47 protein-coding genes and 3 pseudogenes are annotated in these 45,771 nt (G+C 54.7%); 25 read left to right on the forward strand and 25 right to left on the reverse strand.

Annotated elements, in window-relative coordinates; translation table 11 throughout:
* The 3 genes from ACT4MF_RS16370 to ACT4MF_RS16380 form a co-directional block, all read right to left on the reverse strand.
* Nucleotides 1-381: hypothetical protein (locus ACT4MF_RS16370; RefSeq protein ID WP_444683401.1), on the reverse strand; the 381-nt coding region annotated here is incomplete at its 3' end.
* Between the two features lie 137 nt (nt 382-518).
* Nucleotides 519-794, reverse strand: a complete 276-nt coding sequence (locus tag ACT4MF_RS16375) for a DUF7521 family protein (protein WP_004594584.1) — start codon at nt 792-794, stop codon at nt 519-521.
* Between the two features lie 3 nt (nt 795-797).
* The gene (locus tag ACT4MF_RS16380) at nt 798-1,148 is read right to left on the reverse strand and encodes an ArsR/SmtB family transcription factor (RefSeq protein WP_092817278.1); all 351 of its coding nucleotides are present in this window, start codon (nt 1,146-1,148) and stop codon (nt 798-800) included.
* Nucleotides 1,149-1,262: 114 nt separating this feature from the next.
* Here ACT4MF_RS16380 and ACT4MF_RS16385 point away from each other — a divergent pair, with 114 nt between their 5' ends.
* Together ACT4MF_RS16385 and ACT4MF_RS16390 are read left to right on the forward strand one after the other, a co-directional pair.
* Nucleotides 1,263-1,823, forward strand: coding sequence for a DoxX family protein (locus tag ACT4MF_RS16385; protein ID WP_092817279.1), 561 nt, complete (start codon nt 1,263-1,265; stop codon nt 1,821-1,823).
* A 30-nt stretch (nt 1,824-1,853) separates the two neighbouring features.
* On the forward strand, nt 1,854-2,252 hold the full coding sequence (locus ACT4MF_RS16390) for an SHOCT domain-containing protein (RefSeq protein WP_049986209.1): 399 nt from the start codon (nt 1,854-1,856) through the stop codon (nt 2,250-2,252).
* An 11-nt stretch (nt 2,253-2,263) separates the two neighbouring features.
* On the opposite strand, the gene ACT4MF_RS16395 is transcribed toward ACT4MF_RS16390, so the two are convergent.
* Nucleotides 2,264-2,713, reverse strand: coding sequence for a universal stress protein (locus tag ACT4MF_RS16395; protein ID WP_092817280.1), 450 nt, complete (start codon nt 2,711-2,713; stop codon nt 2,264-2,266).
* A 184-nt stretch (nt 2,714-2,897) separates the two neighbouring features.
* Here ACT4MF_RS16395 and ACT4MF_RS16400 point away from each other — a divergent pair, with 184 nt between their 5' ends.
* A complete protein-coding gene (locus tag ACT4MF_RS16400) occupies nt 2,898-3,398 on the forward strand; it encodes a CBS domain-containing protein (RefSeq protein WP_004594590.1) in 501 nt (166 codons plus the stop codon).
* Nucleotides 3,399-3,466: 68 nt separating this feature from the next.
* Here the strand turns inward: ACT4MF_RS16400 and acnA are convergent, their stop codons facing one another.
* Both acnA and ACT4MF_RS16410 read right to left on the reverse strand, forming a co-directional pair.
* Nucleotides 3,467-6,250 carry an aconitate hydratase AcnA gene (gene acnA, locus ACT4MF_RS16405; protein WP_050050398.1) on the reverse strand — a complete coding sequence of 928 codons (2,784 nt, stop codon included), beginning with the start codon at nt 6,248-6,250 and terminating at the stop codon, nt 3,467-3,469.
* A gap of 71 nt (nt 6,251-6,321) precedes the next feature.
* A complete protein-coding gene (locus ACT4MF_RS16410) occupies nt 6,322-6,519 on the reverse strand; it encodes a heavy-metal-associated domain-containing protein (protein WP_049938510.1) in 198 nt (65 codons plus the stop codon).
* Nucleotides 6,520-6,653: 134 nt separating this feature from the next.
* Between ACT4MF_RS16410 and ACT4MF_RS16415 the strand changes: the two genes are divergently transcribed.
* The 7 genes from ACT4MF_RS16415 to ACT4MF_RS16445 all read left to right on the forward strand — a co-directional run bounded on the left by ACT4MF_RS16415 (nt 6,654) and on the right by ACT4MF_RS16445 (nt 13,541).
* On the forward strand, nt 6,654-7,244 hold the full coding sequence (locus ACT4MF_RS16415; RefSeq protein ID WP_049986206.1) for an AsnC family transcriptional regulator: 591 nt from the start codon (nt 6,654-6,656) through the stop codon (nt 7,242-7,244).
* A gap of 94 nt (nt 7,245-7,338) precedes the next feature.
* Nucleotides 7,339-9,945, forward strand: coding sequence for a heavy metal translocating P-type ATPase (locus ACT4MF_RS16420; RefSeq protein ID WP_004594598.1), 2,607 nt, complete (start codon nt 7,339-7,341; stop codon nt 9,943-9,945).
* A 17-nt stretch (nt 9,946-9,962) separates the two neighbouring features.
* Nucleotides 9,963-10,187, forward strand: a complete 225-nt coding sequence (locus ACT4MF_RS16425) for a DUF7123 family protein (protein WP_004594599.1) — start codon at nt 9,963-9,965, stop codon at nt 10,185-10,187.
* Entirely contained in the window at nt 10,184-11,185 is a 1,002-nt protein-coding gene (locus tag ACT4MF_RS16430) for a DUF63 family protein (protein ID WP_050050397.1), read from the forward strand. The genes ACT4MF_RS16425 and ACT4MF_RS16430 overlap by 4 nt, the downstream gene beginning before the upstream one ends.
* 67 nt (nt 11,186-11,252) lie before the next feature.
* Nucleotides 11,253-12,389, forward strand: a complete 1,137-nt coding sequence (locus ACT4MF_RS16435; RefSeq protein ID WP_231741202.1) for an NAD(P)/FAD-dependent oxidoreductase — start codon at nt 11,253-11,255, stop codon at nt 12,387-12,389.
* Between the two features lie 324 nt (nt 12,390-12,713).
* Nucleotides 12,714-13,247, forward strand: a complete 534-nt coding sequence (locus tag ACT4MF_RS16440; RefSeq protein ID WP_049986202.1) for a DoxX family protein — start codon at nt 12,714-12,716, stop codon at nt 13,245-13,247.
* Between the two features lie 6 nt (nt 13,248-13,253).
* Entirely contained in the window at nt 13,254-13,541 is a 288-nt protein-coding gene (locus ACT4MF_RS16445) for a hypothetical protein (RefSeq protein WP_004594603.1), read from the forward strand.
* Nucleotides 13,542-13,785: 244 nt separating this feature from the next.
* On the opposite strand, the gene ACT4MF_RS16450 is transcribed toward ACT4MF_RS16445, so the two are convergent.
* The 8 genes from ACT4MF_RS16450 to ACT4MF_RS16485 form a co-directional block, all read right to left on the reverse strand.
* Complete coding sequence (locus tag ACT4MF_RS16450; protein ID WP_227262414.1) at nt 13,786-14,634, reverse strand: plastocyanin/azurin family copper-binding protein; 849 nt, start codon at nt 14,632-14,634, stop codon at nt 13,786-13,788.
* Between the two features lie 134 nt (nt 14,635-14,768).
* Nucleotides 14,769-15,122, reverse strand: coding sequence for an SHOCT domain-containing protein (locus ACT4MF_RS16455; RefSeq protein WP_049983674.1), 354 nt, complete (start codon nt 15,120-15,122; stop codon nt 14,769-14,771).
* A gap of 6 nt (nt 15,123-15,128) precedes the next feature.
* Nucleotides 15,129-15,545 (reverse strand): DUF302 domain-containing protein, encoded by a 417-nt coding sequence (locus tag ACT4MF_RS16460; RefSeq protein ID WP_004048654.1) that lies wholly within the window; start codon nt 15,543-15,545, stop codon nt 15,129-15,131.
* A 99-nt stretch (nt 15,546-15,644) separates the two neighbouring features.
* Entirely contained in the window at nt 15,645-15,992 is a 348-nt protein-coding gene (locus ACT4MF_RS16465; RefSeq protein WP_049986201.1) for an SHOCT domain-containing protein, read from the reverse strand.
* A gap of 63 nt (nt 15,993-16,055) precedes the next feature.
* On the reverse strand, nt 16,056-16,373 hold the full coding sequence (locus ACT4MF_RS16470; protein ID WP_004048656.1) for a hypothetical protein: 318 nt from the start codon (nt 16,371-16,373) through the stop codon (nt 16,056-16,058).
* Nucleotides 16,374-16,645: 272 nt separating this feature from the next.
* Nucleotides 16,646-17,350, reverse strand: a complete 705-nt coding sequence (locus ACT4MF_RS16475; protein WP_123624180.1) for a DUF7546 family protein — start codon at nt 17,348-17,350, stop codon at nt 16,646-16,648.
* A gap of 33 nt (nt 17,351-17,383) precedes the next feature.
* A complete protein-coding gene (locus tag ACT4MF_RS16480; protein WP_004048657.1) occupies nt 17,384-17,965 on the reverse strand; it encodes a helix-turn-helix transcriptional regulator in 582 nt (193 codons plus the stop codon).
* 125 nt (nt 17,966-18,090) lie between these two features.
* Nucleotides 18,091-19,479, reverse strand: coding sequence for a permease (locus ACT4MF_RS16485; protein WP_049986199.1), 1,389 nt, complete (start codon nt 19,477-19,479; stop codon nt 18,091-18,093).
* Nucleotides 19,480-19,807: 328 nt separating this feature from the next.
* Here ACT4MF_RS16485 and ACT4MF_RS16490 point away from each other — a divergent pair, with 328 nt between their 5' ends.
* Nucleotides 19,808-21,274: an amidohydrolase family protein gene (locus tag ACT4MF_RS16490; protein ID WP_444683400.1), complete on the forward strand. Its 1,467-nt coding sequence runs from the start codon at nt 19,808-19,810 to the stop codon at nt 21,272-21,274.
* A 29-nt stretch (nt 21,275-21,303) separates the two neighbouring features.
* On the opposite strand, the gene ACT4MF_RS16495 is transcribed toward ACT4MF_RS16490, so the two are convergent.
* Nucleotides 21,304-21,828: an ArsR/SmtB family transcription factor gene (locus ACT4MF_RS16495; RefSeq protein WP_004048660.1), complete on the reverse strand. Its 525-nt coding sequence runs from the start codon at nt 21,826-21,828 to the stop codon at nt 21,304-21,306.
* 201 nt (nt 21,829-22,029) lie between these two features.
* Between ACT4MF_RS16495 and ACT4MF_RS16500 the strand changes: the two genes are divergently transcribed.
* Genes ACT4MF_RS16500 through ACT4MF_RS16510 form a run of 3 tightly spaced genes read left to right on the forward strand, consistent with a single transcriptional unit; the run spans nt 22,030 to nt 24,851 of the window.
* Nucleotides 22,030-22,245 carry a heavy-metal-associated domain-containing protein gene (locus ACT4MF_RS16500; protein ID WP_004048661.1) on the forward strand — a complete coding sequence of 72 codons (216 nt, stop codon included), beginning with the start codon at nt 22,030-22,032 and terminating at the stop codon, nt 22,243-22,245.
* Nucleotides 22,246-22,249: 4 nt separating this feature from the next.
* Entirely contained in the window at nt 22,250-24,169 is a 1,920-nt protein-coding gene (locus ACT4MF_RS16505) for a heavy metal translocating P-type ATPase (RefSeq protein ID WP_444683399.1), read from the forward strand.
* Between the two features lie 28 nt (nt 24,170-24,197).
* Nucleotides 24,198-24,851 (forward strand): hypothetical protein, encoded by a 654-nt coding sequence (locus ACT4MF_RS16510; RefSeq protein ID WP_006186940.1) that lies wholly within the window; start codon nt 24,198-24,200, stop codon nt 24,849-24,851.
* Between the two features lie 35 nt (nt 24,852-24,886).
* On the opposite strand, the pseudogene ACT4MF_RS16515 reads toward ACT4MF_RS16510, so the two are convergent.
* The 3 genes and pseudogenes from ACT4MF_RS16515 to ACT4MF_RS16525 form a co-directional block, all read right to left on the reverse strand.
* Nucleotides 24,887-25,164: pseudogene (locus ACT4MF_RS16515) on the reverse strand (site-specific integrase); the annotation flags it as partial.
* A 353-nt stretch (nt 25,165-25,517) separates the two neighbouring features.
* A complete protein-coding gene (locus tag ACT4MF_RS16520; RefSeq protein WP_444683398.1) occupies nt 25,518-27,101 on the reverse strand; it encodes a transposase in 1,584 nt (527 codons plus the stop codon).
* Nucleotides 26,999-27,415 carry a hypothetical protein gene (locus ACT4MF_RS16525; protein WP_444683402.1) on the reverse strand — a complete coding sequence of 139 codons (417 nt, stop codon included), beginning with the start codon at nt 27,413-27,415 and terminating at the stop codon, nt 26,999-27,001. Before ACT4MF_RS16525 ends, ACT4MF_RS16520 begins: the two co-directional genes overlap by 103 nt.
* A gap of 261 nt (nt 27,416-27,676) precedes the next feature.
* On the opposite strand from ACT4MF_RS16525, the gene ACT4MF_RS16530 reads away from it, so the two are divergent.
* Nucleotides 27,677-28,477, forward strand: a complete 801-nt coding sequence (locus ACT4MF_RS16530; RefSeq protein WP_444683397.1) for a helix-turn-helix transcriptional regulator — start codon at nt 27,677-27,679, stop codon at nt 28,475-28,477.
* A 961-nt stretch (nt 28,478-29,438) separates the two neighbouring features.
* Here the strand turns inward: ACT4MF_RS16530 and ACT4MF_RS16535 are convergent.
* The 3 genes from ACT4MF_RS16535 to ACT4MF_RS16545 form a co-directional block, all read right to left on the reverse strand.
* A complete protein-coding gene (locus tag ACT4MF_RS16535) occupies nt 29,439-29,996 on the reverse strand; it encodes a hypothetical protein (protein WP_512053315.1) in 558 nt (185 codons plus the stop codon).
* Between the two features lie 75 nt (nt 29,997-30,071).
* The gene (locus ACT4MF_RS16540) at nt 30,072-31,037 is read right to left on the reverse strand and encodes a hypothetical protein (protein WP_444683395.1); all 966 of its coding nucleotides are present in this window, start codon (nt 31,035-31,037) and stop codon (nt 30,072-30,074) included.
* 818 nt (nt 31,038-31,855) lie between these two features.
* The gene (locus tag ACT4MF_RS16545; protein ID WP_128905042.1) at nt 31,856-33,670 is read right to left on the reverse strand and encodes a transposase; all 1,815 of its coding nucleotides are present in this window, start codon (nt 33,668-33,670) and stop codon (nt 31,856-31,858) included.
* Between the two features lie 433 nt (nt 33,671-34,103).
* Here ACT4MF_RS16545 and ACT4MF_RS16550 point away from each other — a divergent pair, with 433 nt between their 5' ends.
* From ACT4MF_RS16550 to ACT4MF_RS16560, 3 genes are all read left to right on the forward strand, one after another.
* Nucleotides 34,104-34,604 (forward strand): hypothetical protein, encoded by a 501-nt coding sequence (locus tag ACT4MF_RS16550; protein WP_444683394.1) that lies wholly within the window; start codon nt 34,104-34,106, stop codon nt 34,602-34,604.
* A 268-nt stretch (nt 34,605-34,872) separates the two neighbouring features.
* Nucleotides 34,873-35,607 carry a hypothetical protein gene (locus ACT4MF_RS16555; RefSeq protein WP_128906259.1) on the forward strand — a complete coding sequence of 245 codons (735 nt, stop codon included), beginning with the start codon at nt 34,873-34,875 and terminating at the stop codon, nt 35,605-35,607.
* A 149-nt stretch (nt 35,608-35,756) separates the two neighbouring features.
* On the forward strand, nt 35,757-35,954 hold the full coding sequence (locus ACT4MF_RS16560) for a hypothetical protein (RefSeq protein ID WP_128906258.1): 198 nt from the start codon (nt 35,757-35,759) through the stop codon (nt 35,952-35,954).
* A 293-nt stretch (nt 35,955-36,247) separates the two neighbouring features.
* On the opposite strand, the gene ACT4MF_RS16565 is transcribed toward ACT4MF_RS16560, so the two are convergent.
* Nucleotides 36,248-37,036: a TrmB family transcriptional regulator gene (locus ACT4MF_RS16565; protein WP_050033928.1), complete on the reverse strand. Its 789-nt coding sequence runs from the start codon at nt 37,034-37,036 to the stop codon at nt 36,248-36,250.
* Between the two features lie 83 nt (nt 37,037-37,119).
* On the opposite strand from ACT4MF_RS16565, the gene ACT4MF_RS16570 reads away from it, so the two are divergent.
* The 6 genes and pseudogenes from ACT4MF_RS16570 to ACT4MF_RS16595 all read left to right on the forward strand — a co-directional run bounded on the left by ACT4MF_RS16570 (nt 37,120) and on the right by ACT4MF_RS16595 (nt 42,134).
* The gene (locus ACT4MF_RS16570; protein ID WP_050033927.1) at nt 37,120-37,452 is read left to right on the forward strand and encodes a DMT family transporter; all 333 of its coding nucleotides are present in this window, start codon (nt 37,120-37,122) and stop codon (nt 37,450-37,452) included.
* A 94-nt stretch (nt 37,453-37,546) separates the two neighbouring features.
* Nucleotides 37,547-38,794 (forward strand): digeranylgeranylglycerophospholipid reductase, encoded by a 1,248-nt coding sequence (locus tag ACT4MF_RS16575; protein WP_082222585.1) that lies wholly within the window; start codon nt 37,547-37,549, stop codon nt 38,792-38,794.
* 80 nt (nt 38,795-38,874) lie between these two features.
* Nucleotides 38,875-40,551: a transposase gene (locus tag ACT4MF_RS16580; protein ID WP_444683393.1), complete on the forward strand. Its 1,677-nt coding sequence runs from the start codon at nt 38,875-38,877 to the stop codon at nt 40,549-40,551.
* A 115-nt stretch (nt 40,552-40,666) separates the two neighbouring features.
* Nucleotides 40,667-41,092 (forward strand): annotated as a pseudogene (locus tag ACT4MF_RS16585) (HAD-IC family P-type ATPase); the annotation flags it as partial.
* A 236-nt stretch (nt 41,093-41,328) separates the two neighbouring features.
* The gene (locus tag ACT4MF_RS16590) at nt 41,329-41,805 is read left to right on the forward strand and encodes a pyruvoyl-dependent arginine decarboxylase (RefSeq protein ID WP_444683392.1); all 477 of its coding nucleotides are present in this window, start codon (nt 41,329-41,331) and stop codon (nt 41,803-41,805) included.
* A 110-nt stretch (nt 41,806-41,915) separates the two neighbouring features.
* Nucleotides 41,916-42,134: a HalOD1 output domain-containing protein gene (locus ACT4MF_RS16595; RefSeq protein WP_444683391.1), complete on the forward strand. Its 219-nt coding sequence runs from the start codon at nt 41,916-41,918 to the stop codon at nt 42,132-42,134.
* A gap of 41 nt (nt 42,135-42,175) precedes the next feature.
* Here the strand turns inward: ACT4MF_RS16595 and ACT4MF_RS16600 are convergent.
* The 3 genes and pseudogenes from ACT4MF_RS16600 to ACT4MF_RS16610 form a co-directional block, all read right to left on the reverse strand.
* Nucleotides 42,176-43,348, reverse strand: a pseudogene (locus ACT4MF_RS16600) (IS701 family transposase).
* Nucleotides 43,349-43,410: 62 nt separating this feature from the next.
* A complete protein-coding gene (locus ACT4MF_RS16605; RefSeq protein WP_444683390.1) occupies nt 43,411-43,938 on the reverse strand; it encodes a hypothetical protein in 528 nt (175 codons plus the stop codon).
* A gap of 377 nt (nt 43,939-44,315) precedes the next feature.
* On the reverse strand, nt 44,316-45,134 hold the full coding sequence (locus tag ACT4MF_RS16610) for an IclR family transcriptional regulator (protein WP_444683389.1): 819 nt from the start codon (nt 45,132-45,134) through the stop codon (nt 44,316-44,318).
* A gap of 457 nt (nt 45,135-45,591) precedes the next feature.
* Between ACT4MF_RS16610 and ACT4MF_RS16615 the strand changes: the two genes are divergently transcribed.
* A complete protein-coding gene (locus ACT4MF_RS16615) occupies nt 45,592-45,744 on the forward strand; it encodes an NAD-binding protein (RefSeq protein ID WP_512053316.1) in 153 nt (50 codons plus the stop codon).
* Nucleotides 45,745-45,771: the final 27 nt, after the last annotated feature.

Here is a 45,771-nt window from a genome sequence, read left to right on the forward strand (position 1 = left end):
GTGTCGTCCGGGACAACGATATGGTGTCACGCGCTCAGGCTGTGCCAGCTGTTTCGTCCTCGGGGTAAACACGTACTTCCATTCTATCGACTCTGGACGCTCGTACAGGAACGCGGTGGCAAATCTCTGATACAGGTCGGGAAATAAGAGGACTATCGCACCGAACACGCCGGTAAGATTCATCAGCAATGCGTATGCTCGCCCGTTAAAGAGTGAAAGCGCAGCTATCAGAACACCCTCCGACCGGACTGCTGGACGTATCCACCCTCTCACTGTTCCCTCGTCTGGATTCGAAATGGCGAGTTTCTCGAAGAGCTCGACGATTTCGTCCGGGAACAGCGCTGAGATAGCGCCGAGGACACCGACGAGTGTTCGAATCATACGATATGGTACGACCGATATGGATATAACTCCCACTGCGACGCTACACTATCGAGAACGAGGGGAGTCCGAACAGTAGCGGCTTCGAACCGGGCACGACGCGCAGAGGCCGCTTGTCGAATGGGCGTCCTGAATCCTTATGGATTCGGGGCATACAGGGCGTAGAGGATAGACAGCATCCCGGCTGCGGTGACGAGTGCTGCGACGAATCCTGCTTCGAAGATCGACACCTGGAGGAGTTCGAAGAGGACGCCTTCAAGGAGGCCGCCAAGCCCGACCAATGCGAAGCCGGCGGCGACGTACAGGAGTAACTGCGTGTGATGTCGTTGGTACCCGCGATAGGCCTGATATGCGATGACCAGTGCTAACGCGGTCGTGAACAGTTTGCCGATGACGAATAGCGTGTGGTCCATGATTCAGTCTCCCCGCATTTCCTCGAAGATGGTCGTAATCCGGTCGGCGGGGTCAGGCTGGATGTCGATGTTGACGTCGAAGCCCTCCGCCTGCAGGAGGATTTCGATGCGTTCGAGGCGCGCCTCATACTCGCTGTAGTGCCGTCCCCCGGGGTCGACGTGCGTATACTCCTCGAGGAGGCCCTGCTCGACGAGGCGGGTGACACGGCGCGAGACGGTCGGGCGTGACATGTCACATTCCTCGCTGAGCTCCTTCGCAGACAGGCGGTCGGTCTTCGTCGCCACGAGGATGTCGCGGGCGTACTCGTCGTCGAGTGTCGCGAAGATTTCCGACGGGTCGGCCTCCTCAGTCACACGTCTCTACTCGCGACAGGAGCGTAATATAGCCCGCCGATTTTCTGACCCAGAACGCCGGCTCGCCGTTATATCGTCTCTGCCTCCGTACTGATAGTTGAAGGTGCAATAACTATGTCCACACTCGACTCCGGCATGAATCAGCTCGAGAGCAGAGTCGGCGGTCTGACCGTCGGCGGGAAAGTTCACAGTCTCAGTGCGTGGTTCGTGCTCGCGCTCCGTCTCATGATGGGCTACGCGTTCGCGTACTCCGGGTTCACGAAGATCACCGGCGAGTTCGCCGCGGGCGGTTACCTCACGAACGTCGCGGCGACGAACGGCAACCCGCTCGCGGGGATGTTCGCGTGGATGGGGAGTACGCCGTGGTTCGTCGAGTTCGCGAACGTGGCCGTCCCGTGGGGCGAGCTGTTCATCGGCCTCGGCCTGCTCGTCGGCGCGTTCGTCCGCCTCGCGGCGTTCTTCGGCGCGCTCATGATGCTCATGTTCTACTTCGGGAACTGGGACATGAGCCACGGGTTCATCAACGGGGACTTCGCGTACATGCTCGTGTTCCTCGCGGTCGCCGCGTTCGCCGCGGGCCGCATCCTGGGCCTCGACCAGTACATCGAGAACTACGACGTCGGTGGCGAGACGCTCGTTGAGCGCTACCCCGCCCTCGAATACATCCTCGGCTAACCACGCCGAACTCTCTTCAGGAGTACAATAATGCAAAATCCAATTCAAGCACGCGGGATTCGTTCTCTGGGACTCATCGTCATCGGAGCACTGACGCTAGCCGTCATCATTGGAATGACTCTGACGCACGCTGCTGTTCCAGATACAGTGATGTGGGACTGGCATGACGGGATGTGGAATGATGGTCACATGGCCGGGTGGGGAATATGGAGCTGGGGGATGATGTTGATCGGTTTGCTGTGGATGGCACTTCTGATCGCCCTTCCCGTCTACATCGTCTACTGGCTGACAACGCGGTCGCCATCGGACGGCCCCACCGAGGATAGCGCACTCGCTGTCCTCCAGGAACGGTACGCTCGCGGCGAAATCGACGACGAGGAGTTCGAACGCCGGCGCGCCCGACTCACGCCTGACGGCGGCCGTTACTGACTGTTCTTCCCCTATTCGTCGACTTCCGTCTTCACGACGGTCGCTGGGCGGGTCGTCAATCGAAGGACGCGGTCGGTCACGCTTCCGAGCAAGGCCCGGTATTCTTCCGGCCGGTGTTTCGTTCCAAGTACAAGTAGATCCATATCTTCGGCATCAGCATACCGTACAATCGTCTCAGCCGGTCGGCCGTGCTCAATTGCTTTGACAACATTGACACCGACCTCCTTCGCTTTATATTGGATGTCTGCGATTGTTTCCGTTCCAAGTTCTTCGAGGCCATGTTCTGGGCCTTCGGCTTCATCAACGTACTCGTCACCGCTGTATGCTGTTACGACGTCCTCATCGACTACATACAGAACATGAAGATCGGCATTATGGGCCTCTGCTAGCGCGATAGCATGGGATTCAGCTTCCTCAGAAGCAACTGTCCCGTCAGTCGAGAGCAAAACCGTATCGTACATTTCTCTTTACTTATTGAGACTAGATTATAAAAGCCAGCGCTCTTGGATAGTGGCGTAGCTGGTAACACTTTTTGTAACTTCACAAAGTTTGGAGATTGTCGTCTCTCACGGTTGAAGAGTGGAGGATTTCTATGACGACCAGCTGATGCTAAGCTATTTCCTGTTATGAGTCGTACTGATTAGCATGGGTACCAGACCAACTGACCTCCGGATGGATATTGGTCGTATTGCTGATGAGTCGGTCGCCCGTGTCACGCCTGACGCCACGGTTGCCGAGATCGCTCACACGATGATCTCCCAATCGCGGTGTGCCAGGTACGTGGTCGTCGAAGAATCCGATCAGATCTCTGGTATCATCACCGATCGAGACCTGATTGCTAACCTGCTCACCGAGGAAAGCGAGTTAAGTGTGCTCACAGCCGAGACGAGTGGAGACGACGTACGAGCTGCTGACGTGATGACGCGTGACCCACTTACTGTGCCAGCAGATGCTGAGATTCCAAAAGTCCTGAGACAAATGAACGAAGCGGGTGCTCGACACGTCCCGGTTGTTGAAGACGGGAGCGTTATCGGGATGATCACTCTGGACGATTTAATTACGCATGTTGCTGGTGAGAGCGCACACGTTTCAGCTCAGATGGATAACGTAGCGGGCATCATCCGAACAGAGTCTACGCACGATTGAAACGCTAATTTGGACTCAAAGTTTTTCGTGTTGCTTGTGCTTCCAGAAATAGAGTCAGTTGAGAGAGATTATCGCATGAGGAGCCGTCTAAGGACGTAGTGGAGGATGCCGCCGTGTTCGATATAGGTCACGGCGGCCGGCGTGCCGACCTGTGCTGTGACCGGGAACTCGACAGTCGACCCGTCCGCGCGCTCGGCGATAACGGTCAGTTCGTCCATCACATCGAGCCCGTCATCGAGGCCGTGGATCGTGAAGATCTCAGACCCATCCAGACCGAGAGATTCCCACGAGTCGCCATCATCGAACTGCAGGGGGAGCACACCCATGCCGACGAGGTTGTCGCGGTAGATGCGCTCGTAACTCTCGGCGATGGTTGCGCGAACACCGAGTAGGTCCGTTCCTTTCGCCGCCCAGTCCCGGCTGGAGCCGGTACCGAACTCTTCGCCTGCCATCACGACGAGCGGGACTCCCTCCTCGCGGTAGCGCTGGCTGGCTTCGAACACGGTCGTCTGCTCGTCGGTTGGGTGGTGGATCGTATAGCCACCCTCGACATCGTCGAGCATCTCGTTCTCGATGCGGACATTGGCGAACGTTCCCCGCATCATCACCTCGTGGTTGCCCCGGCGCGCGCCGTAGGTGTTGAACTCGTGCGGCTCAACGCCGTTATCGAGCAGCCACTGGCCGGCAGGGAGGTCAGATCCGAAGGGGCCAGCAGGGCTGATGTGGTCGGTCGTAACGGTATCGCCGAGTGTCAGCAGGCAGCGTGCATCCTCAATATCGGCGACGCCGGGTTTTTCGAGGGGGAAGTCCTGGAAGAACGGCGGCTCTCGGATGTATGTCGAGTCGTCGTCCCACTCGTAGACGTCACCTGTGGGCGCGTCGAGAGCAGCCCACCGCTCGTCACCCTCGAACACAGAGGCATACTTCTCCTCGAACATCTCAGGAGAGACGTTCTCGTGGATTGCTGCCTGCACGTCCGCTGCGTCGGGCCAGATGTCCGCCAGATACACCGATCCCCCCTCCTCGTCGGTGCCTAGCGGCTCGTTCTCGAGGTCGACGTCCATCCGCCCTGCGAGGCCGTAGGCGACGACGAGCGGCGGGCTCGCGAGGTAGTTCGCGCGGATCTTCGGGTGAATACGCGCCTCGAAGTTCCGATTTCCGGAGAGGACGCTCGTCGTCCAGAGGTCGTGGTCGTCGATCGCTTGCTCGATGGGATCGGGAAGTGGTCCGGCGTTCCCGATACAAGTGGTACAGCCGTAGCCGACGACCGCGTACCCGAGCTCTTCGAGATACGGAAGCAGGCCCGATTCCTCGAGGTACTGCGTGACGACGCGACTGCCGGGTGCGAGACTCGTCTTGACGTACGGCGGGACATCTAAACCTTTCTCGACGGCGTTCTGGGCAAGCAGACCAGCAGCGATCATCACCGACGGGTTCGAAGTGTTCGTACAGCTCGTGATGGCGCTGACGAGGACGTCTCCGTGTCCAATTTCCACTGTCTCACCGTCGAGGTCGACCTCAACGCGTTTGGTTAACGGGTGCAGTTCCGATTCGGGTTCGACCTGAACACCGCCGTCGGTCTCCGCACCAGCTGCATCACCTTCGCCGAGCCACCGCTGTAGGGCGTCTTCGTCGACATCATCGAGGTCGTCTTCGAACTCCCCGTGGAGAAGTCCCCGGAAGCTCTGTTTCACGTCCCCCATCGGAATCCGGTCCTGTGGCCGCTTATGTCCGGCGAGACTCGGCTCAACAGTCGAAAGATCGAACTCGACCACCTCGGTGTATTCCGGTTCCTGTTCTCCGAATAGCCCTTGCGCTTCGAGGTACTCGCGAACAAGGTCGATGTGGGCGGGGTCACGCCCGGTGAGTTCGAGATACTCGAGCGTCTGCTCGTCGACCGGGAACATACTGATCGTCGAGCCCTGTTCGGGCGCCATATTGGCGATCGTGGCCCGGTCGGGGACTGTGAGATTCTCCACACCAGGACCGAAGAATTCGACGAACCGGTCGACGACGCCGACCTCGCGGAGCCGTTCGGTGATGTGGAGCACGAGATCCGTCGCCGTCGCGCCCTCGGGTAATTCGCCTTCGAGGCGGACGCCGACGACCTCGGGAAGTTTCATCGTGACCGGCTGACCGAGCATTGCCGCTTCCGCTTCAATGCCGCCGACGCCCCAGCCGACCACACCGATGCCACCGATCATTGGGGTGTGGCTGTCCGTGCCGACGAGTGTGTCCGGCAGGAGCCATTTCTCACCGTCTCGCTCGCGGGCGTGGACGACCCGGCCCAGATGCTCGAGATTCACCTGGTGGACGATGCCGGTCCCCGGCGGGACGACGTTGAAGTTCTCGAAGGCGTTCTGCGCCCACTTGATCGCGCGATACCGTTCGGCGTTGCGCTCGTACTCCAGTTCGACGTTCTTCTCGTAGGCGTCCTCGGAGTCGAAGTAGTCGACTTGGACGCTGTGGTCGATTACGAGATCAATAGGGATCTCTGGTTCGACCAGGGTCGGGTCCCGATCTTTGCGGTCGACTTCGGATCGAAGGGCCGCCAGGTCGACAACTGCGGGCACGCCAGTGAGATCCTGTAGGACGACTCGTGATGGAGAGAACGGAACCTCTGCGTCCGGTACGTCTGGCTTCCAGCCAGCAGCATTCTTGACATCCGCTGCAGTAACAGTTTCGCCGTCGGCGTTCCGGAGCACCGACTCAAGCAGAATACGGATGCTCACAGGGAGCGTGTCGAGGTCACAGAGCCCCTGCTCTTCGAGTGCTCGAAGATCGGCCATCTTGTACGTCGTCCCGTCGACGTCGAGCTCGCGGACGGCATCGAACGGAAGTGTATCAGTCATAGTATCTACACCTGGGATTGGCAGTCGTATCAATCCCTCTCCGAATCCGATTCGACGAGAATCGGGATTTGTTACGCAGAGGCATCGTATCCAGCGTCTTCGACCACAGTCACAAGCTCATCCCGTTCAGCGGACCCCTCGACCGTCGCGGATTCTGAGTCACGATCCGCAGTAGCAGACGTAACCCCCTCAACTTCTTCGAGTGCCTCTTCGACGGTCTGCTCGCAATGTTCACAGGTCATTCCTTCGACGGTGATTGTCTGAGTCATATCCATTCGTAGATAGGGGCGAGTATTCTATGTGGTTTTCTGCTTAGAATCCAATGTTGTCGCAGCCCTGGATCACCGATTTCGAAGGTGTGTTGTGGGCAACAATAATGTATCCTGCGAGACGAAGCGGTCGTATGCGCAATTTGGATGAAACCGACTTAGAAATCCTCTCGTTACTCGCTGATGACGCCCGCCGCCCGTTCAGCGATATTGGCGAGGAGGTCGACTTGTCGGGGCCAGCCGTGTCTGACCGGGTAAAGCGATTACAGGAAGCTGGCATCATTAACAACTTCACGATTGACGTCAACCGGGCTCATCTCCGAGCTGGTGTACCGGTATTTATTCAGGCCGAAATCGGCTCAGCGTCGTTGGAGGCCGCCCGCGAGCGGGCTCGAGAGTCAGATGGCGTTGAACACGTCTTCACGACCTCCGAAGGAGATCTTTGGTTCTATGCCCGTGTTGAAGCCCAGAACGTACGTCAGTGGGTAGATGGACTCTTTAACGAGATCGATGTAGCAGATTACACCGTCACGCTAATTGACGAGCTTGAATGGACGCCGTCCGTTGATGGCGTCGAATTTGCACTCACCTGTGCTGAATGTAACAATACCGTTGATAATCAAGGTGAAACGACGAGAATCGACGGAGAGATCTATCACTTCTGTTGTCCGTCCTGTCTCACACGGTTCGACGATCGGTATCAGCGACTCGAAGAGGGAGCGTAACGCTGTCTTTGGAATCCAAATTTTCCTGCAGTCGAAACCCCGCCTCTCGAAGCAGTAAATCGCCTAAACCTAGACCCCGTATAGTAGAACAGGCATGACAAGCCAAACAATCCATCTTGATATCACGGGAATGTCCTGCGCCAACTGTTCGGCGACGATCCAGGACACTCTCGAATCGCTCGACGGGGTATCGGAGGCGGATGCGAACTTCGCCACCGACGAGGGTTCCGTCACCTACGACCCTGAAGAGGTATCGCTCAAAGAAATCTACGACGCGATCGACGAGGCCGGGTACGGCGCAGTCTCTGAGACGGTAACGATTGCCATCTCCGATATGACCTGTGCCAACTGCGCCGAGACCAACCAAACCGCTCTTGAAAATATTCCGGGCGTCGTTAATGCGGAGGTCAATTACGCAACCGACGAAGCACAGGTCACCTACAATCCTGCGGAAGTATCTATTGGTGCGCTGTACGATGCTATCGAGGAGGCTGGCTACTCGCCCGTCCGCGAAGATGGTGCCGACGAAGAGTCGGGCCAGGACGCACGAGATGCCGCCCGTCAAGCCGAAACTCGGAAGCAACTCAGGTTGACCCTCTTTGGGGCAGTGTTATCGGCACCGTTGCTCTTCTTCCTCATCGACAATTATCTGCTCGGTGGCGCGATCGTCCCTGAAGCCGTCTTCGGTGTGGAACTTGGCTGGGTTGAGTTCCTCCTCGCCACGCCGGTACAGGCGATCCTCGGCTGGCCGTTCTATAAGAACTCGTACAAGGCGATCGTGAAGAACGGCCGCGCCAATATGGACGTGCTGATTGCGATCGGTTCAACAACGGCCTATCTATACTCTGTGGCAGTCCTTGCTGAACTCATTGCAGGTGGACTTTATTTCGACACGGCAGCCCTCATCCTCGTGTTCATCACGTTGGGTAACTATCTCGAAGCTCGGTCGAAGGGCCAAGCGGGTGAGGCCCTCCGAAAGCTCCTCGAAATGGAAGCCGAAACGGCGACCATTGTCCGCGAGGACGGCAGTGAAGAAGAAGTTCCGCTTGAAGAGGTCACAACTGGTGACCGGATGAAAATTCGTCCAGGTGAGAAGATTCCCACAGACGGTGTCGTTGTCGACGGTCAGTCTGCCGTCGACGAGTCAATGGTCACTGGCGAATCTGTGCCTGTCGAGAAAGAGGAGGGCGATGAGGTCGTCGGCTCGACGATTAACGAGAACGGCGTCCTTGTCGTGGAGGCGACGAAGGTTGGAGAAGACACGGCCCTCCAACAGATCGTCCAGACAGTCAAGGAGGCCCAGTCGCGCCAGCCCGACATCCAGAATCTCGCCGACCGCATCTCCGCGTACTTCGTGCCTGCGGTCATCGCGAACGCCCTTCTCTGGGGTGTCGTCTGGTTCCTGTTCCCCGAGGCTCTCGCTGGCTTCGTCGACTGGCTCCCGCTGTGGGGTCAGGTTGCTGGCGGCCCGGCCCCGGTCGGTGGGACCGTTTCAGTCTTCGAGTTCGCGATAATTGTCTTCGCGTCCTCGATCCTCATCGCCTGTCCCTGTGCGCTGGGGCTGGCGACGCCCGCAGCGACGATGGTCGGGACGACGATTGGTGCCCAGAACGGCGTCCTGTTCAAGGGCGGTGACATCCTCGAACGAGCGAAAGACGTCGATACAGTCGTCTTCGACAAGACGGGCACACTCACCGAAGGGGAAATGGAACTCACCGACGTGGTCGTCTTTGATAGCGATGGAAATGTGGTGACTGACGGTGGCGAGCCGACCCCAGATGGTGGACAGCTCAGCACCCGTGAGCGCCTCTCAGAGGATGATGTGCTTCGACTGGCGGCGATAGCTGAAAGCGGCAGCGAACACCCGCTCGCCCGTGCAATCGTCGAAGGGGCCGAAGAACGCGGCCTGGACGTGACTGAGCCTGACGACTTCGAGAACGTTCCGGGCCACGGGATCAAAGCAGTCATTGGTGACAGCGAGGTGCTGGTCGGCAACCGCAAGCTGCTGCGGGACAACGGGATCGACCCCTCTCCCGCTGAGGAGACGATGGAACGCCTCGAGAACGAGGGGAAGACGGCGATGCTGGTCGCCTACGAGGGGGAGCTCGTGGGTGTGGTCGCCGACGCCGACACAGTGAAGGAAAGCTCCAAGCAGGCTGTCACAGCACTCCAGGAGCGGGGAGTTGACGTGATGATGATTACGGGCGACAACGAGCGAACTGCCCGTGCGGTCGCTAAACAGGTGGGTATCGACCCGAAGAACGTCCGCGCAGGAGTCCTTCCTGAGGACAAGTCCAACGCGGTCGACAGTATTCAAGACGAGGGCCGGCAGGCGATGATGGTCGGTGACGGCGTCAACGACGCTCCGGCACTCGCGGTCGCACACGTCGGGACAGCAATCGGCTCCGGCACCGACGTCGCCATCGAAGCTGCAGACGTCACGCTGATGCGAGACGACCCGCTCGACGTGGTAAAGGCGATCCGAATCTCAGACGCGACACTCCAGAAGATCAAACAGAACCTCGTGTGGGCGCTCGGTTACAACACGGCGATGATTCCGTTAGCGTCGCTCGGCCTCCTCCAGCCCGTGCTCGCTGCAGCAGCAATGGCGTTCTCGTCGGTGTCGGTGCTGACGAACAGTCTCCTGTTCCGGCGGTACACCCCCGATCACGACTACAAGCTCTTCGGATTTCTTCGCTAACCGTCACCTCTAGATCAATGTCGAATATTTCCCGGCACACGGTTCGAAGGTACCTCGTCGAGACAGCCAGTAGCGAACCGACATACCTCCGGGCTCGCGAGATTGCCAGCGACCTCGACGGATCTCCCAAGGCAGTCGCGCAGTACCTCAGCCAGCTCCAGGACGAACTCACAATCGTTTCACTCGAACAGTGGGGGCGCTCGAAAAGCACGACGTGGCGATTGGAGGTGAACGGGTCGTGAGTACTGTCACCCGCCGCGTCGAGACTGTCCTTCCGGAGACCGGCTCACGCGAGTGGTGGGCGCTGTACCTGCTGGCCCCGCTCGTCCTTCTCGGTGGGGGCATCCTCGTGTTTCCGACGTTGGTCTACGACCGGTTCATCTGGCAGTATCTCTGGGGACCAGTCGTCGCCGATGCGGCCGGTCAGCCAGTCACGCACGAGGGGATTCGTGCTGTCCAGGGCTACAACGCGGTGAACACGGTAATCTACCTCGCGGCAGTCGTATACAGCCTCCCCGGACTACGTGCGTATCTCGACCAACTCGACGTCACGTTCGACGCACGACTGGCCTACGGGTTCGCTCCGATCATCATCGCAGGTGGGGCGATGCGCGCCCTCGAGGATCTCGGGCTGCTCGGGGACTACGCGGTGTGGTTCATCACGCCATCGATTTACATCGTCGTCACCGCTGTCACCATCCTCGCGCTCGGTGTCGGTGCACTCTTGCGTGACCAAAATATCGGATCTATCCCGCTAACAGTCGGGCTCGTCGGGTCGGTGTGGGCTGTCGGGGCCGTCTGGTGGGCTGTTTGGCACGGCCTCTCGACATCGACCCCACTCCGCCTATGGGTTCCTGTCGCGACGACGGGGATAGCGCTCGGCGTAACCGCACTCTACTACTGGGGCACGAGTTTCGCCAATATCACCCACCTTCGACACCCGCTAATTCTGCTGGCCGTTTTCGGCCAGTTGTGGGACGCTGCGCAGAATCTCATCGGTGTGACGTTCCTCGGCTACTCCCCAAAGCTGGTCGTGACGAATCTCGTGTACCAGGCGACTGGATTCTCCGGATCGACGTTCGTGCTGAAACTCGTCGTGACTGTCGGCATCGTGTGGTATCTCGCCGATGCGAAAGAGGAGATGAATCACACGTGGTGGTGGCTTATGACGTTCTTCATCGGAGCGATCGGACTCCCGATGGGCGTTCGTGGGTCACTTCGGATGCTGTTGGGAGCTTAACGATGGCCTCAAAGATTGGCAAAAACCGATGACTCGAACGTCCAAAATTGCGGTAATAGGTGGAGGGATGGCCGGGCTTGCAGCAGCTGCTGGATTCGACGACGCTGGATTCGTCGTCGAACTATATGAGCGGCAGTCCTACGATAGCAAAGGCGTTAATTGCGGAGAAGCGATGACAGCGGTATCGAAGATCCCACTCGAACCGACTGTAGAGAACGGCTTTCTCAACCCGCTGCCAGCGATGGAAGTGGAGGTGTATGACGGAATCGACGCCGATCGCCACCGCACTGGAGCCGGCACCTTTCCTGCTGCGGATACATATATAACGGACCGAAATGTCGTTGAGCAGTCCTGGGCAGAACAACTCTCAGAGAAGGGTGTTGACATCCACGAAAACCAGTCTATCACACGGACAGATTTCCACGAGTTCACCGATGAGTATGATCTCGTCGTTGATGCAACCGGTCAGCCATCACTCTCTAGTAAAGCGCTCGGAACAACCAACGAGTATTCAGGATATATGGTAGCGCTTAACAGTGATGTCGAAGGGGACTTCACCGAGTTGTACCCGAACAGCCGGATAATTCTGGAGAACTATACAGGGTACTCGTGGGCATTCCCGAAGACATCGCAACGAGCCAACGTTGGTATCGGCTGGACGGTCAGTGACCGGCCTAATGATTATATGAAGGCATTGAGGGAAGCCTGTGAGCGGAATGGGTGGCCAGTCCCGTCGCAGGAACGGACGAACGTCGCAATCATTCCCGAGGGACCAAGCCTTGATCCCGACAGAACCCATCTACCGGAGCATTCAGTCGTACGAGTGGGTGATGCTGCAGGTATAGCAAACCGACTCACCGGAAAGGGGATCTCACAGGCCGTTGAATCGGGATTCTTGGCCGCAGAGCTGGCTAACAGAAGCCAATTACACAATTATCCTGATAGATTATATCAGAGGATGAAAACGGAGTACATTTTCGCCACAGTTGTGAGATACTTTCTTGAAACTCGTAATCCCAAGGTTCTGGGAGCAGCAATTCGTGCCGCTGCCGGGATCGATATTGAAGACGTTGACCGGTCTCCGAGTGCAGTTCTACTGCGTCTCCTCCGCCACCCTGTTTTATTTGCCCGTATTTTCTCGAGACGACGAGTTTTAAACCGTGTCTATGGAGGAATGACTAACCAGTGGGAGTTAATTGATTGATATCCACTCGAGTTAAATTCTCAGAATCTGTTAGCTACTGAGAGGATCGGTAAGTACAAAGGATTAGATCAGTAGATGAATTCAGTCCCTCAAACAGAATTTTCCGAAATCCAGAAATCGGTGGGCTCAGCTTCATCGGTGCTCCTGCTTACATGCCCCAGCACACAATCAGTGCGTTGAGGGTGACCGAATTCCTTCTTGAGGATCATCCAACTCACCTCTGACACCCGCGTTCCTGCAATGAGCCCCGACTCTTAGAGATCACGAACCACCACCAATCTTTTTACCACTTCTGATAAACTCAGTCGTGAGGTGAAGTATGCCATGTCAACACAATCCATTCGAACGAGATTTCTCGGAACTGAGACGTCGTTCTCGGTCTCAGGAGCCTGGTTGTCGTATTGGATCCTGCTGCTTCGGCTGACCGCCGGGTGGTGGATGCTCCACGCCGGCCTTGACAAGATCTGGGCGTGGCCCTTCGACGCCAGCTGGTTCGTCGGCGGAGCCGCTCAGGGCACGATTCTCGCCCCCTTCGTCACGCCGTTCAGCGACGGCATCCTGTTGGCGTTCGTCAACGTGGCGGTACCGCTTGGGCAAACCGCCATCGGTTTCGGGCTGATACTCGGTGTCCTCACGAGGACCGCCGCCTTCTTTGGTGCCTTCATGATGCTGTTCTTCTACTTCATCAACGGCTACGGTGGCGGCTGGGCCAACGGTATGGTCACGGGTGAACTACTTGGGATCATGGTCTTCGGAACCATTGTGGCACTCGGAGCGGGCGGCGTCCTGGCAGTCGATAACCGCCTGCGTGAGATGGAACTGTTCGAGAACACGCGATTACGGAAACTCCTCGGGTGACTACCAATGAGTGACTTATCAACGGCAGACCAAATCGCCATGTACGTCGGCGGTGGCTTGGTTGTCTTGGGCGTCGTCGTGATCGGCCTGCTCGACATGCTACTGGGAGCCGGGCACCCAGTCGATAGCGAGGGAGCAATCGAACACGCTGCAGTGGTCCCCATCGACATTAGGGCGGGCATCATCCTGCTCGGCTTGGTGATTTGGGGACTCGTCGCCGTTTACAAGTTTGCCGCAGGGTCGGCACCGTCGGGATCGACTACGGGCCAAACCCCATCCGGCATGGACGACTAGTTCAACAACTCAGTCTACGGCTCTCTCGTTGGTGTGGGCTACTGGATATCTTCTCCTCGTAGCCGTGCTCGCAATTGGTGTTTACTACCGAGCCACACAGGCGAGTTGATCACAAGAGAAATCAGTCATAAATGGAACAAAACAAGTCACGGGATCGTTCTGAAATCAAAGGTATCGGTGAGGGCGGTATTCTCTAATCCCCGAATCACTTGACCCCGGTGAGTTCACCCTCTCACGGTGGCAATCAGTTGGAGATGTCCTCATCAGTAGCATCTAATCGCTCACGGCGACGTCTATACTCCTCCTCGTCAATTTCGCCCCTGGCATAGCGGTTCTGGAGCGTTTTTCTGGCTGAGTCGTCGGTAGTCGATTGAGGAGATTTTTGGTTTCCAAGCCAGTAGAGCCCGCCACCGAGAACGCCCAGCATTCCGAGTACGCCACCAACAGCTGGTAGCCCTCCAACTCCACCTCCGTTGCGGCCACTCATCATTCCAGAACCACCTCGTCCCATCATTCCACCACCAGTATTCCCGCTTCCATCGCTGCTTGAGCCGTAGGCGACTGTACCCTGGTCAACAATCGCCTCACTCGATGGGACCTCTCCATCCGGGATTGAATCCTCCTCTGCCGGTCCGCCAGGACTGCCAACTACGATCCGTCCGACCATCCCAATCGACTTGTGCGGGATGCAGTAGTAATCATACGTCCCTGGCGTTTCGAACGTATATTCGAAGCTCCCGTCTGAGATCGTCCCACTATCGAAGGCGGAAGCGCCCTCCGGAATACGATCTGCGTACGCCGTAGCGGAATGTGCCCCCGCTGCGAGTTCAAATTGAACGGTTGTCCCGGGATCAACACGTAGGCCGATTGGGTCGAAGTAATTGTTTCCCATCTCCACGATGGGCGTCTCCTGTGCGTTCGCTGACTGAGCAAAGCCGGTGCTGGCGACTGCGCTGGCACCGACAATGCCTAAGAATTGACGTCGGCTGTGATGTGTCATGTTGTCTGGATCATTCTTCGGTGGGTAGCTACGCGCGATACTGGTGCGAAGACTTCGGACGTGACTCACTCCGAACTTGTCGTTTGTTCCCATTACTACTCATAACCATATGCTGAATCGAGCACACCATTTCGATGTAACGGAACGATGCTGCCGAACGGTTGGTTTCGATACCCTCGAGTCGATCCGCAGGTGTTCAAACGGGTGAAACGCGGTTTGGGTAGTGGTCACTCTGATTGTTCGAGCTTTTCTCGTCGGGCTTCGAACTCTTCGTCCGTGAGATCGCCACGAGCGTACGCCAGACGTAACTCTTCCATCGCGGGATTATGAGACGTCTGTGTCTCGCTCATCCGCCGGAAGATGAGATATCCACCGCCCAGAAGCGCAAGGAGGAAGATGACCGGGACGAGCATCCCGATGAGGGGCCACCAACCACCTGTGGTACCGTACTGGCCCATCATTCCTCCGTATCCCATCATCCCACCGAACCCCATACCCATTGTGAGCAAGGGAAGGAGGATGAACGCTCCGAGGACGATGAGCAGTATCGTCGTCGTATCCAGTTGATCCGATGATGCCATCAGAGATCAGGCCTCCGATGCGGATCCGAACTCGTCAGTTACGGCTGCCAGTACGCGGTCGAATCGTTCGCTGACCTCGGTCGCGACGGAGTCAAGCGCGTCGTTATCAGCGATCCCGACTAACTGTTCCGGGTCGACCGCACTCACCACGATGACGCCGTCATCGTTCTCGTAGACGATGACGTTACAGGGCAAGAGCGCACCGAGTTCAGTTTCTACACTCAACCCTTCGTATGCCAGCGGAGGATTGCACGCACCGAGGATGCGATACTGGCGGAACTCCTCACCGAGTTTCTCCTTGAGCGTCGCCTGAATGTCGATGTCACAGAGAACACCGAATCCCTCGTCTTTGAGCGCGGCATTCGTTGCGTCGACGACATCGTCGAACTCTCCATCAATCTTGGTTTGTATTGTGTAACTCATGTAATACTGTATCCTGTTTACGCACTTAAGCTCCCGTCGCCCCAACTGGCAGACGAGAATTTTTTCTCGACGATGCTCCTTCTATTTCGGTCATGGGCACTACTCGAGTTGCTTTCGTCGACGTTCGAACTCTTCATCGGAGAGTTCACCGCGAGCGTAACGCTCACGAAGAACCGAAAGCGGCCGACTATCACTCCTCTCAGAATCTCTGTTGAGGAGTGAGTAGACGAGATAGAGCGGGACGACGATTAGGAGCCCCATCCAAAGGAAGCTCCAGAGGCCCATTCCACCGCTGAAGACCCCCCAACCGCCGCTACCCATCATACCGCCGCCGTAGCCTCCACCACCGTGAGCCGCTGCGGTGCCCGTTGCTACAATCAACAGCGGAACCGCTAGTATTGCGATTCGACGAGTCGTCCGCCCGAGAGTGTTGGTGTAGTGTGTCATTGTGATCGTTGAGTCAGTAAGTCGAATATCTATCGTGTCAGACGAGGATCCGAACAGGGATCGTTAGCAGCCGTACCCCTGTCCGTTCATCCCCGTCGCGGTGTGATTGTCGTCCGCCATATCTTGGGCCATCTCGTCGACGGTCACGCCCATGTGCGCTTCCATCTCGTCAACGGCATTCGGGCCCATGTAGTCGGTCATGTGACCTTCCATCCAGGCCGCCCAGTCTGCTGCACTACCATCGGCTGGCGTCCCTTCAGCTGCCGTCTCGTTCCCCTGGATCGGTTCGTCACCGTGTGCGCTAACTACCGGGGCGGCAAACGCGAGTCCGACAATCGCGAGCACCACGAGCAGCCATCGTCCGAGGTTTCGGTTGGTCATTGTTTTTCGCCTCAAGTAGTCATACGGTGGGTTCGGAGTTATCTTCGTGGGAGTGAACTCAAACAGGAGAGCGTTCAAGAACGTCTATAACGCCATCTAAACGTTTTCTACTGACGGGATCGTTCATACCTGCCGAATTCGAAAGGATCAGAGGAATGGTGAGAGCAAAGGGGATCCGTCGAGACTGTTCACCTCATTGCGGCGATCCAGACAATAACCACGGTTCAGGCGGCGAGGGAGGCTCGGGTATTGCTGACCACGAACGAGATGGATCAGTTCCCTCGGAACTGGTGATACTGCCTCGTGAGTGCCTGACGATGGTAGAGGATTCCAATTGTCATGAGGAACAGAACGGTCGCAATTTCGTAGCCATACGCACCAAGCAATAACATCGTTGAAGAACCACTCAGTCCGCCTGCAAGTAGTACGGCAAACAACGGGCTAACGCAGGCAGGGCACGCCACAATCCCGACTATTCCTCCGACTGCCGACTGCGAGAAATCAAGCAATGCATCATAGACGAGATACGCCAGCGCGAACAGGCCAACCGCTTGGTAAGGAATGAGCGAGACCGTGATCAGGTCACCTGTATAGACGAAGACCGGACTCCATCCCAAAGATCGACCCCACGTTATTCCGAAGCCGCTTGGTCCAGTGAGCTGCCCGAAATGAGAGGTGCTCGGTCCAAGTAATCCTGAAAAATAAAACATCACGATGAGATATAGAGCAACGACAAGTGCGGCACCAATACGATACACTCGACGTTTCGTTACAGGTCGAGTGTGCCAGATCACCCAGACTGAGGCGGTGAACCAAATAAATGGAAGGACGAAATGGGTCCACCGGCTCCCCATATCTCCTGTGAAATATGCGTACACCAACCCGGCGATCAACTGTGCGGCGAGGAGGAGATTGAGCCACGTGCTTGACTTGAGAACCCGGCTAATGCGATCAGTTTCGAGTGTTGCTTGTGACATGATGGGTAGTGTTAGTATGAATTTCTACGTCTGTTAGTTCTGCAGGTCATCACTCGGATACACGCGGTAGGTTCGACCCTGTCGTTCCCGATACAGCAGCCCGCGCTCCTCGAGTGAACTCACGGTCTGGCTCACTTTACTCTTTGAGAACTCAGATCGATCCCGAAGTTCGATCTGCGTGATTCCAGGCGAGTTCAGGACGGGTTCAAGGACGCGTCGTTCATCATCCGGTAAGAGATCGAGAACGCGCGCTTGCGGATCCGATTCAGGATTGATAGGCGTCGCCGGCGAGGCGTCATCGTCTATCGATGTAGGCGTTGCCTCCGATACCTGATCGGGGTCGATGTGATCCGCTGAGTCGGTTGTCGAATCGATGAGATTCCCTCGAACCACGTAATAGATGCCACCGATACTGCCTGCGACCAGAAGGGTTCCAACCACGTACCAGAGAGGATCTGGACCGTGAATCGCCCCCATAGACGAGTCCATCATCGGCCCCATCGACTGCTCGATAGCGCGACGCTGTTGATAGGCCCGCCAACTGAGTAGTCCGCCAGCCAAGAGGACGAACCCAAGGAGCACACCAACGACGGTATCCGCTGGACGTTGGTTCATATGACATCCCCTTGTTTCGATATCTGACTGCTCATACAATCAATTTTGGCGCGACAGGTGTGACAATTGCGGATTGAAGGTGCGATGATGAAGTGCTTCACAGCGGATGAACCACAGTACATCTATCAGTGATCGTGATCGTGGTTTGTTATCTGCGGGCTTTGATCAGCAAATTCCGTGGGCTCTTCCTCGAATGCCCGCTTACAGGTCTTCGAGCAAAAATAGTACGTCATCCCATCATTGGACGCACTCGGCCCCTCATCGTCGGTCCGCATGCCACACACCGGATCACGATACTGACCTGGTGCGCCGATTCCACGTCGGTAGACATACAGGAGGAACCCGGAGAGCGCGAAGGCGATAATATTGAGGTAGAACGTGTAGTTGAGCTCGAAGTACGTCTGTTCGGTCGCCGTCTCGCCACCGGCCAGATCTGGTACGATGCCGAGGGCGTCGAACAGCAACTCCATGAGGAAGCCAGTGAACGCCATCGTCACGAAGAAGACGCCAAGGATGTACAGCATGATCTTCCAGCCGTAGTACTTCCGGTAGACGTTCAGCACGGGCACGGTGATGAGGTCGGCGTAGACGAACGCGATGATCCCGGCGAAGCTGACGCCACCGCCCCACAGCGCGACGGCGAACGGGACGTTGCCCATACTGCCGACGAAACTGAGGACGGCGATGATGACGCCCATGACGGCGTTCTCGGCAGTCACGAGCAGGCCGTCGCCCTGAATGAACAGCGTGTTCCACACCCACTGCGGGACGAAGACGATGACGAACCCAGAAATAAGGAAGCCGGCGACGATGTCTTTCCAGATCATCGACCACTCCTTGCGGTACTGATTCCCGACCTTGTACCAGCCACCCCACGACAGCAACTCGTCACGCCACCCGCCGCTACTCGACGTCTCCTGGCGATAGGTCTCCATACAGCCCTCCGAGCAGAATTTGAGCGTCTCACCGCCGTCGGTCGTGAGCGTGTACTCGTCTTTCCCCTCCATCCCGCAGGTGGGATCTTCCGTGACGCCCGCCTGGCGGTCGCGCTCGTTGAGCTTCTCGCGGACTTCGTTAAACAGGTTTTCGGGAAGCGTAAGGTGGACGATGGCGGCCATGACGGCGATGAGAATCAGGCCGCCGAGCAGTTCCGCGACGAGGAACTCCCAGCCAAGCAGGATGAGAATCATCAGCCCTAGTTCGACGATGAGGTTCGTCGACGCGAACATGAACGCGAGGAAGTTCACCGCGTGCGCCCCCTTCTTGAACAGGCCCTTCCCGATGGCGACGGCGCCGAAACTACAGCCACTGCTTGCTGCTCCGAACACAGTCGCCTTGGTAAGTCCAGTTAGATCGCCCTCACCCAGCACCTGTGCCATCCGCTCCTTCGAGACGTAGACCTGGACCAGACTCGTAATCGTGAGGCCCATGATGATCGCCCACGCCGCCGTCCAGAGAAATCCGACACCGATACGAAGGGATTCAAGAACTCCGTCGATTATCGTCGCCTGCATAGGTGTATCATTGTAGGGATCATCTATTGCGGTTTTGGTTAGAATATACTGCCTATGAGGGTATCAGTACTATGGCATCGTAACCGTCGGCCATAGATGATCTATCGTGAAGAGGGGAAAACATTGCAAACCTCCACAAGCTCCACGGAATCCGACTTCAGATTCAAAAGGGGAATCTGATTAAATCACGCCGACGTATTAGAGGCTAATGGGACCAGTAGAGACCGATGATATCCCAAATGAGGGGAACACCACCTGGAAGAACAGCCTTCGCCGGCCTGCTCGGTTGTCCAGTACGGTAACTGTCACATCCACTTCCTAATTTACGATGGCTGTCGATCTGGCAATCCATGATGCACTCGTTCTCACAGCCGACGAGCGGAACCGCCTGTACGAGCGCGGCACAGTATGCATCACCGATGGCTGTATCGAAGAAGTCCGACCATCACGTGCAGGAGACGGAGAATTAGAAGCATCCACCGTTATCGACGGGAACGGGAAACTGGTGATGCCGGGGTTGGTGAACGCCCACACGCACCTGGAGATGACACCGCTCATCGGTGCGTTTAGCGAACTCGAGCTGACGGAGATGCTCGGGAGTGGGACGGCCTTGTTTAACAGACTAGGGAACGGCGAATTCGAGTACCTCGTCGAGGCAGGCGTCGAGCTCGCAGCGCTCAATTTCCTCCTGGGCGGTGTCACGACCGTGAACTCCATGGACGCACGGCCTGCCGCAGGTGCAGAGGCGTTCGGGGAAGCAGGGCTCCGCGGATTTTTCGGCCCGGCGATCTCGGACCTCTTCTGGGACCAACCAGTCGATCAGCAGTTCGCCCGTGCTCGCGAGTTCGTCGAAACGTACCACGACACGTACGACGGCCGAATCAGGGCGACGATCTGCCCGCACGACGACTGGTCGTGTACCCGGCAGCTGTGGGAACGGACCGCATCCCTCGCCGCAGAGTATCCGGACCTGCTCGTCCACACGCACTTGCTCGAACTCGAGGAGAGTAACACGATGGCACGAGCGAACGGTGGCGAGGACTCGGTAGGATTGCTCGACGACGTTGGACTCCTGGACGACCGACTGGTCGCTGCTCACTTCCGCCTCGGCGACGAAGAGGACATCCAGCGAACCGCCGAGGCGGACGCGGCTGTTGCGCACTGCCCGTCCGTCTTCTGTTACTGGAATCCGGACGGGGAGACGCAGTGGACGCCCGTTCCCGAGCTTCGAGCCGCCGGCGTCGACGTCGGAGTAGGGATTGACGACCACTACTGGCACGACTCGTACAGCATGTTCGGTGAAGCGCGGCAAGCTCGGCTGGCGGCAAATCTCAAGCGTTCAGCCGGGCAGTTCGACTCGATGGAACTGATACGAATGCTCACTATCGAGGGCGCACGCGCGCTGGGGATGGGCGACGAGATCGGCAGTATCGAAGCGGGAAAGCGCGCGGATATTATCCTCCTCGACGTCGACAAACCGAAGTTCACGCCACTGACCAACGTTCCCGCACACGTCGTGAACAACGCGGTCCCGGCCGACGTCGAGACAGTGATCGTTGACGGCGACGTCGTCCTCCGGAATGGTGTGCCCGAGACAATGGACTCGGACGACGTGCGACAGCGAGTAAATCAGGCTGTCGAACGCTTCATGGACGAGACAGGCTGGGAGTTAGACATTGGTGGTAGTGAACCGCCGACCAGCATCGAGACTGTACGGGACCTCCCAAAGCGTGGCCCTGCGCGACTCCTGACTCGCCTCGCGATGCAATCCGCGCGTGATCGGTTCTCCTTCTAAGACCCTGCCAGCGTAGGGGTGGTTCCCCCTCAGGAATTTCTGTGGGCGCGAACGAACGCACGTCGCAGGACGGTCAGAAGAACGTACGTCTCGTACTTCTGGGTCTGGCAGTGCTCGCAGGGCTGCATATCCTCGACGATCTCCTCAATAGCGTCGTCGTACTCGTCGGTGAGCGTAGTGAGCGCGTCCGTGATCTGGGGCTGGGCAGCGTCGATCATCTCCTCGACGGCGGCGTCGGCCGAATCTGGTAGTGAGTACGAGAGGACGATCGTGTTCGCGTGGTAGTACTTCGTCGTCCCACCACGCCCCTCCTCGAAGCGAACGACGTCGACGAGGCCCGCATCCCGGAGCTCGTTGATGTGATGGCGGACCGTGTTCTCCGTCCGGTCGATGCCGCGATCGTCGAGGCGTTCGTGGACCTCGGTCGCAGTTAGGGCTTCCTCGGACAGAATGTCGAGGACCATCGCCCGCATCGGCTCGTCGATGGCGTCCGAAATCCGAGTGTCTCGCACCGCGATGTCGTCGAGACGGTGGTCGGTATCGGAATCACTCATACGAGAACTGAGCGCGAGCACGCGGGAAAAGGTAGCGGGGCAGGAGTCGGGTAGGTGTCTGTCGAGGTATCCAGTACAGGATGGACCCGCGATAGCGAAAGCCCTAGACGACCCGTTTGACTGTTCCAACGACCCGTATCCGAATTCAAACATATCATCTAAAAAATACTTATTGAGGTACGGGCACTATCTCAAACTGTAATGAGCGACACAACCCAATTCCGCGTCCTCGACTTCGACTGCCCGACCTGCGCGAGTACCGTCGAACGCGCCCTGTCGAACGTCGACGGCGTCCAGCACGTCGAAGTCCACTACGCGACCGGCCGCGTCGAGATCGAGTACGACGACAGCGTCACTGACCCCGACGCCTTCGCAGAGACCATCGAAAACCAGGGGTACACTCCCCAGCCCGCCTAACACTATGAACAAACAATCGATCACGCAGTACTACCGGAACCACCGGAAGGCCATCGTCACGGCGACGAGCGGCCTGCTGTACGGCGGTGGCTGGAGTCTCGGCTACCTCACGAGTTTCGAGATGGCAAGCGCCGCCATCCTCGTCCTCGCGACGGTCGTGGGTGGCTACGACATCGCCAAGACCGCTTACCACGAGGTCACCAACCGGACGCTCGGCATCAAGACGCTGGTGACGCTGGCCGCCATCGGTGCTATCGTCATCGGGGAGTACTGGGAAGCCGCCGCCGTCGTCTTCCTGTTCAGCCTTGGCAGCTACCTCGAAGGCCGGACGATGCGGAAGACCCGGACGGCACTTCAGGAGCTACTGGAGATGACGCCCGACACGGCGACCGTCCGTCGCGACGGGACACTCCAAGAGGTCTCCGCCCGCGATGTCGAAGAGGGCGAAGTCGTCGTCGTAAAGCCGGGCGGGAAGATCCCGGTCGACGGAACCGTCGTCGACGGCGAGAGCGCAGTCAACCAGGCGCCGGTCACCGGCGAGAGCGCGCCCGTCCACAAGGCCGACAGCGACGAGGTGTACGCCGGGACGGTCAACCAGGAGGGCGCGCTAGAAATCCGGACGACGGGAGCGGGATCGGATACGACTCTCGAACGGATCATCCGTCGCGTCGAGGAGGCCCAGGAGGCTCAGTCGCCCACGGAGAGTCTCATCGACCGGTTCGCGAAGTACTACACGCCGGCCGTCATTGCCCTGGCTATCGGCGCGTACGCGGTCACGCAGAACGCGATCCTGTCGCTGACGCTGCTGGTCATCGGCTGTCCGGGCGCGCTGGTCATCGGGCCACCGGTCAGCATCGTCTCGGCCATCGGTAACGCCGCCCGGTCGGGCGTGCTGATGAAGGGCGGCGAACACCTCGAACGCGCCGGCAAGATCGATCTCGTCGCCTTCGACAAGACGGGGACGCTCACGAAGGGCGAGACCACCGTCTCCGACATCGAGGGGTTCGGCGTCGCCGCCGCCGACGTCCTCTCGCTCGCAGCGACCGCCGAGAAGAAGAGCGAACACCACCTCGCGGACGCCATCGTCGACATGGCCCGCGAACGCCAGACGGCTGCGACGGACGGTGGAGCGACGGTCGCCCAAGCGGACGATACGGACGTGGGGCGCAGGTCGGTCCCCGATCCCGACGACTTCGACGTGGTCGCCGGCAAGGGCGTCATCGCCCATGCCGATGGCCAGGAAGTCGTCGTCGGCAACCGCGCGCTGCTGGACGACCGCGACGTCGATGTCCCCGATCGGGTCGCCGACTACGTCCGCGAGCGTGAGGGGCGCGGCGAGACAGTCGTCCACGTCGTTCGGGACGGGGACATCATCGGCGCGATTGCGATGCGGGACGAGCTCCGGGAGGCCGCTCCTGGGGTCGTCGCGGCGCTCCAAGACGCTGGCATCGAGACGGTGATGCTCACCGGCGACAACGATCGGACGGCCGCTGCCGTTGCCGAGGAGGTCGGTATCGACGAGTACCGTGCCGAACTCCTCCCCGAGGACAAGCAGTCCGTCATCGAGGGCTACCAGGCCGACGGCCACGTCGTCGCGATGGTCGGCGACGGCATCAACGACGCGCCATCGCTGGCCACTGCCGATGTCGGCATCGCGATGGGTGCTGCGGGAACGGACACCGCTATCGAAACGGCTGACATGGCGTTGATGGCCGACGACCTCGAACGCATCCCGTACGCGGTCAAACTCAGCAAGGCGACGCGCTGGAACGTCCTCGAGAACGTCGGGCTCGCGGTGCTGACCGTGACCGTCCTCCTCACGGGCGTGCTCACCAGCTACGTCACCCTCGCGTCGGGAATGCTGGTCCACGAGGCCAGCGTCCTCCTCGTCATCCTCAACGGGATGCGACTGCTCCGCTACTGACCACGAGACACGATCACAACCACAACTCATGACATCGAATTCGACTGCGACTGACACGACCCAGACGAGAACCAATTGGCAGGTCGACTACGACGTCGAGCCGATCGAAATCCGCGACCCCGTCGCGGAGGCCCTCGACGTCCTCGAACCGGGCGAGCCGTTCGTCATCGCTTATAGAGACGCGGTGAAAGAGGCAGGACACTCCTGTCCGACTGCCTCGGGCGCCTACCGGATCGTCCAGCTCGGGCTCGACGCCCTGTATCCCGACGACTATCCAGTCCGGAGCGAAATCGAGGTCCAGACGGCCGGCCCGCAGGAGGATGCTGCGTACGGCGTGATGAGCCGTATCATCTCGTACGTGACTGGCGCGACCGGCGATGACGGATTCAGCGGGCTCGCCGGCGGCTATGGCGGCCGCCGCGACCTCCTGTGCTTCGACGGGTTCGACCCGGACACGGCGGACCCGACGTTCCGGTTCCGGCGAACCGACACGGACGAGACCGTCGAAGTGGCCTACCACGTCAGCGACGTTCCTAGCGGTGGACCCGCAATCGGGAACCTCCAGAGGATTCTCGACGGATCGGCAAGCGACCAGCAACGGGAGGCCTTCGCTGACGCTTGGCACCGCCGCGTGCAGGCTGTTCTCAGAGACGCCACCCTATTCTCCGTCGAAGGGGTATGAACGCGGCGGTGTACCCCTCACACTCGTAATGAGAGTTACCGCGATATACTGTTGGGCTCCTTGGGTACCTTGGTAGCGCCATCACCTAACTCGCCGACATCGATATGAGAGTACCCCACGCAAACCATCCCCTCAGAGTTGTCCAAGTATCGAGCTACAACCGCCAACCCAAATACTCAAACAAGAATCTCGCCCATCCCGCGTCAACTGCCATATGGAGCAAGGTAATCGTGTTTCCAATGGTCGATATCGATCTCCACAGCCTCTGAAGTCGTTGGAGAACCGACCGTGACCCATCAGTCATAATCTGCGGCAACGTCTACGGACACATCTATGCCGTTGTATGAGTCGTCGGAGCGCCCTGTCGGTGCCGTCGATATTGACGGGGTACAAGAGGTCAACTATGATTTATTTCCAGTTCATTTCGAACTGATTCGAAGGCACGCATCAAATCTATCCTCCGAGGTTGTGGAAGACCACTGTTTCGGAGGATAGGCTAGTTTTGGATCGAATCGCCATCAAGTCGTGGTGATTCCCAGCAGTCAGGGATCGATTTTGAATCCTTACTCTCGAACTACCGGACGAGCGTACGAAATTGTGTGGATTTTGGCGCTGCTGAATACGGTTGTCACTCTTGAGCGGCGGACCCAGAGAGACCTCAGCCAATTAGTCGTGCGGGATCAACCCCGAGGCAACGAGCTCAACACACTCACCCGCAGTCAACACTGGTGCGTAGTCCATCTCACCTCCCACACCCGCTTTCAGCAGGAAGTCGGTGAGCCGCCAAATATTGTACAGGAGTACCGCGAACACGAAGTAGAACAGGCGAACGCGGTAGTCTTTCGAGGAGGTCTTGGCGAGAAAGTCACCTTTGATCGATTTGTACTCACTCTCGATCTGCCACCGGCGGCTGTAACGCTGACAAAACGACTCGGCTTCCTCCGGACCGACTCGAAGATTCGTCGCGAAGACGGCCGTCCCCTCACCACTCGTCGACGGCACGTACAGGAGCCGCATTGGATGCGATCCAGATTCCACGTGGACAGAAGCCGACTCAACAGCCACCTCTTGGCCGTCTTCCTCCATTTGTTCGAGTACATCCTGTTCGGAACTGGAGACTCGCTTCGGAATGAGGTAGTTCACATCAAGGTTTGAGAGCGTCTGAAACACTTGTATCGAGTCAAACTCTCGATCACACAGCACCGTCTCGATTGGAACGTGTTCTTTCGCTCGTCGAACGAGCCGTCGCACAGTACGATGGATCTGATTCGATGGGTTGTCGTCCCACTCAGAGCTCTCTCGGACCGGCTCAACCGCGAGAACGAGCGGTATGTTTTGCCCGATGATCGAAAGCGTCGCAAATTTGAATGCTCGACCGTCTCTGTCCTTGGTTCCACTGACCATCTGCATCTCTTTGACATCCCCGTAGTAGGGAATGGTCGTTATATCGATCGCAGCGGTAACTGGTCTCCGAAAGGATGCTTCCGAGGCGATCACGGAGAGCAAGTGGTCTGTGCTCTCATTGAAGCAGTTCACGAGCTCTTCGGGATCGAACTGTTTGACAGCGCGGAGGTGCGTGTCGCCGTGGGGTCCATACTCTTCACCACGACGGTACTGGAAGCGAGTCGCTCCTTGCGCGGTTCCACACCGAACCATACCCATGAACGTCTGTAACTCGAAAAATTGCGTGTCCTCGTACGAGGCGTTCGACGCCCGACCAGAGTCGAAGTGTCCAAAGGCGTGATCACGGGCGAGTCGCGTCATCTGAACGATTTTGTCCTTTGAGAACGAGTTGTCCTTGACTAAGTCCTCCTCTACTGGAGACTCGTCAGCGATCTCTGCCTTGGGCCGCACCTCGGGCGCAGGAATGTCGAAATCGTGGACTTCTTTAACGACGAAGTGAGCCGCGGTCTGGATGTATTCCTGGACAGTATCGTCGAATCGATTTCGCCACGCCCTTGAGAAGGCTGATTCGTCGGGCACTCGGCTAAAACCGAGAATAGTGGCGAGTTCCGGTTGTCGCGTGAGTCGTCGACTAAACTTGGCGTAAGAATCCCCAGTAATCTCCATGAATACGAACGAAAAGACCATCGCGCGAAACGAGAGTGGCGCAGGATGCCATGCTGAATACCCGTCTTCGATCGCGTCTATCGAGTGATCGAGATTCTCAAACGTGGTGACGACGTCGGACCCATTGAGTTCGTTTCGAACGGCTGTCCCGAGTTGGTACGCTTCGTACAGAGAGCGCATTCGTGCGTTCTCATGAAACGGCGTATCTCTTTCTTGTTCTCGTTCGTATTCTGCGAGTCGTTCGATCCAGTCCTCTGTCGGAAAATGCGTTCGGAAAAGCCAGCGTTCGAATCGGTACAGTCGTTTACGAGGAACGCCCTCCGCGGGTTCGGATAGTCGCCGTCGAGGTGATCGGCGTACAAGGTCGCGTGTTCCGAGAGTTTTGATTCAAGCTTGTCGGCCGTCTTCTGGACTACGTCGTCGTGGTCTCCGTCCGTATCGAGAATGATCGCTACGCCCGCCAATGCTGTTGCCGCACCGAGTAGCCCCACCATACAGAATCGTGGGATGTGAAACCCTTCAAACGCCCGTCACCGCGGTGGAACTGATTTCCTGACAAGTAATCGATAGATGGTGGGGGTACCTCACGCAAACAAACTGGGTGTTCGCGGCCGGGTCTGTGAGATTGCGAACGGTACGGAACGCTCCCCCGCTTATTTTATAAGACATATTTAGTAATATAGAATATTTTATAACAGATCGTATTAGTTGTATACACAGTAAGATTTATTTTCTAATTAATATTATTTTGTATTATGGTCCCACAATCAGACGGAGAAGCCCTGCGTGAGGTAATATACAAGCGGTACACTATTTTGGAGTGTATTGGCGACTCCAGAAAAACTATTCCAGAAATTGTCACAGATAGCCAAAAATCTAGGACGACTATTGACCGTTCAATAAAATCACTTGAATCCCACCAGCTTATCCGAGAGTTGGAGGGAAGACAGTATGAACTTACGAATAAGGGTAAGTTAGTTAGGGATGAGGTCAAAGATTATAATGCTTTCATAGACTCATTAGCAGGAACTACAGATCTTATCTGTTCGCTTAATGATGTAGAACAAATTCCTCGTGATGTCTTCCGGGATGCTGAGTATCGAATAGCAGACCCCAAAGCACCAGAAACCTGTCTTCAATACATTTCTGACATTCTGAAATCAGCGACACATTTCCAAGCAACATCAACAGTAGCTCATACGTATCTCATAGATATAATTTGTAGTACTATCAGTAAAAACAATACGAAGACTGAAATAACGGCTGAAAAAGATATAATTGAATCGTTGGCACAAATACGTAAAGATAATCTAAAACGAATAGCTAGTGACGACAGTGTAGACTTCTTTTCGGTTGATAAGCCTATTCCTTACACGGGATGGGTTATTGATACACCATCTAGGGAGGTCGGTGTGCTTATTCTCCACTCAGGAGGGGGAATTAAAGGGGTGGTGATGAATGACTCTCAACAAACTATTGATTGGCTAAGGAAGTTCTGCGATAGATATCAATCTGATGGTACTCTCATAACTGAATCCTCAATCCAAGATTTATAAGGTAATACTTACAAATATCGGGAGAGTCTCTACGAGAATATTTTTTCGTGATCGCCTGGGTCGACTCTATAAGAAGCTAAATAATTCGTGCCAGTTGTCGGGAGCTTCCTCTTCAGCGTTGTCAGAATGTTCAGGGATCATGTATTATGCGCCTTAATTATCTAAAAACACGTTCAACAGCATTCTTATCTCCATATTTTTGAGTTTAGATTCGAAGCCATGGTGCTGACACGTGTCCGGTAATTGGAACGACTTATTGATCATAAATGTGGCGTCAGAGACATAGTATTTCTCGGGAAGCTCGGTAAGAAACAGATGAATGAGTACCATTGTTTGTGGGGTATTATATAAATCAAATTGTGCCTCGCTGAAGTAGTTGGAAATTGACATTTATTATTTGCTAAAGTCAGCTCAGGGGTAGCGGCGAGCGAGAGCGGGAGTGGGTTTCGCAGATCGCTGCCTACGGTTCGATATTTAAATAACTGTGAGCGACAGCGACGAGCGCTTATAAGAAGAGGGTGCGGTGGCGCGCCTGCGAGCGGCCGCCATCGGCGACCGCGAGCCAGCCCGCGAGGGACGCGGTGAGCGCTCGTAGAGCGCGAACCGCGAGGCTGGGGAGGCGTGAGGTGTGGTGCTGTGCGGGGTGGGACTCAAAGGGGCAGTCGCGAGGGCGAAGCACGCCGCTGTAAGCACCGCAAGGAGCGAGTGAAACGAGCGACTGAGGAGCACAGCAAGGCGCGCGAGCTGTCGCGACTGGGGCTTTGGGAGCACTCTCCGCTACAGCGTCGATAACTTATAGATAGCCGACAGCAACACCGCTATTCTACTTATAAATGGCCTCACTCACAATGTACTACACTTACTCCCGCACTCGATCAAGAAGCAGTTCGCATCGGACAGCTGTTTCAGGCGATAATATATCTGAAGAATGGGATTTCAACAGAGCCGGTCTGTTCACATATCAAACCTCGTAGTCACGGTCTCCTTGGTCTTCAAGGTACGAATCAACGAATTTCTTGGCTTCGCTTGCAGTTAATCCTGTATCTTCAACCTCTCCAGTTTCTCTATCTGTATTTTTTGGATATTCGACGTATCCCAGTTCCGGAGCTTGAGGCCACAACTTAACAATTCCTGCGACGTGACGGTGATCCGCATCTGTGAGTTCAGCTTCAACCCATGAATCCATATTCGAATAGCGTACTCTGAGGACGGGTTCATCTATCGGATTTTCTAGATTCGGAACGAACATGTATTGGCTGGCTGTCGTCGTACCAGCCACTTCCGAATTATCCGTCCCGACAGGTGGCATTTCTACGGTTTTTGTGAAAAGACGTTCCTCTCTCGTGAACAACTGTAATTCAATCTTTTGTTCCCTTTGAGTATTATTCGTGAACATAATATAAAGAAGTTCGACCGACGAATTCTCATTTGAATTACCCAGACATCCACTTAAACCACCAAATGTAAGTATTGATACCATCTTAACTATGTTCCTACGTGAGCAGCACAACTTCATCATAGGCTTATTATTAGAGCTAAACACTATTAAAAATTTCTCACACTGGTGTTATTGAGCATCTACATAGGGGGGTTGCTAATCTGATTTATTGATAGTTATATCGGTGGATTCAGTTGTCACATATGCTGGGTCCGACCGACTCCGGTATTCACTGATTTTCCACTTGGGAACTCTATGCTTAATTTTGTCATTTCGGATCTTTTCCGTCGTTATACGCTCAATCCCATACTCCGATAATTCATTATCACTCATATCTTGGAGGTCATCATACTCTAATTCGTCAATTGAAGGACTAGTGGGAGAACTGGGTGAAACAGATCCGCCTGGAACAAATGTGACATCAATACCTATATTTTCCCATCCAGTATCGGATTCAATCGTCATTGTTCCAGAAGTACTGTTAATTGTATCCATATCTGCTTGAAAACCTACAAAATATGACGACGCCCAGTTTGTAAATGCAAAATCCTGCGTCAACTCAAGCTTCGTTGGATCTGATGTGTCAAACGCACCAGGATCATAATATGATTGGTAAATATCTGCGGCGGAAAGGATATAGCCCACTGGCGTTTCTGCGAGAAGTTCAGTGGTAGCTGTCTCTACGAGACTATTATAGTTACCATCTCCAACATCGTAGGGCTTTGCCATACTCCGTATGTATTTACTAGAATTTGGAACTTGGTCAAAAGATGCTGTTCCATCAGTCTCAGCTATGAAGTCCTGTTTTTCTATGCCATACGATTTCTGATCATTATCCTCATCGTAATCCTCTGCAACCATCTCATAATTAAATATATGAGAATAAACCTCACTTCCATCGGGACGGGTCTGCCATTCACTCACGACATATTCCAGTCTTACGCTTGTTGTTTGTGAGAAAGACTCGTCATCGTTATACTCAACCCACCCAGAGGATGATGTCTGGAAATCATTGTTATCCGCAGAAGCCTTCCCCACGCTGGTAACGCCGACGAGACCCACACCGGCAATTGTCTTTAAGGCAGTTCTCCGGGACGAACTCGATTTCGATTTCTTCTGCATTGCGATTTCAAATTTATAGAACAGATATTAAATTTTGGGCGGGAGAATTCTATTGAATTAGAAAATACCACGAGTCCGGGAAATTCTTCAATTTTGGTAAAATTACTACTAACTATATCTTACAATATTCGATGGGACTTCGCCCACTAATCTAAATCAAGATCGAAAAAAGTGATAATATTTTGTCAATTAAAATACCTTTATTCTTGGTCACACTCTCGTACAATAGTTAGGCATTAAATCCATCTTCCGAGGTTTTGGTTCTGCCCACAGTTTCGGAGGATAGGCTAGTTTTGGATTGAATCGCCATCAAGTCGTGGTGATTCCCAGCGGCCGGGTACGGTTTCCGGTGATGAAACAGAAGATCGACTCTTTGAGCAGCCTCTTCGTGAGGTATGAGGTCAACTCAAGAGTCGTTCTGGAGTTCCTGGCAGAATTTATGTTCGACAATAGCCCGGATCTAACAGAAGGATCAACCGATGTGTGAGCAATTCGCACTCTGTTCGTTCCCGAGGATGATCAGTCAGTATTCGCAGTAAGAACATAGCGACAAGAGATATTGGCCTCTATTTTAATTCAGAATAGATAGACCGAACAGAAGGCACGCATCAAACACATCCTCCGAGATTGTGGATGTTGCGAAGATGGGCCTATGATGCACAGGTTTCGAGGCTAAGTCATCTGAAAGAAGTGGCCGAGCGGGTCTCGAAATGCGTTTCTGAGAGACCTATCGCGTAGCGTTCACAAATCCGATAGAAAATCGCCGGTTAGGCCAGCGCCGCCGCTCACGATCGAGCAAGCTCAGAGGAGACGAGAAATTAGTCGGGTGGATCGAGACCGTAGTTCTTCTTGGCAAATGTCAGGAACGAGTTCGAAGAGACCGCCGGCTGGTCGCCGACCTCACCGTGGAGTTCCAACTGCACGAGGATATCCACGAGTCGCCAGCAGTTGTACAACACGCAGGCGAACGCGAAGTTGAAGTACCGGAACCGGTGGTCGGGCGACTGTGTCTCCGCGAGGAACGTCTTCAGCTTCTTAAACCCGTTTTCAATGCCCCACCGGCGTTTGTATCGGACCATCAGTCGCCCAATCTGGTGTTTCATCTCCCGGTCGTCCGAAGGATTGACGTCCACCCACGGAAGGTTCGTCTCGAACGGCACCGTCGGTGCTTCAACCCGCGCTGGCTCCACGATCTCCTCTTCCTCATGCACCTCATCAAGGAAATTTCCCAGCGGTGAGTTGCCGTCGCGGTCCTCTGAGAGCGGCGTTGTCTCGCCAATATCTTCGAACTCCTCGATGAGTTCCTGCCGAATCGTCACGTCATTCTCATCGTCATCTTCGTCTTCACGTTCCCACTCGCGCTTTGGGAGGTAAACTGCCTTTCGTGCTGGCCCGTCGTCCAGACGCTTTTGCTTGACCACGTCGAAGTCTCTGTTCTCGCTGGCGAGCTTGGCAATCTGGTGTTCGTGGTCGCTGCTGGAGCGCACAACGCCCGGATTCAGGTAGTGAACGTCGTGCTTCTCGCAGGCGTCTTTCACGCCATCGTTGGCGAACTCGCGGTCCATCATCACGAGGTCCAGATCGGGGACAATATCTGTTGCACCATCAAGTAGATCGTCTACGAGATCTGCTCGCTTCCGGCCGCGTTCAACTGGGACGGCATCGAGTATGAGCGGGACGTCATGACCGACGAGTTTGATAACTGCCCACTGGAAGAACGGCCCGTCGTCACCTTTGTACCCAAGAATCCACGGTTCCTGATTCTGTCCGCTCCGATCTCGGGTGATCTCTCCATCCCACGGGTTGCCTTTCGTGATGTCGATGGCTGCCATCTGCTTGCGGCCCATCTTGTCCTTGGATTTCGCCTGCTTAACGAGTGTCCGGCTAGTCTCCCGGAGCATTGTCCGGATACGTCCGACGCCGAGATCCTTTGTCTGGAGCCGGTGGGAGTCGCCAGACGGCGTCTTCGTTCGGGTAGAGTCGGCGGCAAAGGACTGTGCGCCGTCGTTCGGGTGCATATCAGTCCGCATCCCGAGGTATGACTGCTGTTCCCAGAATGCGCCTTCGGGAATACTTGCGTTTCCGCTGCGGTCAAGGTGGAAACAGTCCTCGACGATGGGTTTCGCACCCTTCCAAACCTCGCGGGCCTTCTCACGAGCGAGCGTATCCTTGCTTTTCGAACGTGTGACTGTATCCGTCGGCTGGTTGGGTAGAAACGAGGGTTCGGGCGCAGGAATGTCGTGGTATCGAGCGATATCCACGACGACCTCAGCGGCATCCCGAACGGCGTCGCGGACATCTTCGAGACGGCCGTTCCATGCCCGCCAGAGTGTGGACTGATTAGGGATGCCGTCGAAGCCGAGCTGCGTGCTGAGAAACGGCTTCTGTTTGAGATATCTCCAGAGAGCTGTTGCACCTTTCCAGCCCTTCATGCAGCGGAGCACATGCGCTCGGAAGACAGCTTCCCAAGGTTTCGGGTCGCCCTGTTCGTGGTCGAGAGTGTCGTAGAATCGGAGGTAGCAGGCAGGTATTTCGGCGACAAGATCTTCTAGCGTAACAGAGCGATCGTGTCGGACCTGTTGCTCGCGCGGGTAGGTTGTCAGAACGCCGTCAACCATTTCGCGGAACGTCATGTCGAAGGATCGTGCTTCGACAAGCGCGCCAGAATCCGTGGTGTAAAGTCCGTCTACGTCGTAATCTTTCGGTGTAGATTCATAGCCCGCGCTGTCAAGACGCCTCCGTGGCCCGAGGCGCTCCCACCGTGACCCCGTTGGGGCCTGCCCTGCGCGTGCTGTCACTAGTCAAGAATCACACGTCTTCGTATATAAACATCCAGAATTAGTAGGAAACGGCTCTGTTGAAATTCTATTCTTCCGCCATATTTTCACCTGAAACAGCTGGTCGATGAAACCTGCTTATTGAATCCGGTCACAGAGTACCTGTTCGTTTTGGAATTCTATTTCTCCCGAAAGTACTTATTCTCAACCACTGTGTCCTAAATTAGTGAAAAGACGCTCATTCTTACTCGGATCTACAGGGATTGTAGGTTTATCCGGGTGTCTCGGAATGCAAGGTGGAAATGAAAGTGGGAATATTCGTCCTGAAGGGAACCCTACCGACGCTCCTAATGAGTTCGTCTGTGAAAACAGCGAGTTCAATAGACATCCTAAGCCGTATGATTCAGACAATCTCAGGTGGGGCGATACAGACGAAGAGTCACTCCGTGTAGATGGACTCTCGTTCAATTATGGGGAAACTGCTGAGATCAGTCTACATGCCAACGAACGAGGTACCAGCGACTCATTTAACTTCGAGATATATACCGAGAACGGGTGGCGCGATGTACGGGGAGTAGTAGGCGACAGTAAGATTGGCTATACTGATGAACTTGTCAATGGTGGCTTCACATGGGAGCTCGAATTGACTGAAGAGGGAATCAGCTCCGCAAGTAATGATACAATTCCCTTGGAAGTGTGTCCTGATCTCGTTTCGGGTCGGTATCGATTCGTATTCTGGGGCTTGACCGGAGACGAATCTGTTGCTGTCAGTTTCGACATTGACGTATGAATACACTGTACTGAGCGATTGAGGATGAAAAACTATCAACTTCAGAGGATTTCAACAGAGCCGTCTTGGTTTAAAATCCGTTTAAACGGATAGAATCCCCCACAAAACATTTCATAATAAGACGGAAAGGGTGGATATGTACCGACGTACTCTCCTTGCTGGTCTCTCGGCCACTTTCGGCGGGCTCGCTGGTTGCAACACGCCGGGAGCTGGGTCAACTAATTCAACGAACTCAACTGGGCCAGAATCTGACTCAGAATTCTCTGGTATGTCGATCCCTGACCTTCCCGGTGAGGGTGGCGTTACTTGGTACCACAAGGCTGATGAAACAACACAGGCGTTCGTCCGCCCAAGGACCGAACGAGCGGAGTTACCCACTCAAATTGAATTTACGTTTTTCAATCGGTCACAGGAATCTACCAGCTGCGGCGGCTGGGATTTATACAAATTACAGGAGGATCAATGGTTTCACATCGGCCCGTACGCCCACGACGGCATCTGTGAAAACCTCCCGGCGGGTGAAAGTGAATCGTGGACAATAGAGGCAGCGGCTGATGAGATGGATAGCAACCATGAGGATCACTTTCCGTACCTCGGTGGGGGCCACTACGCCGCCGTGGCGGGGTACGGACACACAACATCAGAGAGTGCCGCTCTCGTCAAGTTCGACGCACCGACGATCTCGGTCGTACCAACGGACGATGTAACAAGCGAGTCAGACGGAGACACAGTGACTGTCACCGTCGAGGAGTGGCAGACAGAGTCCGATGATGGGGATCGAGGCATAGTCACACTTGAACGAGCACAGACGGCCGACCGCAGAATGATCGCTGAACAGGTGATGCAAAATCGCGGATACCGCAACCTGCTCGCGCATATGAGTTCGGACGTTGAACGGGTGGTTCTTCGCACAAACAAACGAACAGCCGGTAAATTTGACGCCGAGACACGCCGATTTCAACACGCCAACCAAGCGTACCGCGTTTGGAGAAACGAGCCGTAATTACGTGAGTCGAGGAGTTTGAATCTCAGAGCTTGATTGAACCTCTTAGCGGCTGGCCACATCTGACCCGGTCGCGGTCAATACAGGTCGCCCCGTGACTGGCCAACACCGGAGAACTGTTATCAGAGCCTGTGCTAATATAATTGAAAATGGATTCGTACCCAAGATTTATTCTCACTGCTGCGGCGGGATTGCTGATTGGCATACCTCTGTATCTAGCTATCTTCGCACCTGAGATACTCTCCGTCGAACTATTTACGAGCCTTGGATTCTGGGTTCCCGTAGCTATTCTCCTCCTCGTGATGATATTTGGCTTCTGGATAGGTCAGAGATCGAATCTCACGTAATTTGCTCCCTAGCGGTAGTTACTCAAGAAGCAGTTTTCAGCGAATATCTTTTTCGCACGATATTCTGTCTGAAGAATGAGAATTCGACAGACTAGTGGGCTATTCACTGGTGAGCAGGGGGACGCAAGAGCACTCTGTTTGGTGAGTAGTCGGGGTCGAACCTGTGCATTATTTCCTATCTTCGCAACACGTCCTAAAAGCTGTGGAGTTGAGACTGGCCTTCTCAATGCACAGAGGCAATATCGGTTTGAGTCAATTACATCACATCACGTCTTCCTCCCATCATCACTGTCTCACTCAAGGAGGGGAACAGCATCGGTCCACAGTCGTTGGAAGTACTGCTCAAACTCGGAGACTACTTGCGAATCTTTGATCCCGATCACACCGATCCTGTCTTCACCAGATACTGGATGTAGCACATCAATCGTCGTCTCCACATTGTCCACGATATCAAACGAAAGCGCAATCTCAGGAGTCGTTCTGACAGTTATGTCTGCGGGCTGGTTTTCAATTAGATGTGGGAATCGGTCGGGGAGTACGGTAACTGCTTTTTCACTGAAGAGGAGGTCAACAGACAAATCCGTATTAGCACCCTCGAAAAAGCCTTCCACTTCAGATTGGAGTGTCTCCCACGTCGCATCCTCGTAGGGAGGCCCGACAGTTGCTTTGACAACATTCTCCGCGGTTCGCATATGCTGCTGGAGCGCTGTACTCATTTCGTCACTCCCGAGCGATCCAAGCCAGAAACTACTCTCTGTTGGTGGTGTCGGCAAAAGGTTCGAACGAACTGTTTCTGCTTTCTCGCGGTAACGATCCCACTCTTGTTTCAGTTCATACGCTCGTTCAGCCAGAAGCCTGTCGACGACGGTTTCTGGCTGTACGGCCACGTACCGATTTGGGTCGCTTGACTGTCTCCAGATCAACTTGCGAGCTTCAAGGCCGTTTAGTACGTCGTAGATACGGCCTTTTGGGACTCCACTAGTATCAGAGAGTTCAGCTGCCGTCACTGCTCCTGTTACGAGAAGGGTTCGATAGGCCTTCTCCTCGTAACTTGAGAGTCCAAGCTCGCCCAATTCCGTCATGCTTTGTCATTGTGCCTCCAAACAAATTGTAAGTGCTGTTTTGTTTCAATAGTCGTATCTCGGGGGCTTCGAGACCTAACGATATGCATCCATACGTACTGCTCGCTGGTGCAATACTCTCCGAATTATTCGGGACAACTGCCCTCAAACTCTCGGAGGGATTTTCACAACCGGTTCCCAGTATTGGGGTTGTCCTCGGATATGGGGCAGCGTTCTATCTACTATCCCTGACGTTAGAGGAATTACCGATGGGTGTCGTCTATGGGACATGGGCAGCATTGGGTATTGTCGGTGTGGCAGGTATCGGGGCCGTTATTTTTGATGAACCAGTTGATCTGGCAGGCCTTCTCGGAATTGGCCTCATTATCGGTGGCGTCTACTTCGTCAACGTGGTGTCACAGATGTCTGCCCACTAAGATGGTGGGCACCGGGCCTGTGTAGAAACAACCGAAAAGTGGCACTGTGTTCCAACATCTTGTTCGTCCGCTCTTGAGTAGTTGTTCTCCAACGATGTCAAACAGGTATGATGTGATCATCGCTGGGGCAGGTCCAGCGGGGGCGCAGTGTGCACGAGATCTAGCTGACCGTGGGTACGATGTTGTCGTCCTAGAAACCGAAGCAGAAGATGAATTCCCAGCTCAAAGTAACAAATCTACCGGCGGAACGTTTGCGTCAATGATGACCTCCTTCGGCATCCCGGACGACGTCGTTATGCACGCGACTGAATCAGTAGTTCTTGAATCTCCAAATGAACACTTTATCCAGGACCAGCCGGGCTTTGTCTTGGACTTCGAGGCGTTCAAGAAGTTCCTTGTCGAGGATGGTCGTCACAAGGGTGCTGAGTATCGGTTTGATGCTCGTGTTCGTGACCCGATCGTCGAAGATGGTGATCTCGTTGGTGTCCGTTATAACCGTGACCAGGAGGTCTTTGGCGAAATCGTTATTGATGCTACGGGTCCGGCTGCGCCACTGGCTAAAGATCTGGGGATAGCCAATCTTGAGCGGGAGAACCACGCGATTGGTATTGAATACTTATTCGAAGGCGTCGATCTCAATCATCCCGAGTTTGCTGATCTCACTGACGCGATGATGTTGCGGTTGGACCACGAGTACGCCCCTGGAGGTTATTCGTGGATCTTCCATACGGGTGACGACACAGCAAAAGTCGGCATCTGTTACATCCAGAATGAACGCTATCAAGAAAACGCCATTCACGATCGCACCGTCGACGGGTATCTCGAACATTGGCTTGATACTGACCCACGGTTCGAGAACGCCAGACAAATCGCAGAGAGTCCAGTTCGGGGATCAGCACATGTACAGCCCCCCGAATCGATGAGTACTGATTCGTTTATGGCGATCGGTGATACTGTCCCATCGGTTGATCCTGTCTGGGGAGAGGGAATCTACAAGTGTATGAAATCAGCTCGCGCAGCTGCAATGACAGCCGACCGCTGTCTGACGAGGACGAAAAACATCTCTGCTGAGGAGATGGGAGTCTACGACGACCTATGGAACGAGCAAGTTGCCCCCAGACAAGACCGTCGATTGATGATGACGAGGTTGCTATACCTTGCACCAAACGAACGGTACGACCGACTCATGCAAGATCTGAACAAGCTTTCTCGAGATACCCTTTCAGATATTAACGATGGGAGCAAGCGGGAAATTGTAAAACTGTTGTATCCTAGTGATCTATCCTACCTCTGGAAATACTGGCGAGAAACACAATTTGGGAGTGTCTCTTACTCCAGCTAACCACAACACTTCCGCTGATGAATCCAACTTCTATCCGATCTTGATCAACTGGTCTTGGACGTTTTGCTATCAGTACCCACATGGCTATGACCCCCGAGTCGCGTCGAACAGTCTTTCGCCAAATCGCTCATTGTTCCTATGTCGATTGGCCAACGTATGGGTCTAGCCCGCTGTTCGATCGTTCGTCGCTTCCCGCACTGGAGTCGGATGTCCGCGTGGTCGCAAAAACGTGGTTCCAACAAGACGAACACGAGGGCGTTGAACCATTCGTCCACACATTACCGCTTGCATACGTCCAGTTCGATCCCCACGACCGGTATGCAGGATCGACGAGCTACGAGATGGAGACACTATTTCGCTTGTTCCTGCTGAAAGAATGCCATGGCTGGGACCACGAGACGGCCCTCGTCGAATACCTCACCCAGCACCCTGATTTCAGCGAACAGATCGGCTTGGAGTCGGTCCCCGATCAGTCAACCCTGTGGCGCAGTTGGCACCATCGCTTCACTGCAGACCTCCGGAACACGGTCGAAACCACAGCGCGAACGATCCTCATCAAAGCCCAAAATGCGGGTGTCTCTGTTCCACGAGAACCAGAACGGCAGAGCCGCAGACACAGTGACGAGAGTCCGGAATCAAACCCCGATGACCAGACCGTATTAGAGCAGGCAGAGACAGTTACTGAGCGAGTCAGTGATGTTGCGTTCCCTGCGTTCTCATTGGACCGTGGTGAGGGCTGTGAGATCCATGAGAATGCCTACTGGGACCTTCAGACCTATCTGGGGCTTCGAGAGAACTTAGCTGTCAACGAAGGGGCTCGGAGTTTCATCCACGAATCGACCCGAGATCGAACACCTTTGGGCCACGCCCATCGCGAGCATGTGCGGGATCTCTCCATTGAGCAGATACGCGAGATGTACCGCCAAGCCGTGAGTCGTCTCTTAGATCGAGTCGCAGAGACCGAGGAGTTCTTCCGAGCCGGTATTGTCGCGATCGACATCACAGAGTCCGACCCGTTTACTGGCAATCGTGCGGGTCACGAAGACGAGATTATCGGCACGAAAGAGAACACCGATGAGTACGCCTACCAGTGGGCGACAGTCCAACTGGTCGGGAATGCCGTCCCAATCGTCTTAGATGCGCGCCCAGTTCGGAAGGGGGACACGCGCAAGGAGATCGTCACGGACCTCTTGGATTCGGCAGAGGCGGCTGTTCATGTCGATAACGTGCTGATGGATCGGGAGTTCGATAGCCAGCACATCCTAGAGATGCTCAGCCAGCGCGGCCTCTCCTACGTCGTCCCGAAGCGAATGCAGACGAGCGAGAAAGCGCAGGCGAAACGGCTCCTCAAGAAGGAAAAGGACCGCTATGAGACCGATCGGAAGTTACATCTCGGCGATAACGAGTGGCACTCGACGACGCTAATCTACCGACGGAAAGAGAACTCCGAACACACCGATCATCGCCAGTACTCGGTGTTCATGACGAATAGGGGAACCGGGCATCTCACGGAGTACGGGTATCGGTGGGAGATTGAGAGCGGCTACAAATCGATCAAACGGTTCATGGCTGCTACAACATCGAAGCATTTTGGGTTGCGATTCTTCTACTTCGCGTTCGCCTGTCTCCTATACTCGATCTGGCGGGCGGTCGATCTGCTGATTCAGGTGCAGTTAACCGGTGAATACGAGCACTCGCCGATTGTGACAGCCGATAATACACTGACGCTGGTGAAGAAGGAGACTGGAATCGGATAGTAACGAGAGTTTCTCCGTGAGAGCGCGGCGTCTGAGTGGCGACACTATCTAGAGTCTCGGAAATCCGCTGGAATAGTTGCCTGCGGAACAAGAGCGACCGTTCAGAAAGCGATCTGACGCGGATTCCGCCCTCCGATTCGGCCGAAACCACGCATCACAGGCCCGCTATACCCGCTGTAGTCTCAACTTCCATCGGGGAACGGTCGCTATGGTTGGTGACGGGAATAACGATGCCCCTGCACTGGCGGTCGCGGATATCGGAATCGCTATGGGAGGAACGCAACTTGCGACCGACGCTGCTGACGCGGTAATCATTTCGGACGATCTTGAGGCAGTTGCGGAAACCTTCGTGATCGCTGCTAAGACTCACCGACGAATCCGCCAGAACCTCGGCTGGGCATTCTGTTACAATGCTGTAGCGATTCCACTCGCAGTCGCCGGTCTATTGAATCCCCTGTTCGCCGCTGTCGCAATGGCGACCAGTAGTGCTCTCGTTGTCGCTAATTCCACGCGATCGCTAATCGATGTTGATCCCGTATGACTGCTCAATTGGAGAACTCCAAAGGAATTAGTGGTCAATGAACAAGTATGATGACCCAGCTAACGTAGCTATCGTCACCTTCTTGACTAGGTTTGTGTACCGAGAACAGCGAAAGGGTTCTTTTCCGTTCTGAGTCTGATGATGATTAGCCTGTCGGCGTGAGGTGTTGGCTCTGGCGGCTATGCAAGCTCCAAGTGAATCGAAACTCCTTATTTCGGTGTCCGATTTGAACGGATATGGGTCAAATTAGAATCGTCTGGGGAATCGGCAATGCTTCAACCGAGAAGGCATCGTATGATGCAGCGCTAGCGGCTGCGAACGTTCATAATTACAATTTAGTTAGTGTCTCTTCAGTCATTCCGAGCGATGCTGCTCTTGAGGTTATCGGAACCGCTCCTGATTTGGGAGCAGTCGGCGATCGTCTGACTGTTGTTCAAAGTCGGAAAACGGTCAAATCCGGTGAGACAGCCGCTGCTGGGATCGGATGGGCACGCAGTAAATCTGGACGAGGTATTTTCTACGAGTCAACAGGCGATACAGAGAATACCGTCCGTAAGCGCATCAAGACTGGTTTGACTGCTGGGAAGGACCATCGAGACTGGGAATTTCTTAGTGATGGGGATGAAATCGTCGCTGAGGCTGACCCTGATATTGAAAATTACGCTACTGCCGTCGTACTGGCGATTTATGGGCAATCCTCCCCTATTATGTAATGCTGGCCCTGTTAAAACCTTATCCTTTAGATACATTTCGTCTGAAATAGCTGGTCGTTGAACAGTGCGCAAGGAACAGACATATTGGCAAGAGAGGGTGAGTAGTTATAATGCAGCAATTCCTCCCCGAGCAGATAATCGATGAAATTGCTACGGAGAAAAATGTTGAACCGGAACATCTTGAATTGCAGCTTCAACGCTACGTTTCTACGGACGCAATACAAGCCTTAGCGAATCACGAGAATAGGGCATGGAGGCTTCAATTTAAAACGCCGAATCATGTTGTAGAGATTGCAGGGGATGGTACCGTTCTGGTTGATGGGCAATAAGACAATACCAGCATTCGTCTTTAGCTACTTGACTTCGCACGTTAGACGAACACCCCATCGATCTGTTGCATTAGCTCGTCGATGCTGCGATCCGGGCTGGTCAGTGCCCACGACAGAAGATTCTGAACGCTTTCACGGAAGGATCGTTTGACGTCGTTTCGGAGTGAACTCGCGTGTCCGAGAATCGTTCCAAGGGCGCTATGTGCAGCACCAAACTTGAGGAGACTGTAGGCCAGCATCAGCAGGTGCCAGTGCCGACTGGCACCTGCGGCATGCCGTAACTCGCAGTCGCCAAAACCAAGATCCTGCTTGGTGTCCCTGAAGAGCGTCTCTACTCGCTATCTCATCGCGTACAACTCGATGAGATGGCTCGCTGGCGCGTCGATTTTGTTCGACACGATGTACTTCACGCTCGGTTCCTCGTCTTCGTCGCTCGATTCTTTCTCGGTGATCAGGAGTTTCACCTCCCCCAGCCGTCCGACTTCACGTTTCTGTGTCCAGATGTGGTAGGTATCTCCGTTGACTGTTCGTGGCACTGTGTCGATGCGCTGGCTGAGCGCATCGACACAGATTCGCTCACCGCCATAGGTGACGCGTGTATTGCTTTTGACGGCTGAAACCCACTCTTTCCCGTACCCTTCGAGATGAGTAACGAATTCCTCGGTACTGTAGAACATGTCGAAGAGATAGGTGTCCGCCGGGACACCTATCTCGATGAGTTCGTCAACGAGTTCGATAGCGAGTTCAATACGGCGTTTGTCGTTTTTCTTGTAGAGGCGAAAGCCGAGTGGGTAGGTGGTTTTCTCGTCGGCGTAGAGTGCGTAGACGATGTTCTGTCTCCAGATGTAGCTGTGGATATCGTGAACGTAGTATTTCCCTGCATGAGGGATTTTCTTGCCCGTTTTGTGCGTGAAGGTGTCGTCGATGATGACGACACCTTCACTGGTCCATCTCGTGTCATCTGCTTGTTGGAGCAGCGCGAGGCGTTCTCTGTTGAGCTGCTCTTCGTCCCAGTCGTACTCGGTGAGAAACTTGTTCAGAGCGCGTTCGCTCTTGGCCGGGAGAACGATATTCGAGATGCCTTGAACGGTCTTGTTGCTGGCCGCAACAAGACCTGTGACGTAGGTTTTGGCCTGATGTTTCTGCCGCGTCGAGAAACACTCGAATTGATCGATTAGATCAGTACACGACAGGAACGACGTTATCGGCAGCATCCACGGTTCACACGCTCTAACGAGATAACGTGCGAAGTCAAGTAGCTAAAGACGGATGCGCTCTAACCTTGACACCCTTCTTTAAACAGTTGACTGGTAATATGACGTTCACCACTTCGGAACATCTGTGGTTTGCGAATAACAAGGGGATACCGACCAACCTCATCAGATCGGTCAGCAGCTATTGCCCGCATCAATTCAATAAGAATTACGCGGAGTTGGGGGACTTCGACCTCATTGTAATCAAGGATATATTCGTAATCTTTCTGTTTGTTGAGTTGATAGATGATTACCTCAGAATCCTCATAGTGGACCTCACAGGTCTGATCAAATTGCTCGATTTGTGTCTCCAACTCACGCTGTAGCTGTGCAAACTCTCCGCGAATCATGATTGCTTGGGACGCATAGTTTTGGATAGAATTTTCGAACGATCGAATATGGTCTTTGAGTATCTCATCCGGTAGGATATCTGAGGCATCATCACCTTTTGATACCTGTAACTGATCGGCATTACAGATATTGTCCGTCTTTAGTGGTTCCACATGTACTGATGTGGTGTCTGGCGTTGCTGATAGGTGTACAAAGTCCATTGTGTTTGAGAACAATGCGCGTACAACAATAACTGTAACCTTCGGCTGCCGGTACCTTAGAGAAAAAATCGTGCTGTGGTGAACGTGGGTATCGGCAGGGACGGCGGTTCCGCTGTACGAACGACGAGTGTGACGTAGTGCAAGACCACGCTGACCGGAATGCGTCAGTGAATATCGTGAGACGGCGAAACTCAATGGCATCACGACGAATTACCTGATTCACAAAACCCAGCCACAGGTGCAGTGGTGCGTCTGTCCGGGTTAGGGCGTGTAAGCCGGCCGGTCAACCTCATCCCGTCCCCTCGTGGAACAGGAAGTGCTAGCGCACGACTGAGGAACTACAAAGGCCTCGGGCCACCGTGCCCGAAGTTGTTTACCTACGGAAGATCATCGGTTCTAAAATGCTCTTCTCGATAAACATCCTCAATTTCCTTCTCAAGTGACGTGACATATTCAGTTAGTATATCTGGAATTTCATTGTTGAATCGCTCATTCTGGAATCGGTATGTCGGACCAATAACTGCAATCGCGCCAAGAATACTCCCATCCGGGTTTTTTACGATCCGACCGACTTCTCGTAACCCATTAACATATTCTTCGTCAGCAAACGCCATTCCCCGTTCCTTGATCGCATCCAGAGATTCAAAGAGCGAGTCTTGATCAGTAATTGTTTTCTCAGTCTGTTCTTGTAACCCCCACTGGCCTACTATCTCCTCAACACGATCCCTCGGGTATTCAGCAAGTATCGCTTTTCCAGTTGCGACACTGTGAAGATAATAGTAGATACCAGCAGCTGTAATCGATTTGGACGTGTGAGAATCCTTTGAGTCAAACTGGCTATCCGGATGGAATGATTCGTGAACAAGAATGCCCCGACCGTTGTTTTCAACGACAAATTCTACCTCTTCATCAATCTGCTCAGAAAGATTGGATACAGTCTCTTCAGCAAGAACGTATGCCTGTTTCCGTGACCGTGCGTATTCGCCGTGGTTGAGAAACCGCAAACCAACGTGGTACATTTCACCCTCCTTCGTCAGATAGCCATGATCGATAAGCGTACGAAGGTGCACATGTACCGTACTTCTCGCCATTGCCAGCTCGGTTGTTAATTCATCTAACGTCGCACCATCCAATCGCTGTATGGTATCTACTATGGAAAGCGAGCGAACAGTTGTTTTGGCTGTCTGATCACCCATACCTAGTCTTTCGAATGTCTAAATATAAAGATTCGGATATGGTGGACTATTATATATTCTAGCTTTGGCGCTGTCACCATTGAGTGATCAACGCCACTGCTGAACACCAATTAGTAGAGCACCCGTTTTCGAGGAAGGCCAACTGAAGAATCGTTCGACAGCGACAGGAGACCAACCACAGAAAGGGTTGAAAGGATGGATCAGAACTATCCACACCAATTACCGTTGACAGCTTCTACTGCTGGACAGAAGCTCACCTGATAACAATCCAGCAAACATCGTCTATGTCCTATAAGAACAGAACTCATAATGCCCGGTGACATCTAGATACTAGTATCGGCAGGTTCAGGACACTTCGTTAGAGGTTGGTCATAACCCGAAATCGTCCCAGGAATTAGTGATGAATACTGAAACTTTGTTCGGATCTATAGCTGACGATAGTTCAACTAAGGATTCGATGCGGATTACGGTAATTGGTGCTGGTGAGGTCGGGAGAGCGATTGCTGCTACTCTTTCGGACCTTCACAAAGTAATCATCATTGAACGTGATCAGCGTATCGGTAGTTGGATAGCGGCTTGCTGCCAGACCGATTTCGTAGCAGTCTCATGAATGGTCTCTCAATGGTGAACCAAGTGT

The sequence above is a fragment of the Halorubrum sp. FL23 genome (assembly GCF_052439115.2).
Lineage (GTDB): Archaea > Halobacteriota > Halobacteria > Halobacteriales > Haloferacaceae > Halorubrum > Halorubrum persicum.

What these genes read in the sequence shown, in the direction of transcription:
- ACT4MF_RS16385 (WP_092817279.1), top strand. Translation starts at nt 1,263, where the DNA reads ATGTCCACACTCGACTCCGGCATGAATCAGCTCGAGAGCAGAGTCGGC.
- ACT4MF_RS16375 (WP_004594584.1), bottom strand. Translation starts at nt 794, where the DNA reads ATGGACCACACGCTATTCGTCATCGGCAAACTGTTCACGACCGCGTTA.
- ACT4MF_RS16495 (WP_004048660.1), bottom strand. Translation starts at nt 21,828, where the DNA reads ATGAGTGATTCCGATACCGACCACCGTCTCGACGACATCGCGGTGCGA.
- ACT4MF_RS16435 (WP_231741202.1), top strand. Translation starts at nt 11,253, where the DNA reads ATGGCCGGGCTTGCAGCAGCTGCTGGATTCGACGACGCTGGATTCGTC.
- ACT4MF_RS16445 (WP_004594603.1), top strand. Translation starts at nt 13,254, where the DNA reads ATGAGTGACTTATCAACGGCAGACCAAATCGCCATGTACGTCGGCGGT.
- ACT4MF_RS16490 (WP_444683400.1), top strand. Translation starts at nt 19,808, where the DNA reads ATGGCTGTCGATCTGGCAATCCATGATGCACTCGTTCTCACAGCCGAC.
- ACT4MF_RS16610 (WP_444683389.1), bottom strand. Translation starts at nt 45,134, where the DNA reads ATGGGTGATCAGACAGCCAAAACAACTGTTCGCTCGCTTTCCATAGTA.
- ACT4MF_RS16555 (WP_128906259.1), top strand. Translation starts at nt 34,873, where the DNA reads ATGTCGATCCCTGACCTTCCCGGTGAGGGTGGCGTTACTTGGTACCAC.
- ACT4MF_RS16605 (WP_444683390.1), bottom strand. Translation starts at nt 43,938, where the DNA reads ATGGACTTTGTACACCTATCAGCAACGCCAGACACCACATCAGTACAT.
- ACT4MF_RS16470 (WP_004048656.1), bottom strand. Translation starts at nt 16,373, where the DNA reads ATGACCAACCGAAACCTCGGACGATGGCTGCTCGTGGTGCTCGCGATT.
- ACT4MF_RS16565 (WP_050033928.1), bottom strand. Translation starts at nt 37,036, where the DNA reads ATGACGGAATTGGGCGAGCTTGGACTCTCAAGTTACGAGGAGAAGGCC.
- ACT4MF_RS16390 (WP_049986209.1), top strand. Translation starts at nt 1,854, where the DNA reads ATGCAAAATCCAATTCAAGCACGCGGGATTCGTTCTCTGGGACTCATC.
- ACT4MF_RS16465 (WP_049986201.1), bottom strand. Translation starts at nt 15,992, where the DNA reads ATGACACACTACACCAACACTCTCGGGCGGACGACTCGTCGAATCGCA.
- ACT4MF_RS16425 (WP_004594599.1), top strand. Translation starts at nt 9,963, where the DNA reads ATGTCGAATATTTCCCGGCACACGGTTCGAAGGTACCTCGTCGAGACA.
- ACT4MF_RS16485 (WP_049986199.1), bottom strand. Translation starts at nt 19,479, where the DNA reads ATGCAGGCGACGATAATCGACGGAGTTCTTGAATCCCTTCGTATCGGT.
- ACT4MF_RS16400 (WP_004594590.1), top strand. Translation starts at nt 2,898, where the DNA reads ATGGGTACCAGACCAACTGACCTCCGGATGGATATTGGTCGTATTGCT.
- ACT4MF_RS16540 (WP_444683395.1), bottom strand. Translation starts at nt 31,037, where the DNA reads ATGCAGAAGAAATCGAAATCGAGTTCGTCCCGGAGAACTGCCTTAAAG.
- ACT4MF_RS16575 (WP_082222585.1), top strand. Translation starts at nt 37,547, where the DNA reads ATGTCAAACAGGTATGATGTGATCATCGCTGGGGCAGGTCCAGCGGGG.
- ACT4MF_RS16525 (WP_444683402.1), bottom strand. Translation starts at nt 27,415, where the DNA reads ATGGTGGGGCTACTCGGTGCGGCAACAGCATTGGCGGGCGTAGCGATC.
- ACT4MF_RS16410 (WP_049938510.1), bottom strand. Translation starts at nt 6,519, where the DNA reads ATGACTCAGACAATCACCGTCGAAGGAATGACCTGTGAACATTGCGAG.
- ACT4MF_RS16595 (WP_444683391.1), top strand. Translation starts at nt 41,916, where the DNA reads ATGCAGCAATTCCTCCCCGAGCAGATAATCGATGAAATTGCTACGGAG.
- ACT4MF_RS16535 (WP_512053315.1), bottom strand. Translation starts at nt 29,996, where the DNA reads ATGATGAAGTTGTGCTGCTCACGTAGGAACATAGTTAAGATGGTATCA.
- ACT4MF_RS16505 (WP_444683399.1), top strand. Translation starts at nt 22,250, where the DNA reads ATGAACAAACAATCGATCACGCAGTACTACCGGAACCACCGGAAGGCC.
- ACT4MF_RS16440 (WP_049986202.1), top strand. Translation starts at nt 12,714, where the DNA reads ATGTCAACACAATCCATTCGAACGAGATTTCTCGGAACTGAGACGTCG.
- ACT4MF_RS16545 (WP_128905042.1), bottom strand. Translation starts at nt 33,670, where the DNA reads ATGACGTTCCGCGAAATGGTTGACGGCGTTCTGACAACCTACCCGCGC.
- ACT4MF_RS16420 (WP_004594598.1), top strand. Translation starts at nt 7,339, where the DNA reads ATGACAAGCCAAACAATCCATCTTGATATCACGGGAATGTCCTGCGCC.
- ACT4MF_RS16415 (WP_049986206.1), top strand. Translation starts at nt 6,654, where the DNA reads ATGCGCAATTTGGATGAAACCGACTTAGAAATCCTCTCGTTACTCGCT.
- ACT4MF_RS16530 (WP_444683397.1), top strand. Translation starts at nt 27,677, where the DNA reads ATGGTCCCACAATCAGACGGAGAAGCCCTGCGTGAGGTAATATACAAG.
- acnA (WP_050050398.1), bottom strand. Translation starts at nt 6,250, where the DNA reads ATGACTGATACACTTCCGTTCGATGCCGTCCGCGAGCTCGACGTCGAC.
- ACT4MF_RS16460 (WP_004048654.1), bottom strand. Translation starts at nt 15,545, where the DNA reads ATGAGTTACACAATACAAACCAAGATTGATGGAGAGTTCGACGATGTC.
- ACT4MF_RS16550 (WP_444683394.1), top strand. Translation starts at nt 34,104, where the DNA reads ATGCAAGGTGGAAATGAAAGTGGGAATATTCGTCCTGAAGGGAACCCT.
- ACT4MF_RS16560 (WP_128906258.1), top strand. Translation starts at nt 35,757, where the DNA reads ATGGATTCGTACCCAAGATTTATTCTCACTGCTGCGGCGGGATTGCTG.
- ACT4MF_RS16615 (WP_512053316.1), top strand. Translation starts at nt 45,592, where the DNA reads ATGCGGATTACGGTAATTGGTGCTGGTGAGGTCGGGAGAGCGATTGCT.
- ACT4MF_RS16580 (WP_444683393.1), top strand. Translation starts at nt 38,875, where the DNA reads ATGGCTATGACCCCCGAGTCGCGTCGAACAGTCTTTCGCCAAATCGCT.
- ACT4MF_RS16480 (WP_004048657.1), bottom strand. Translation starts at nt 17,965, where the DNA reads ATGAACCAACGTCCAGCGGATACCGTCGTTGGTGTGCTCCTTGGGTTC.
- ACT4MF_RS16520 (WP_444683398.1), bottom strand. Translation starts at nt 27,101, where the DNA reads ATGCGCTCTCTGTACGAAGCGTACCAACTCGGGACAGCCGTTCGAAAC.
- ACT4MF_RS16590 (WP_444683392.1), top strand. Translation starts at nt 41,329, where the DNA reads ATGGGTCAAATTAGAATCGTCTGGGGAATCGGCAATGCTTCAACCGAG.
- ACT4MF_RS16500 (WP_004048661.1), top strand. Translation starts at nt 22,030, where the DNA reads ATGAGCGACACAACCCAATTCCGCGTCCTCGACTTCGACTGCCCGACC.
- ACT4MF_RS16455 (WP_049983674.1), bottom strand. Translation starts at nt 15,122, where the DNA reads ATGGCATCATCGGATCAACTGGATACGACGACGATACTGCTCATCGTC.
- ACT4MF_RS16570 (WP_050033927.1), top strand. Translation starts at nt 37,120, where the DNA reads ATGCATCCATACGTACTGCTCGCTGGTGCAATACTCTCCGAATTATTC.
- ACT4MF_RS16450 (WP_227262414.1), bottom strand. Translation starts at nt 14,634, where the DNA reads ATGGGAACAAACGACAAGTTCGGAGTGAGTCACGTCCGAAGTCTTCGC.
- ACT4MF_RS16510 (WP_006186940.1), top strand. Translation starts at nt 24,198, where the DNA reads ATGACATCGAATTCGACTGCGACTGACACGACCCAGACGAGAACCAAT.
- ACT4MF_RS16395 (WP_092817280.1), bottom strand. Translation starts at nt 2,713, where the DNA reads ATGTACGATACGGTTTTGCTCTCGACTGACGGGACAGTTGCTTCTGAG.
- ACT4MF_RS16475 (WP_123624180.1), bottom strand. Translation starts at nt 17,350, where the DNA reads ATGTCACAAGCAACACTCGAAACTGATCGCATTAGCCGGGTTCTCAAG.